Genomic DNA, 49,221 nt, shown 5'->3' with positions numbered 1-49,221 from the left:
ATGTGATGATTTAGTTTTCAAATCTATAATAATACTCTGGAGTATCATCATTAATAGTTTTAAAATTATAACCTAAATCATGATAATATTTTATAATTTGAGGTAAAGCTTTTACAGTATTTCTATTATTAAAGTTGCAATGCATTAATATTATGGCTACATTTTTATTACCTTTAATGGTATGAGAGTTTTTAACAAGTAAATCTGGAGTTAAATTAGGGTTAATACCATCATCCACATTAACATTCCAATCAAATACTTTAAAATTATTCTTATGAAGGGCTTCTAAAGAATGAGAATTTAATCGTTTTGAGCTACCACCAGGAAATCTTATGATTTTAGGAGCAAATCCAGTCACTTGTTCAATTTTATCAGAGGCTTTTTTCATTTCATTAATAAAATCTTCACTGCTCCTATATATTTTCTTAAAATTATGACTATATGTGTGAAGACCTATGCTATGACCTTCATTGTAAATTCTAGTAAGGATTTTTTCTTTACCTTCAATTTCCTTCCCTACTACGAAAAAAGTAGCTTTTACGTTTGCTTTTTTTAATTCATCAAGTATTGCGTCAGTAACAATAAAAGTAGGACCATCATCAAAAGTTAAATAGACAAATTTCATTGGGTTAATATCATTAGAATTGTTCGTGGAAGTATTTATAGGCATAAATGCTTGATCGATTTTTCCCTTACTATTAATATTTGGACCATTAGTCCAGAAGAAGCAAATAAATGCAGTTGTAAAAATAAAAAGAATGCTTCTTTTTATAAGTATCATATTATCACCTACCTTTATACTTATCATACTTAGTGTATCCAAATAGATAATCCAAATTCATTGACAATTGTAACTGACATTTTGTATAATTATATGGAAAAGTGGAGGATTAAAATGGAAAAAAGAATTGGAGTTATAGGTATAATAATAGAAGAATTTGATAAGGCTACCTTTGTTAATGATATACTACACGAATTTGGAAATTTAATTGTGGGAAGAATTGGGGTACCTTATAAAGATAGAGGAATATTTGTAATTTCTATAATTGTGGATGGAACAATGGATGAGATAAGTGCAATGACAGGGAGGATAGGAAAGATATCTGGGGTGAATGTCAAATCAGCAATAAATAGAACATTAGGAGGATGAATATGCAGCAGACACCAAATTCTAATAGGCTTCATATAGCTATATTTGGAAGAAGAAATGTTGGAAAATCTAGTTTAATAAATGCACTAACGGCGCAGGAGGCTGCTTTAGTATCGGAGGTTGCGGGAACTACTACAGATCCTGTATACAAGGCTATGGAGCTACTTCCTATAGGGCCAGTAGTTATAATAGATACTGCGGGACTTGATGACACAGGCGAAATAGGGGAGCTTAGAATAAAGAAGACTAAAGAGGTTATGGATAAAACTGATTTAGCACTTTTAGTTATTGATGGCAGTAATAGAGATTTATCATTTGAAAGTGAATGGTATGAGGAGCTAAAGGAAAGGAAGATTCCTGTAGTTGGTGTTATTAATAAAATTGACCAAGGTGACATTGACTTAGAGCTAATTAAGCAAGTTATAAATATATCTTTTGTGAAGGTTAGTGCTAAGGATAATGTAAATATTGATGAGCTAAAAAAAGCTATTATGGATATGGCGCCAGAGAATTTTGAAAGAAGTACAATTGTGGGTGATATAGTAAAACCAAAGGCAAGAGTGATAGTTGTGGCACCACAAGATATTCAAGCACCAAAAGGTAGGTTAATACTTCCACAAGTTCAAATAATAAGAGATCTTCTTGATAATGATGCAATGGCACTAGTAGTAAAGGACAGCGAACTCCAGGAGGTTTTAGACTCACTAGCGAATAAACCAGATTTAGTAATTACGGATTCTCAGGTTTTTAAGAAAGTTAATTCCATAATACCGAAGGATGTTCCCCTTACCTCTTTTTCTATACTTATGGCTAGGTATAAAGGAGATTTACACAGCTTAGTTAAAGGTGCAAGAGCTATAGATACATTGAGATCAGGAGATAAGGTGCTTATAGCCGAAGCATGTACTCATCATCCTCTTGAAGGAGATATAGGACGAGAAAAACTTCCAATTTGGCTTGAAAAAAAAGTTGGTGGGAAACTAGATATAACAATCTGTGCGGGAAGTAGTTTTCCAGAGGATTTAAGTGAATATAAGCTAATACTTCATTGCGGAGCTTGTATGTTCAATAGACAGCAACTAATATCAAGGATTAAAAAGGCTAACTTAGAGGGATTACCTATTACCAATTTTGGTATAGCTATAGCTTATATAAATGGTATATTAGATAGAGTGCTTAGTGCGTTTAAAGATTATGATATAAAATAAAGATAGAGTTAACTTACTAGAAGGGATGATAATAATGATATCTATTAGTATTTGCGTTGGTAGTGCTTGTCATTTAAAAGGATCTTATAAAGTAATAGAAGCTTTACAAAGGCTAATCAGCGAAAATAACGTTTCTAATGTGGTAGAAATTAAGGGCGCATTCTGTATTGAAAGATGCACAGAGGCAGTTTCAGTAACTGTGAATGATGATAAATTTTTTTCGCTAAATGAAAATAACGTGGATTCGTTTTTTTATGAAACTATAATGAGAGGTATTTCGAATGAGTAATATAAATTTTTCTAAAGCAGATTGCACAAGTTGTTATAAATGTCTTCGTTCATGCCCTGTGAAGGCAATAAAATTTGAAAATGACCAAGCTATGATAGATGAAGAAAGATGTATAGAATGTGGCCACTGCCTTACGATATGTCCACAGAATGCTAGAGAAATTAAAAGTGATGTGGATGTAGTTAAAAGTGCAATACATTCAGGTAAAAAAGTGGTAGTAAGCTTAGCGCCATCCTTTGCTGGCTTTTTTGATGTGAAGCCGGGAATAGTGGTCTCCGCATTAAAGAAGATGGGATTTAGTATAATAGAAGAAACTGCAGTAGGGGCTGAAATGGTGACTGAGTTATATAATGATTATATTATAAATAATAATCAAAATGTTTATATAACAACGGCTTGTCCATCAGCTAACTATTTGGTGACTAAATATTTTAAAGAACTCATTCCACACCTGATACCTAGAGTATCTCCAATGATAGCCCACTGTAAATTACTGAAAAGTAAATTTGGCGAAGATAGCTTTATTGTTTTTATAGGACCTTGTCTTGCAAAAAAATCTGAGTTTGATAGTTATTTACAAGAAAATATAATCAATGCTGTATTAACTTTTGATGAAGTGAATTCTTGGATTGTTGAATGTGGTATAAAAACGGAAGAATTGGAAGAAGAGGACTTTAATACCTCGCCTTATAGTAAGGGTCAAGGATTCCCTATAGGCGGAGGTATTATAGAGGCAATGGGAGATAGATTAAAAGAAAGTAGGCTTAGTGTTATGTCAGTAAGTGGAATGAAAGAGTGTATAGAAGTATTTAATAGCATTAAAAGTGGTGACTTAAACAATATTTTAATTGAAGTTAGCACCTGCAAGGGAAGTTGTATCGGTGGACCAGTAATGGTAAAGAGTGGTGAAAATTATTATGCTAAATTAAATAAAGTTAAGAATTATATAAATAGTCGTAAAAATTATAATAATCCGATATATACAGAGATTCCGGGGGATATGAGTTTTAGTAGAGAATTTAGTGAAAAACCTATAAAAAGAGTTATAGCTACTGAAGAAGAAATCATAACTATTATGAAAAAAATGGGAAAATTTGAACTTAAAGATGAACTTAACTGTGGTGTATGCGGATATGATACTTGTAGAATAAAGGCCCAAGCAGTATTTGAAGGTATGGCAGAAACAAATATGTGTCTTCATTATATGAGAAATAAAGCAGAAAGCATTTCTAATGAAATTGTCGAAAATACTGCCAGTATTCTAATTCTTCTAGATGGAGATATGAATGTACGAGAGATAAACCCAGCGGCCAAGGCCATATTTAAAATACAAGCTGAAAATATTATAGGTAAACCTATATCCATATTAGTTGAAGATGAGAATTTTAAAAACGTAAGGGAAACTGGAGAAAGTATAATAGGTAAAAAAGTTGCTTATCCGAAGTATGGAGTAGTGTTCATTGCGAATATTGTATATTTGTCTAAACAAGATATGGTGCTTGTAAGTATGATTAATATTATGTCAGAAGAAAAAAATAAAAAAGAACTGAAAAAAGTTAAAGAAAATACTCTAAATGCTGCTCAAGAGGTTATTGATAAGCAAATGAGAGTTGCTCAAGAAATAGCTAGTCTACTTGGTGAAACAACTGCAGAAACAAAGATTATTTTAACTAAGCTTAAAAAAATAGTAGCAGGAGAAGATGGTGAATAAAATGGGTTTATTTATTGATGTATCATATGATAACCTTATAAAAAAAGATGAGGAGCTCTGTGGTGATAGGGTAGATATAATAAGGCTCCAAGATAGCACAATAATAGTCCTTGCAGATGGCTTAGGTAGTGGTGTGAAGGCTAATATACTAGCTTCACTAACAGCGAAAATAGCTAGTACTATGCTTAAAGAAGGTGCTGATATCTATGAAACAGTAGATACTATAGTAAATACCCTACCTGTGTGCAAGGTTAGGAAAATCGCCTATTGTACCTTTACTCTCATAAAAATTTATAATGATGGAAGGGCATATATTGTAGAATATGATAACCCACCTTTCTTTTTAATTAGAGGCAATAAGGGAATTAAAATAGATAAGAAAGAAAGTATAATTAATGATAAAAAAGTATATGAAAGCCAATTTACAATGCAAGAGGGTGATGTGCTTACAGTGGTAAGCGATGGATGTATTCATGCGGGTATCGGAAACATATTGAATCTAGGATGGAGCTGGGATAATGTACAAAACTATCTGATTCGAAATATACAATGTAGGCGAAGTGCAAAAAATATTGCAAAGGATTTAATTCAGGTTTGTTGGGATTTATATGGAGGAAAACCTGGAGATGATACTACGGCTTTATGTATAAAAGCACGAAAACCTGAAATTATAGATATATTTACTGGACCACCAAAGGATGCACGAAATGATAGTCATGTTATTAGAGAATTCATGAGGGGTAATGGAAAGAAGATAATATGCGGGGGAACTACTTCTAATATTGCAAGCAGAGAACTTGGCCGGGAGCTTAAAGTAAATTTAGACTTTTTCGATAAAGATGTGCCTCCTACCGCAAGCTTGGAAGGAATAGATTTAGTAACCGAAGGAGTTTTAACTTTAAGTAAAGCAATAGAAAAATTGAAAAATTATGAGGCGAACTTCTCGCAGCAAGAGTATTCGTGCAATTTAGAAGGTCTTGACGGGGCTAGTAGACTGGTTAAAATGCTAATAGAAGATTGTACTCATATTAATTTATGGGTTGGCAAGGCTATAAATTCAGCACATCAGAATCCTAATTTTTCAATAGACTTCAACATTAAGCTCAAAATTGTGGATCAACTAGTAGAATGTATGAAGAAATTAGGAAAACATGTTAATGTTAATTATTTATGAATAAAAACAGCAGGTTACCTGCTGTTTTTATTAAATATTATTTACGTTTTACGTATTCTGTATGAAGAAGTTCATGTGCTTTTTCACCGTAAGGTTCACCTAGAAATTCTTTATATATTTTCTTGATGTAAGGATTTTCATGTGATTTTCTTATAGTTTTATTTTTATCTTCACTATACAAAACAGACATTCTCTTTGATAGTATATCCTCGAAAGCGTTTGAATACGGTTGTCCACCGCCGTTAATACATCCACCAGGGCAAGCCATAATTTCAATTAAGTGATATTTAGCTTCTCCCGAACGAATAGCTTCTAATAATTTACGAGCATTTCCAAGTCCACTAGCGATAGCGACTTTAACATCAAGGTCGTTAATTTTTATAGAAGCTTCTTTTATGCCCTCTAAACCTCGAACTCCTTCAAAATCTACACTTTCAAGTGTTTCATTTGTTAACCACTCATAAGCAGTACGAATGGCCGCTTCCATAACTCCACCAGATGTACCAAATAGAACTCCAGCTCCAGTAGATTCACCTAATGGGTTATCAAAATCTTCTTCTGGTAATGAATTGAAATCAATTCCAGCTTCTTTTATCATTTTGGCAAGTTCTCTTGTACTAATAACTATATCAACATCCGGTACTCCGTTTGTAGACATCTCAGGTCTAGCAGCTTCATATTTTTTTGCAAGACAAGGCATTACAGATACAACTATCATATCTTTTGACTCAATGTTCATCTTCTCTGCAAGGTACGTTTTAGCAACAGCACCCCACATTTGTTGTGGTGATTTACAGGTTGATGGAATATCTAAAAGATCATTAAACTGATGCTCAAAGAATTTAACCCAACCAGGACAACAGCTTGTAAGCATTGGAAGTTTTCCACCGTGTTGCAATCTATGAGCAAATTCACTAGCTTCTTCCATTATTGTTAAGTCAGCTGCAAAATCGGTATCAAATATTTTAGTGAATCCTAAAGCTCTTAGTGCAGCAACCATTTTTCCTGTAACGGCGGTACCATGTTCAAGTCCGAATTCTTCACCAAGTGCTGCCCTAACTGCAGGAGCAGTTTGGACAACAACAACTTTATCAGTTTGATCAAGAGCGTTCCAAACTTTAGAGGTGTTATTAACTTCTGTTAATGCCCCAGTTGGACACACAGCAACGCATTGGCCACAGAAAGTACATTTTGTTTCACCCATGGGTAGGCCAAAAGCAGGAGACACAACAGTGTCAAAGCCTCTGCTTACACCGGATAAAACTCCAACAGTTTGAACTTCATTACACATAGTTTCGCAACGTCTGCATAATATACATTTATCTAAATTTCTAACAATAGAACTAGTTGAATTATCTAAAGGATAAGTTGACATTTCGCCTTTATATCGAATTTCACGAATACCTAGTTCGCCAGCTAATCTTTGTAATTCACAAACAGTATTTTTTTCGCATAATAAGCAGTCTTGTGGATGGTCAGATAGAATTAGTTCAAGCACAGTTCTACGAGCTTTAATAGCTCTAATTGAAGTTGTCTTAATAACCATTCCATCTGTAGCGGGAGTTGAGCAAGCAGGGGCTAGGTTTCTTCGGCCCATAACTTCAACTACGCACACACGACAAGAACCTGGATGGTTTGTAGTTATTCCATCATGCATATTTAAATGACATAATGTGGGGATGCTTATATTTAATATTCTAGCAGCTTCTAGGATAGTTGTGCCTTGTTCTACGTGGATTTTTTTATCGTTTATAGTAAGAGTAATTAAACTCACGGCGTGCACCTCTTTCTTATATTTAATATTTTACAAACTCACTCATATATTATTTTTTGACAATTGCATTTACTGGACATGCTGTTTGACAGGCGCCACATTTAATACATTTATCTTGGTCAATAACATGTAATGTTTTAACTTTCCCACTAATACATTTAACAGGACATTGCCTTGCACATTTTGTACAGCCGATACATTTATCAGTTATAATGTATCTTAATAAATTCTTGCAAACTCCAGCAGGGCAGGTTTTATCATATACGTGAGCTTCATACTCGCTTTTGAAATACTTCATAGTGCTTAATACTGGATTTGGAGCAGTTTGTCCCAGGCCACATAGTGAAGTGTCCTTAATGGTATTTGCAAGTGATTTTAGTTTATGCAAATCCTCTTTTGTTCCATTTCCTTTTGAAATTTTTTCTAACATTTCAAGAAGACGTTTATTTCCAATTCTACAAGGAGTGCATTTACCACAAGATTCTTCTACAGTAAATTCTAAATAGAATTTAGCTATATCAATCATACAATTATCCTCATCCATGACAATCATACCACCAGAACCCATCATAGAGCCTATAGCACCTAGTGATTCATAATCTATTGGAGTATCTAAGAATTCTGCAGTAATACATCCACCTGATGGGCCACCCGTTTGAACAGCTTTAAATTCACGATTGTTCTTAATGCCACCACCGATATCAAAAATAATTTCTCGGAGTGTAGTACCCATTGGAACTTCTACTAGTCCAACGTTATTGATTTTACCAGCAAGAGCGAAAACTTTTGTTCCTTTAGAGGTAGCTGTTCCTATAGAACTGTACCAAGCTGCACCTTTATTAATGATAGCTGGAATATTTGCAAGAGTTTCAACATTGTTAACACAAGTTGGTTTATTCCATAATCCACTTTGTGCTGGGAATGGTGGTTTATTGGTCGGTTCACCACGTTCGCCTTCAATAGATTGAATTAATGCAGTTTCTTCTCCACATACGAAAGCGCCAGCACCATATTTTATCTCTATATCAAAACTAAAATCGGTTCCTAAAATATTATTTCCAAGAAGTCCTAACTCACGAGCTTGTCTTATAGCGGTTCGAAGTCTACTAATAGCAAGAGGATATTCTGCTCGAATATAAATGTTTCCAATTGAAGCACCAATACTAAAACCTGCTATTGCCATAGCTTCTAGCACACTGTGAGGGTCACCTTCAAGAATAGAACGATCCATGAAAGCACCTGGGTCTCCTTCATCGGCATTACAAATTATGTATTTTTGATCAGCGTCATACATTTTTGCAAAAGCCCATTTCTTACCCGTTGGAAAGCCACCGCCACCTCTGCCTCGAAGTCCTGAATCAATCATTAATTTTATAATATCATCTTGAGACATTTCTGTAATTACTTTACCTAATGCTAAGTAACCATTTTCAGCTATATATTCTTGTATATCTTCAGGATTAATAAGTCCGCAGTTTCTAAGAGCAATTCTCACTTGCTTTTTATAGAAATGCATATCTTCCTGTTTTTTTATTTTCGTTTTTGAACTTGGTTCTTCAAATAAAAGCCTATCAATCACTTTTCCTTTTAACAAATGCTCGCTAACTATTTCTGCGACGTCTGTTGGTTTAACAGTAACGTAAAATACATTATCAGGGGAAACCTTAACAATTGGTCCTTTTTCACAGAATCCAAAGCAACCGGTAATATGAGCAGTTACTTCATCAGCTAGTCCACAAGCTTCAATTTCCTTTTGTAAATTTAATAATATTTCATCACTTTGAGCTGACATGCATCCTGTACCACCACAAACCGATAAGTGTCTTATACATCTCGTGCCTTCGGAAGACTTTTCAAGTTCTTCGTTTATTTTTCTGATTTCTAGTAAGTCATTATGCTTATTTTGAATGTTTCTAAGTTCATCAAAAGAATTAATTTTATTCAATGTATTTCCCCCTTCTACTCTGCATACTCGAGTGTAGTGTACTCAGCTAATATTTTATCTACTTGGTCGGGTGTAACATGTCCATAGACTTTATCGTTTATAGTTACTACCGGTGCAAGTCCACAGGCACCTACGCATCTTAATGATCCTAAGGTGAATTTACTGTCATTAGTAGTTTCGCCATTTTTAAGGTTTAACTTCTTCTCAAACTCTTCTAGTACATCTCCAGAACCTCTAACAAAACAAGCAGTTCCCATGCAAACATTTACTACATATTCTCCTCTTGGTTCAATAGTAAAATAAGAATAGAAAGTAACAACACCATAAACTTTAGAAACTGGAATATTTAATTTTTCTGCTACAAAAGCTTGTACCTCTTGAGGCAAGTAGCCAAATAAACCTTGTGCTTTGTGAAGCACTTCAATAAGCGCGCCTTCTTTACTAGGAAGGTCGGTTACAAATTCCTCTAAAATTTTGAAAGTTTCATCTTTTAAACAATTAGAACACACTAAAATATACCTCCTTTAAAATTCATGATTACGTATAAAAAAAATAATCTTTAATAGGGACAGTGATAACATATGAATTTTGACTAAATTGAATAATAGCAATAGTGAATTAATTCTATTATAATATTATTTATGCGAAAAATCTACTGAATATTAAGGTAAATACTAGCGCTACTATATTATTTTTTAATAGTAGGGTTTTTAAATAAAAAATTAAATAATAGAAAAGTGAATTTATTTTTCTTTTTTGGATATAATGTACTAAGTAAAAAGAATTTAGGCCATAATAAAAAATTAAGTTGACTTATTGATTATATAATTTAAAATGAGACATATATAATAATATAAATTAACAATAGAAAGGGGATTTATAAATGAAGAAAAAAATCTATATTGATGGAATGAGTTGCAGTCATTGTGTAAGCCATGTAAAGGAAGCACTATTAGACCTTGGAGCTGTAAAAGTAAAAGTTGAATTAGAAGAAAAGATTGCAACGGCTGAATTTGATGATGAAATAACAGATAATGATATTACTGACGCTATTGAAGAAGTAGGATATGAAGTTACTGAAATAGAAGAGGATTAACATATTTTATAAAACATAAAAATATTGCCCCTGTTCATCAATTGAACAGGGGCAATATTAATTAAAAAACTTTAATAAAACATTTATTTTCTTATCTACTATTTCTAAAATAACATAAGAATACCATGGCTCACGTCTTTTATAAGAGGGTGAACCTGGATTTATCATGAGTACCTTGTTTTTAGTTAAAACCAGTGGCTGATGACTATGCCCAAAGATAATTATATCTACCCTATCATTAATAAATGCATTGTAGGCGCTGTCTAGAGTGCTTTTAGAGTTTCCATGACCATGATACAAACCTATTTTATATCCTTCTATTGGTATAATCACTTTTTCTTTTAATAAATCCCTAATGTATCCTTTATCATTATTTCCCCATACTCCAATGAAGTTTTTGTGTTCTCTTAATTTTGATACCACACTAGAGGAAATATAATCACCGGCATGAATTATCATATCAGCTTCTTTAGATAAATCATCTATGAATTTAAAAATTTTATCGCTATGTTTTTTAACATGAGTATCAGACAATATTGCAATTTTCATAATAGCATCACCTTATCCTATTATATTATCTTATATTATGCTTTGATACACAATTAATATTCAAATATAATAAATTCGAAGTTTATAATTATTCTTATATAATATTTTTGTTATAATTATGATATAATTATGTGTGATATTTTTATATATTCTTAAATTGTAATTAACATGCGAGGAGAAAAAATGAGTGAAACACAAGATATAGTCTATGTTTTAGAGCAAACAGGAATTAATATAAAGCATGAAAAGTCGTTGCATTCATCTATTAAGCAATGGTATGCTATGCCAGGGGACAGATTAGAAGTAAAAGTAGACAAGTATATAATAGATTTAGTAAGAGAGGATTCATTAGTAGAAATCCAGACAAAAAATTTTAGTGCAATTGGAAATAAACTCAGAGAGCTTATTAAGTATAATAAGGTTAGGTTAGTACATCCTATAGCTATTGAAAAATACATAGTAACTATAAAAGGTACAGATGAAGTAGTTAGTAGAAGAAAATCTCCTAAAAAGGGTAAACTAGTAGATTTATTTGATGAGTTAATCAGAATACCTGATTTAATAGCAGAGGAAAATTTTATTTTGGAAATATTAATGACTAAAGAAGAAGAAATAAGATGTAATGATGGAAAAGGTAGCTGGAGACGTAAAGGGATAAGTATTAAAGATAGAAAGTTAGTGCAAGTAGTAGAAAAGGTAATTTTTAATGATAAAGAAGATTTTTTATCATTTTTACCAATAGAATTGCCAGAATGTTTCACAAATAAAAATTTAGCGGCCAGCCTTAAAATCACTATTTTCAAGGCAAGAAAAGTTACGTATTGTTTAAGGAAAATGGAAGTAATAAAACAAGTAGACAAATGTAGAAATGAAATGATTTTTGGAAGGTGGTAAAGAATGGATAATAAACCCAAAGCAATTACTCTTATGTTAGTCGCTGCTTTAGCATTTTCGATAATGGCTGCTATGGTAAAGCTAGCAGGTGATATTCCACTTTTTGAAAAAGTGTTTTATAGAAATTTAGTAAGTTTAACAATGGCATATATTATGATAAAAAATAAAAAGGCGAGTTTCTTTGGAAAGAAGGAAAACCAGAAATACTTACTTTCTAGATCGCTATTCGGACTTTTAGGCGTGATATTAAGTTTTTATGCACTGAATAATTTAGTGTTATCAGATGCGATTATGTTAAATAAAATATCGCCTTTTTTTGTAACACTATTTGCTGCATTCTTTTTAAAGGAGAAGCTTTCTAAAATTCAAATACCAGTGTTAATTATTGTATTTGCTGGAGCTCTATTTATTATTAAACCTCAATTTAATTTAGCTGTTCTACCATCGCTTTCAGGATTTATATCTGCAATGTGTGCGGGAGCTGCATATACCTTAATTCGATTTTTAAGAGAGAGAGAAAAGGCGGCGACTATTGTATTTTATTTTTCTTTTGTTTCAATAGTAGTAATGTTTCCACTTATGATGATGAATTATCAAAAACCTACTATAATTCAATTTATATACTTAATCTGCGTGGGAGTGTTTGCGGGGATTGGACAATTGTGTTTAACCAACGCTTATAAATATGCGCCAGCAGCAGAGGTATCAATTTATGACTATACTAGCATAATTTTTTCTGTAATTATAGGATTTGTTATTTGGTCGGAACTTCCTGACTATTTAAGTGTAATAGGAACAGTAATTATCATATCGGCTGCCATTTTTACTTATAGTTACAACAGGAAAAGAGTTTTGCAAAGTGAAAATTAATTATACAGATTGAAGATTTGCTTTTATTGTAAGAAAATATTTTGTATTAATTTACAAATTATCTTTCTAGGTAATATATTATAGGGTATAATATAAACATAACTTAATATATATACTTACTACAGTAGTACATTTAATATTAGAACTTGAAAGAAAAACATATAACTAGGAGTCAAGTTTCAATATATAGAAACATAGGAGGTGGAGATATATGGATAAGAAAAAAGTCTACATTACAAGAAGAATACCGGATGAGGCTATCGAACTTTTAGAGGAGCATTTTGACGTGGAAATTAATCCGCAAGATAGAGTTTTATCGGGAGAAGAGCTATTAGAAAAGGTTAAAGGTGCAGATGCAGTATTATGTGTTATAACGGATAGTATTAATAAAGATGTGTTTGAAGCGGCAGGAGTTAAGTGTAAGATTTTTGCTAACTACGGTGTTGGGTACAACAACATTGATATAGCTACAGCTACCCAAATGGGAGTCATAATTACTAATACACCTGGAGTTCTAGATGATGCTACTGCAGATCTTGCATGGACACTTCTTATGGCAGTATCTAGAAGAATAGTATCAGCAGATAAATTTACTAGGAACGGTGCCTTTCAAGCTTGGGACCCTATGATGTTTCTTGGACGTGATATTACTGGAAAGACATTAGGACTTGTAGGAGCGGGTAGAATTGGCTTTAACTTTGCAAAGAAAGCTAAGGCTTTTGATATGAAATTGCTTTACACTGGGCTAAGGAGAAACCTTAAAATAGAAAATGAATTAGGTGCTATTTATGTGGATAAAGAAACACTTCTAAAGGAATCAGATTTTGTTTCATTACACGTGCCACTTTTGCCTTCTACTACCCATTATATAGGTGAAAAAGAATTTTCTATTATGAAAAAAACTTCAGTTATCGTTAATACATCCAGAGGACCTGTAGTCGATGAAAAAGCATTAGTTAATGCTCTTAAGTCTGGAGAAATATGGGGAGCTGGACTTGACGTATTTGAACATGAACCAGATATAGAACCTGAGCTTTTAGATATGTATAATGTTGTAATAGTACCACACATTGCTTCAGCTACGATGGAAACAAGAACGAATATGGGGCTCATTGCAGCTAGAAATATTATAAAGGTGCTTACAGGTGAATTACCAAATAGTTGTGTTAATAAAGAGGTATTAAAAAGAATATATTAAATAATCACTACCATTTATTTTGAATGGTAGTGATTATTTTTATTCTCTAATATTTAATCCTGTCCATCTTAAGTTGCCATTTTTGAAAAGGTTCAAGGCTCTCTTGTCTATTAACTTGTACCACTTCAACTTGTAGTTCTTTTGCAGTGCCGTTTATTACATCATAGATATATTGGTCATCAAAATCGATATTTGCAGCGTCTTGTCTATTTGAGCCATAATAAAGTTTCTTAATCTTTGCCCAATGAATTGCTGCGAAGCACATAGGACAAGGTTCACAGGAAGAGTATATTTCGCAGTCGGATAAATCGAATCTACCAAGTATGCTAGATGCTTTTCTTAGTGCTGTAACCTCAGCATGAGCAGTAGGATCATTGGTCTTAATGACTTCATTATGAGCACAACTAATAATTACACCGTCTTTTACAATAACCGCGCCAAAAGGACCGCCATCATTGTTTTCCATTCCACTTAAAGCTTCATCTATAGCAATTTGCATAAATTTATTCATATTTACACCGCCTATTTAAAGTTTATTTTTAATATCTATATAATTATATATGGAATACTTTGAAATACCGAAAAATTCTGCGGTCTTATCGCCAGCCTTTGTAATTAAGAAAGCACCGGCATCATTAAGAAATTGAATAGCCTCTATCTTTTGTTCTTTACTCATAAGAGCAACTGGTTTGCCTATTTTTTTTACGGATTCATCTAATAAATCGTCTAGGAGTTGATTTACATTCTGAGGAATTTTATTTGGTTCTTCAATATCCTCTCCGTGAGTAATTAATGAATCTATACAATCTTTAGCTATAGTGAGCTCGGTAATGTCGTAATTAATAGAGAATATTCCAATAGGTTTATTTTCATTATCTCGTATATATATGGTGCTTGATTTTAAAATCTTACCATCATGAGTCTTTGTAATATAACTTAATTTATCTTCTAGTGAATCAGAAACATGTTTTAGTGAATTTAAAACAACACGCGATGCATTAGTGCTTGTAGTTCTGTGTGTAACGTCACCATTTTCAATAAATAAAATTGGATAGTCTACATCGCCAGAAGTTAGATCATGAATAACCACTTCACAATTTCGACCGAATTGGGATGAAATACCTTTTGCTAATCTTTTTAAAAAATCTAAACCGTAATCATTATTCATTTGTAACCTCACAATTCATATAATAGAATTTACAGATATTATATAATTAAATTATATCAATATTTATTTTTAAAATCAATATGATTTACAAAAATATTTTTGAATTGCAAAAATATTCAGAAAATCTTATTGACTTTTATTTGAAGTAATGATAATCTAAAAAATAAAGAGAATACTATAGGGGGCTATATAATGAGTACATTAAATTCGTCTAAGGATAACGGAGATATTTTGTATAAAATCAACGATAAACCACCTTTTCACATATCAATCTTGCTTGCTTTTCAGCATATTATGGCAGCATTCGGGGGCATTGTAGCAGTACCATTAATAGTTGGTGGAGCTTTAGGATTACCAGGGGAAGACATTGCATTTCTAGTAAGCGCTGCAATATTTGCAGCTGGTATAGCAACTTTTATTCAAGCTAGGGGAATTGGTCCTGTAGGGGCTAGAGTTCCATGTGTTATGGGAACTGATTTTACATTTGTTGGACCATCTATAGCTGTTGGATCTGCTCTTGGGTTACCAGGGATATTTGGGGCAACAATAATGGGGTCCTTTATTGAAGTCTTTTTAAGTCGTTTTATTAAACCTTTAAGAAAATTTTTTCCACCAATAGTAACAGGGACAGTTGTTATGTTGATTGGACTTACTTTATTACCTGTAGCAATAGATTGGTCTGCAGGTGGATTTGGAGCTAAAGATTATGGTAGCTTAAGGAATGTAAGTATAGCCTTTTCAGTAATGATTGTCATTACATTATTAAATAGATACGGGAAAGGATTAATTTCTTCGGCATCAGTTATCATTGGTCTAATATTTGGATACATAATATGTTTTCCACTAGGAATGCTTGATTTTTCGACAATTACAAGTGCTAGCTGGATTGCTTTTCCATCGCCTTTTAAATATGGTATTACTTTTAAGTTCAGTGCATTTGTTGCATTTGCTATAGCTTATTTAGTAACAACTGTTGAGACGGTAGGATGTCTTATGGCTGTTGGTGAGGCATCAGGTAAAGATTTAACATCAGAAGATCTATCAAAAGGTATACTTGCTGATGGAGTTGGATCTCTTATAGCAGGATGTGTTAATGCAGGTCCTAATACTTCCTTTTCACAAAATGTTGGACTTATCCCAATTACAAGAGTTGCAAGTAGTCATGTAGTTGCTGTTGCAGGAATAATTTTGATGACACTGGGAATATTCCCTAAATTCGGAGCGCTTGTTTCAATTATGCCAAATCCCGTTTTAGGTGGTGCCGGTATCATAATGTTTGGTATGGTTGTATCAGCAGGAATCAAGACAATTCAGAAGGTTAAACTTAACAACAGAAACATGCTAATATTAGCCATTTCAATTGGTATTGGTCTAGGGGTTACTGTAAGGCCTGATTTTTTAAGCGGTATGCCTTCGATAATTAAGAGTTTCTTTTCCTCAGGAATCAGCGCAGGTACAGTGGTGGCGTTATTACTTAACGTAATATTAAAAGAAGAGACACCTTCCAATATTGACGCTAAGGTAGATTCTACAACAATTGGACAATAAAAAATATAAAGAGATATAAGTCTGGAGGCAAATTATATGAATTCCAGTAAAACTAAAAATTTAATTCAAACAGCTACTGGTAGAAAAATAGCAGATTTAGTTATTGAAAATTGCAATGTTGTTAATGTTTTCTCGCAAGAGATTATATATGGCAAATTAGCTATTAGTGATGGTGTATTTATTGGTATTGGCGATTATGAAGGCAAAGAGGTAATTGATGGTGAGGGGAGATATATAGTGCCTGGTTTAATTGATTCTCATGTCCATATTGAGTCATCCATGGGGTCACCTTATCAATTTGCAAGGGCAGTATTGCCAAGGGGAACCACAACAGTTATTTCTGATTGTCATGAAATAGCTAATGTTAAAGGACTTTCTGGAATTAAATATATGATTGAGTCCAGTGAAAATCTACCTCTTGATGTGTATATTATGTTGCCATCTTGCGTTCCAGCTACTACCTTTGAAACATCTGGGGCAATACTTGAGGCTGAGGATTTAAAAGAACTTATGCAACATGAAAGAGTCCTAGGTCTTGGAGAACTTATGAACTATCAAGGAGTGGTTTTTACAGATGAGGGCATTCTTAAAAAACTTGAACTTACTGATGATTACCAAAAAATAGTAGATGGTCACGGTCCTATTATCAAAGAGAAAGAATTAAACGCCTATTCTTTAGCAGGAGTTAAAACGGATCACGAATGTAGCAACCATAAAGAGGTATTAGATAGACTTAGAAATGGTATATATGTTGCAATAAGAGAAGGATCAGCGGCAAAGAATCTATTAGATTTAGTTGGAGCTGTGAATTCCTTTAATGAGCGTAGATTTACCTTTTGTACAGATGATAGGCATCCCAAGGATATCTTACAGGAGGGACACATAGACAACAACATTAGACTTGCTATAAGAGGGGGCGTGAGCCCTATTACAGCAATTAGAATGGCAACACTTAATTCAGCAGAATGTTATAATCTTAAAAAACTTGGAGCTATTGCTCCAGGATATATAGCAGATTTTATAATAGTTGATAATCTATCAGACTTTAATGTACTGAAGACGTTCAAAAAAGGAAAGCAAATAAAAGATGATTGGTATAAAGATATAAAGGAAGATAAAAAACTTTTAGAAACTGTATCTAACAGTGTCAATATAAAAGGTTTTACTAAGGATGATTTGAAAATAAAACTCACAGCTAACAATGCAAAAGTCATTAAAATTATGGAGCACAGTCTTTTTACAGAAAACGTAACTAGGACGGTAAAAGTAGATGAAAATGGATATTATATATATGATGAAGCAGTTGATATACTTCCTATTTATGTATTTGAAAGACACACTGGTACTGGAAATATTGGCAAGGGTTTAATTGAGGGATATGGTCTTAAGAATGGAGCCATTGCATCAACTATAGCACACGATTCTCATAATTTAATTGTAGTAGGTGATAATCCCACTAATGTTGAAATAGCTGTGCAAAAGATAATAGAAATAGGCGGAGGTCTGGTTATTGTTGTAGATGGTGAGGTCAAAGGATTCCTACCTTTAGATATCGCAGGTATTATGTCTTCGCAGGATTTGGAAACTGTATCAAAAGGGCATGAAAAACTTAACAAAATTGCTATGGAAGAACTTAATATTAATGAAAGCGTTAATGCTTTTATGACTTTAGCTTTCATGGCATTACCGGTTATTCCTGAACTGAAAATTACTGATAGAGGGCTTTTCGATGTAATAAAATTTCAGCATACTGATTTATAGAAAAAATATTGATGAACTTTTTTTAGGAAGATATACTAATTTTAAGGAGATGATTATGAAGAATTCAATCCTTTTAAAGAATATTAAATATCTTGTAACATGTGATGATGAGGACAATGTATTCCAAAATATAAACTTATTTATTGAAAATGGTGAAATTAAATATATTGGTAATGAAATTAAATCAGCTGATGAAATTATAGATGCAACAAATATGGCAGTGTATCCTGGGCTTATCAATACACACCATCACCTTTATCAGTATTTTAGCAGAAATATTCCACAAGTTCAAAATATGGAGTTGTTCCCATGGCTAAAATATTTGTATGAGATTTGGAAAAATGTAAATAGTGATGTTATCATGTACAGTTCTCTTTGTGGAATGGGTGAACTTTTAAAGACAGGGTGCACAACATGTTTTGATCACCACTATGTATTTCCTAAAAATCAAAGTGGTCTTATTGAAACACAGTTTGAAGCTGCACAAAGACTTGGAATAAGAATGTATGCATCAAGAGGAAGTATGTCTCTAAGCATTAAGGACGGTGGCCTTCCGCCGGATTCTGTGGTTCAAACTGTTGACGAGATTTTAAAAGACAGTGAGGCTTTGGTGAAAAAATTCCATGACAAAAGTCGTTTTGCAATGAGACAGGTTGCATTTGCTCCTTGTTCACCATTCAGTGTCACCGGAGATTTAATGCGTGAATCAGCAATACTTGCAAGAAAACTTGGGGTTAGACTCCACACACATCTTGCAGAAACGGTAGATGAAGAAAAATTTACTATGCAAAAGTTCAACATGAGACCTCTTGAGTATATGGAGAGTTTGGGGTGGCTCGGTACCGATGTGTGGTTTGCACATGGCATTCACTTTAATGATGATGAGCTGAGTTTACTTGCAAGGACTGGTACAGGCGTTACTCATTGCCCTATATCCAACATGAAATTGTCATCAGGAATTGCAAAGATTCCCCAAATGCTAAAGCACAAAGTCCCTGTTGGACTTGGAGTTGATGGAAGCGCAAGCAACGATGGCTCAAATATGCTTGAAGAGATGAGAGTTGCATTTTTGCTCCACAGATTAAACTCAGGTAAAAGTGCTCCCACAGCCTACGATATACTTAAAATGGCCACCAGAGGTAGTGCAAAAGTACTTGGACGCTCAGATATTGGTAAATTATCTGTTGGAATGGCAGGGGATTTATTTATGATAAACCTTAACCGGCTAGAACTTATAGGGGCAGATTTAGATCCTAAATCATTACTTAGCACGGTGGGTTTTAAAGGGAATGTTGATTATACCATTGTAAACGGTGTGATTGTTGTTAAAGATGGTAAACTGGTAAATGTTGATGAAGAAAAAATATATTATGAAAGTAGTATTGTTACAAAAAAATTTAATAAAAAATGATAGAATATTTCGATTATTATATAAGGGGGTACAAAATGAGTATTGGGAAAAGTATTAATAGGGTTGATGCTTTTGATAAAGTAACTGGACGAGCACAGTTTACAGATGATTTTAAATTGAGTAACTGTCTTGTTGCTAAAATTATGCATAGTACTGTTGCAAATGGGCTTGTTAAAAGTATTGATATTTCAGAGGCTATGAAGCTTGAAGGGGTTATAAAAATTGTAACTTGTTTTGATGTTCCCGATATTAAATTTGCAACAGCAGGACATCCTTTTTCACTGGACCCTGCTCATAAGGACATAGAAGACAGGAAACTGCTTAATCAAAGAGTTAGATATTATGGTGATGATATTGCGGCCGTTGTTGCTAAAGATAGTGTAACAGCAACAAGAGCGATTAAGCTAATAAAAGTTGAATATGAAGAATATGAACTACTTTTATCTATTGAAGCGTCTTTGAGTGAAGGAGCAAAAAGGATTCATGAGGAGTATCCTTCTAATATTCTTGCACATACAAGCTATGAGATAGGGAATTATGATAATGCTATAAAAGAAGAAGGACTTATTTCTTTTGAAGGAGAATATGAACTTTCTCCTGTTAAGCATTGTCAGATTGAAAATCCGATTTCTTATGCATATGCGCAGGGTAATAGAATGGTTGTGGTTACATCAACTCAGATTCCTCATATTGCAAGGCGTGTAATTGGTCAAGCTCTTGGAATTGAGTGGGGAAAAGTCAGAGTAATTAAACCATATATAGGTGGGGGCTTTGGTAATAAACAAGATGTGATTTACGAACCACTAAATGCATATTTATGTAAGGTCGTTGGTGGAAGATGTGTTAAACTTGATATTTCTCGAGAAGAGGATTTTGTTAATACCCGTCTTCGTACTGCCATGAAATTTAAAATTAAAAGTTATGTGCGAGCAGATGGACGTTTTGTTGCTAGAAAAATAGAATTGCATGGTAACAAAGGTGCTTATGCATCCCATGGACATAGTATGGTAAATAAAGCAGGTCATGCATTTAAGCAGATATATCAAGCTGAAGTTGCAACTAAAGGTGACATGTATTCAGTATATACAAATATGCCTCCGTCTGGTGCCATGCGTGGTTATGGCATACCACAAATTACTTTTGCAATGGAATCCCATGTGGATGATATTGCAACAAACCTAGGGCTTGACAAAATTGAAATAAGAAAACTGAATGCTATGAAATTAGGATTCGTTGATAATCAAGTTAAATGCTATAGTAATGGTCTTTTTGAGTGTATTGAAAAGGGTAGGGAATATATAGACTGGGATAATAAACTCAAAGAATACCAAAATCAAACGGGGCCCATCCGAAAAGGGGTTGGTATGGCAATATTTAGTTATGCAACAGGTGTTTTCCCTATTTCACTAGAAACGGCAGCTTGTAGAATTGTGCTTAATCAAGATGGTTCTGTTCAACTTCAAATGGGTGCCACAGAAATAGGTCAAGGGGCAGATACAGTATTTGGGCAAATGGTAGCAGAGGTGCTTAGTATTCCATCGGAAAACGTACACACTATATCAACGCAAGATACCGATATTACACCATTTGACACAGGCGCTTATGCATCTAGGCAATCTTATGTATCAGGGATGGCTGCTAAAAAGGCCGCTTTAGAGATAAAAGAAAAGATAATAGAACATGCGAATTTTATGTTGAAACTTCCTATAGGGAATATTGAAATTAAAGATAATAATATTATAAATAAGGAAACTGGTGAAATTATAGCTTCACTTAAAGAAGTTGCTACGCATGCACTTTACAATACTGAAAAATCAGTTCACATAACGGCAGATGTCACAAACCAATGTAAATCGAATTCTTTCTCCTTTGGAGTATGTTTTGTTGAGGTTGAAGTTGATATTCCTGTAGGTAAAATTAAAGTTATTAATGTTATTAATGTTCATGATAGTGGTAAAATTCTTAATCCGAAGCTTGCAGCAGGACAGGTACATGGTGGTATGAGCATGAGTTTAGGTTATGGTCTAAGTGAGCAACTTTTGTTTGATCAAAAGACAGGTAGAATGCTCAATGATAATTTACTTGATTATAAACTTCCGACTATTATGGATACTCCACATTTGGAAGCACAATTTGTAGAAACCTACGATGTATCAGGGCCTTTTGGTAACAAGGCATTGGGAGAACCACCTGCAATTCCTGTTGCACCTGCAATTAGAAATGCTGTGCTAAATGCTACAGGAGTTAAATTTAATGTTGCTCCGTTAACACCACAAAGACTTGTAGAGAAATTTAAAGAGCAAAATTTAATAAAAAAGTAGAGGTGGAATAAGGATGTATGATATTGAAAAAATATACCAGGCAACTTCAGTAAAGGATGCTATAAGTCATCTTGAACTGGAACCAAAATCTATCATTATTGCAGGCGGAAGTGACGTGCTTATAAGTATTCGTCATGGCAAGCTTGCTGGATGCTCTCTTGTAAGTATTTATGGGCTAGATGAACTAAGAGGAGTAACACTTGAAGATGATGGTAGTATAAAAATAGGTGCACTTACAAGTTTTTCACACATAACTAAAAATGATATTATCCAGAAATGTATTCCGGTACTCGGAGAAGCTGTTGATGAAATAGGGGGTCCACAATTAAGAAACATTGGAACAATTGGAGGGAATATTTCAAATGGGGTTACAAGTGCTGATAGTGCATCCACGTTATTTGCACTAAATGCTAAGCTCCAAATACAAGGGCCGGATGGAGAGAGAATAATTCCTATCTCAGAGTACTATGCAGGGCCAGGAAAAGTTACTTTGAAAAATGCTGAAATACTTACGGCTATCTATATCACTAAAGAAAATTATGAAAATTTTAAAGGTAATTACATTAAATATGCTATGCGGAATGCAATGGATATTGCAACCCTCGGCTGTAGCGTAGTTTGTAAACTTAATGCACAAAAAGATAAGGTAGAAGATGTACGTCTTGCCTACGGTGTTGCAGCTCCAATCCCTATGAGATGTTTTAAAGCTGAAGAAGCTATAAAGGGAATGAGTTTTTCTGATGATATGTTTAATGTTTTTGGTGAAACAGCAAAGACTGAAGTGAGTCCTCGGACATCTTGGCGTGCATCTAAGGATTTCCGCCTTCAGCTTGTGGGGGAGCTCAGTAAAAGGGCCTTAAAGGAATGTATAAAAAAATGTGGAGGTGTAATCAATGGCTAATAAAATATTAAACTTCATAGTAAATGGTGAGCCTACACAAATTATGATAGATGATAGAGATTCACTTACTGATGTTTTAAGAAATCAACTTAATCTCACAAGTGTTAAAAAAGGTTGTGAGGTTGGAGAATGTGGAGCTTGTACTGTTCTTATTAATGGTGAAGCCTATGATTCATGTATTTATCTTGCTATTTGGGCAGAAGGTAAAGAAATTCGTACAACTGAAGGACTCATGGATGCTGATGGAAAAATATCAGATATTCAGGAAGCATTTATTGAGGAAGGCGCAGTGCAATGTGGTTTCTGTACCTGCGGATTTGTTATGTCCTCTATTCCTATTCTTGAAGATGAAAAGGAATATACAACAGATGAAGTTAAAAAAGAAATTTCTGGTAACTTATGCCGTTGCACAGGGTATGAAAATATATTAAATGCTGTAGAGAAAACTAAAAAACATCGTTGTAATAATTGTGAACATTAAAGCTTAATTATAGGAGAGAGAGGTATTAGAATGTTTAAAGTTAATGTAAATGGTAAAGATTATCAATCCGAAATAGATATGGTATTGATGGATTTTCTACGCGAAAAGTTGAGAATAACATCAGTAAAAAACGGTTGCAAGGAAGGTGCATGTGGTACTTGCACTGTTATTATTGATGGATTTACAACTCGTGCCTGTATACAAAAGCTTTCTAAACTGGAAGATAAAAAGGTTCAAACCATAGAAGGATTTACGCAAAGAGAAAGAGAAGTATTAGTATATGCCTTTGCTACTTCAGGGGCGGTACAATGTGGGTTTTGCATTCCGGGTATGGTTATATCCGGTAAATGCTTAATTGATCAAAATGAAAATCCTACAAGAGAAGACGTAAAGCGAGCGATTCGTACTAATATTTGCCGTTGCACTGGATATGCAAAGATTGAAGATGGTATTCTTTTGGCTGCAAAAATGCTAAGAGAAAACTTAGCAGTACCTGAGATAAAACAAACTGGTAAGGTCGGGGAGCGCATCTGTCGTGTCGATGCTCTTGAAAAAACGTTAGGAACAGCAAAATATGCAGATGATTATAATTTTGATGGCATGCTTTATGGAAAAAATGTATTTAGCAAGTATGCCCGTGCAAAAATAGTATCCATTGACTTAAGCAAGGCTCTTGAAATGCCAGGAGTTGTTGCGATATTTACGGCAAAGGATATTCCTGGTAAGCGTTATATCGGCCACTTAGCGCAGGATTGGCCAGGGATGATTGATGTAGGTGAACAGACAAAGTGTTGTGGGGATACTCTCGCAATGGTTGTTGCCAAAACGAGTGAACAAGCAGTGGCAGCTGTAAATGCTATGGAAGTAGAATATGAAGAATTAGAACCAATTCGTAATCCTTTAGAGGCTGCAGCTCTGGGAGCTCATCAAGTGCATGGAGAAGGTTTTACGCAATTTGGGAAGTCCAGAATTCCAGAAAACAATGTATTTGATCACCAAAAGGTAAAAATAGGGGATGCGGAAACTGCACTTGCAAATTCTAAATTTATAGTAGAAGGTACTTTTCACGTTCCACCAACTGAACATGCCTTCATGGAGCCGGAAACGGCAGTTGGATTGCCGGATGGAGATGGTGTCAAGGTTATTACAGGGTCACAAGGTATTTATGATGAATGCCATGAACTTAGTAATTATCTAGGACTTTCAGTAGAAAAAGTAAGAATTCAAAGTGCTACTGTTGGAGGCGGGTTCGGTGGAAAGGAAGATATGAGTGTGCAGCATCAAGCTGCGCTGTGTGCTTATCTTACCAAACGGCCTGTAAAAGTATCTTTTAGCCGTAAGGAAAGCATAAACTACCATCCCAAACGTCATGCAATGGATATTTATTGCAAAATAGGCTGTGATGAGAACGGTATCTTGCAAGGAATGAGGGCGAGACTTACCTCTGATACAGGGGCTTATGCTTCTCTTGGTGGTCCGGTCCTACAAAGAGCCTGTACGCATGCTGGTGGTCCTTATAATTATCAAAATGTGGATATTGAAGGGAATGCTTACTATACCAATAATCCGCCGGCTGGTGCGTTCCGTGGTTTTGGAGTAACACAATCTTGTGCAGCTGTAGAATGTCTCATCAATCAGTTGGCAGAAAAAGCCGGCATTTCGGGGTGGGAATTTCGTTATCGCAATGCCATTAGACCTGGACAATCACTGCCCAATGGTCAGATAGCAGATGAAGGAACTGCTATGGCAGAAACTCTTGAAGCAGTTAAGTCAGATTTTGAAAAATATGAAGCAGATCCAAATTATTATGTAGGAATTGCTTCGGCAATGAAGAATGCAGGTATTGGAGTAGGTATTCCTGATACTGGGCGTTGTAACTTAAAAATAATTAATGGGAAAGTTCATGCCAGATCTTCTGCTGGTGCAATCGGACAAGGAGTACAAACCGTATTGATGCAAATGATCTGTGAAACAACAGGACTCATGCCTTTGCAAATTGTGGTGGAACGACCGGATACGAAATATACGCCTGATTCAGGTACGACAACCGCGTCTCGTCAAACCGTATTTGCTGGAGAAGCAGCGCGTCAATCGTCTCTCAAGTTAAAGGCTGATTTGGACGAGGGATTTACATTAATGACTTTAGAAGCTAAAGAATATATAGGAGAATTTGATTTCAAATCAGATCCCCTGGGTTCTCCAAAACCGAATCCAGTAAGCCACATTGCTTATGGATATGCAACACAACTTTTTATTATGGATAAGGTAGGAAAAGTTGTGAAAGTAGTTGCGGCTCATGATATTGGGAGAGCAATCAATCCTCTTTCTTCGGAAGGTCAAGTAGAAGGTGGAGTAGCTATGGGTCTTGGATATGCTTTGACGGAAGACTTCCCACTAAAAAATGGGGTTCCTCAGGCGAAGCTAGGTAGCTTAGGTCTTTTTAAGGCACCTCAAATGCCACCAGTTGAAACCCATTTAATTGAAAAAAATGATCCTAGTGGTATCGCATTTGGAGGCAAGGGTATTGGTGAAATTGTCTGCTGCATGGGCGCTCCGGCATGTCAAAATGCTTATTATAAAAAAGATGGTATATTCAGATATAATTATCCTTTGGATAATACATACTACCGTAAGCCAAAACCTATAAAATAAAGGATTTGAAATTTCGCCCTGTGAATAATTCATAGGGCTTAATTATAAAAAAAATAGAGGGGGATTAAAATGGAACGTTTTCAGTTGAAAGAAAATGGAAGTGACGTTAAGAAGGAGGTCATTGGAGGAATAACCACATTTTTAACAATGGCCTACATTATTGCAGTTAATGCTAATATTTTAGGAGCTACAGGAATGGATGTGGGTGCCATAGTAACAGTAACTTGTTTAACCGCAGGACTTACTACAATAGCTATGGGATTATATGCAAATCTTCCTTTTGCATTAGCATCAGGAATGGGTCTCAATGCATTCTTTGCTTTTAGTGTAGTAATAGGACAGAAAGTTCCTTGGCAAGTGGCACTGGCAGCTGTATTTATTGAAGGGCTTATTTTTATTGTATTATCATTAACGAATGTTAGAGAAGCAGTAGTTAACGCTATACCAACAACTTTAAAATTGGCAGTTACTGCAGGTATCGGACTTTTCATTGCATTTATTGGTTTGGTAGATGCTGGTATTGTAATTGCTAATCCAGACACAAAGGTAGCTATGGGTACTTTTAAAAGCCCAGCAGTACTAATAACAGTACTCGGAGTAATTGTAATAGTAGTATTGTCAAAGAAAAAAGTTAGAGGAGCTATATTATGGGGAATAGTTGCAAGTGCTGGAGCAGCTTGGATATATGCAATGATAGCACCAATAACAGCAGCAACTTATGGAATATACACACCAAAAGGGATATTTAAACTTGAGTCAATGTCACCAATTGCTGGTAAACTAGACTTTTCATACTTAACTGATCCAGCTAAAATCATGCAATTTATTACAATATTATTAACATTTTTGTTTGTTGATTTTTTCGATACGGTGGGAACTCTAGTAGGAGTTGCTTCAAAGGTTGGAATGGTTGATAATGATGGTAAGGTTAAAAATGCTGGAAAGGCGCTACTAGTAGATGCCGTTGGTACTACTGTAGGAGCTTTCCTTGGTACTTCAACTGTAACTACTTACGTAGAAAGCTCAGCTGGAGTTGCAGAAGGCGCTAGAACAGGACTTGCTTCTGTTGTAACAGGAATTTTATTCTTGATAGCAATGTTTTTTTCACCATTATTTGTTGCAATACCAATGTGTGCAACTGCACCAGCGCTCATTATAGTAGGATTTTTCATGATAGGTGGTATAACTAAGATAGATTTTAATGATTTCACTGAGGGAGTACCTGCTTTCTTAACAATTATAATGATGCCACTTACTTACAGTATAGGAGACGGTTTAACAATTGGACTTCTTTCTTATGCAGTGTTAAACTTTATAAACAATATGTTTACGAAGGATCATACTAAGAGAAAGAAAGTTTCAATTATAATATATATTTTGGCGCTAATATTTATTGCTAAATTATATTTTACAGGTTAAAAGTAGTAGAAATAAAAACAATCCACTTTATTTAAATAAAGTGGATTGTTTTTTTATTGGGGAAGAATATTGTTTTAATTCGAAACTATGATACAATAAAACGATGTTTTGAATTTCGCTCTGTGAATAATTTATAGAGTTTGATCATAAAAAATAGGGAGGAACACATGAAGTATTTTAAGTTGGAAGAAAATGGAAGTGACGTCAAACGGGAGGTTATTGGTGGAATAACAACATTCTTAACCATGGCTTATATTATTGCAGTTAATGCAAACATACTAGGAGATCCAGCTGTAGGAATGCCAGCAGCAGCTGTAGTAACAGTTACTTGTTTAATAGCAGCTTTTACTACAATCCTTATGGGTTTATATGCAAATCTTCCTTTTGCACTAGCACCAGGTATGGGACTCAATGCATTCTTTGCTTATACCGTAGTAATAGGAATGCAAATCCCCTGGCAAGTAGCACTGGCCGCGGTATTTGTAGAAGGAATTATTTTTATTATATTATCAGTAACTAATGTGAGAGAAGCGGTAGTTAATGCTATACCCACAACATTAAAATTTGCGGTTACCGCAGGTATCGGACTTTTCATTGCATTTATTGGTTTTGTAAATGCGGGCATTGTAATTATGAATAAAGACACACTGGTATCTATGGGAAGTTTTACAAGCCCTACAGTTTTAATAACAGTAGTAGGTGTAATTATAATTGTAGTGTTATCAAAGAAAAGAGTTAAAGGAGCTATATTATGGGGAATAGTTGCAAGTACCGCCATAGCTTGGATATATGCAACAATATCACCAGAAGCTGCAGCTACGTATAGAATAGGTACACCAGATGGAATAATAAGGTTTGAATCAATAGCACCTATAGCAAATAAAATGGATTTTTCATATCTAGCTGATCCAAAGATGATATGGAAATTTGTAGTAATTATACTGACCTTCTTATTTGTTGATTTCTTTGATACTGTAGGAACTTTAGTAGGAGTTGCATCTAAGGTTGGAATGGTTGATAAGGATGGTAAGGTTAAAAATGCTGGACGTGCCCTGCTAGTAGATGCCGTAGGTACTACTTTTGGAGCTTTCCTTGGAACATCAACTGTAACCACTTTCGTTGAAAGTTCAGCTGGAGTTGCAGAAGGGGCTAGAACTGGACTTGCTTCTGTAGTAACAGGAATATTATTTTTAATAGCAATGTTCTTTGCACCATTATTTACTGCAATACCATCATCAGCAACTGCACCCGCACTGATAATTGTAGGTTTTTTTATGATGGAGAATATAACTAAAATAGATTTTAGTGATTTTACTGAGGGAGTTCCTGCTTTCTTAACAATCGCACTAATGCCACTTACTTATAGCATAGGAGACGGTTTAACTATAGGAATTCTTTCTTATGCAGTGTTAAATTTAGTAAACAATATATTTACTAAAGATCCTAGTAAGAGGAAGAAAGTTTCAATTGTAATTTATATTTTGGCAGTAGTGTTTATAATTAAATTAATTGTTACCGGTTCGCATTAGTGAAAAAACTAGTAATAGCTATTAAATAAAACAAATAAAAAACAATTCGTTTATATTATATATAAACGAATTGTTTTTTTATTTTGAAATTTATTTATTACATATCTTTAGTTTCACTTTTAACATTATTGATAATGACATCTAGTGGTTTATCTTTCGGTAAAATAAGATTTAGTGCTATTGCAACTATTGTTGTAACAACAATAGATGATTTACCGAATATAGATATAAACCATGTTGGAAATAGTGCAAAAGCATCAGGAACCTGAACAATGCCTATACCTAGGGCAATGGCAATTCCTACAACTGCGGAGTTTCTCATTGTAAGCTTAGCCGAGGAAAGCATTTTAACTCCGGTCATTGTTATAGTGGCAAAAACAGAAATTGTTGCGCCACCAAGAACACATTGAGGAATGGTTGTAAGTAAAGAAGCGAACTTAGGAATAAGTCCTGCTAAAATAACAACAAAAGAGGCAAATGCAAATACCCACTTATTGATAACTTTATTTGTAATTACTATGCCAACATTCTGGCTATATGTTGCAGTTGGCATACAACCAAAGCAAGAACCGAGTATACTAGAGAAACCGTTTCCAATTATACCACCAGAAAGTTCTTTATGGGTAGGCTGTCTATCCATTCCACCACCTGTTGTAGCGGATAAATCACCTATAGTTTGAACAGAATTTACAATATACATTATGGCCATAGATATTATGGCTGTAGCATTAAAGCTTATACCAAAATGGAAGGGCTTTGGTGCTTGAAGAAGTCCAGCTGAAGCAACAGCATCAAAGGATACCATTCCAAGAGATAGTGCAAGAAGATAGCCAACAACTATACCTATTAAAATGGATGCTAGTTTGAGAGTTCCTTTAGTAAAGAAATTTAGAAAGACAACAACTCCAAGGGTTATCATGGCAACGGCCCAGTTTTTAGGAGATCCAAACGTGGGAGAACCAACGCCGCCAGCTATATATTTAATAGCAACTGAATACAGGGATAATCCTATGGCAAAAATAACTGTACCGGTAACAAGCGGTGGAAAGAATTTTATAAGCTTTTTAAGGAATATTCCGAAAATTATGGCTACTATTCCACCTACTATTTGTGCTCCGAAAACTGTGGCAAGATTAAACTCACCAGTAATAGCAGCGAGGGTAGGAACATATGCAAAACTTACCCCCATAATCACGGGTAGCCGTGAACCAATAACCTTACCAAGTGGAAAAATTTGAATTAGCGTTGCTATACCTGCAAAAAACAGTGAAGACTGAACCAGTAAAATTTTGTCGGGTCCGGTGAGATTTGCGATTCCAGCTATTATGAGTGCGGGTGTAACGCACCCAACAATCATAGCAACAACATGTTGAAGGCCTAAGGGTATAATTTCTTTCATTGAAGGCGTACCATCATAATTAAACAGTAAAGACTTTTGATTAGAACTCATAATAAAAACCCCCTAAATTTTTAAATTCAGTTATTTTATAGTAGTACCTGTAATCCCAGATATACCATCCTTAGCTTTTTCAAGTAGAGTTATAAGTGAATATCTTTCATCTTTTGATAATGCAAAATCGATAGCTGCTTGTACTTTAGGTAGCATTGACCCAGGGGCAAAGTGTCCCTCTTTTGCATATTGACTGATTTCAGAAGTTGAAATGTTGCCTAACCATTTTTCATTTGGTTTACCAAAATTGATAGCTACTTTTTCTACAGCTGTTAAAATAATAAGACAATCGGCGTTAAGTTCTTTTGCAAGAGTGCAACTGGCAAAATCTTTATCAATAACAGCGCTTACACCTTTTAGGTGATTGCCTTCTTTTATAACAGGTATACCACCACCACCACAGGCAATAACAACTTGGCCTATATCAACTAGTGATTTTATTGTTTCAATTTCAACAATACTTACTGGTTTTGGAGAAGCTACCACTTCTCTATATCCACGGCCTGCGTCTTCAACAACTTTTTTACCGGTTTTTACAAAAATATCAGCCTCTTCTTTTGTCATGAAACTTCCAATAGGTTTTGTTGGATTTTCAAAGGCTTTATCGCTAGGATTTACTTCAACTTGTGTTATTATTGTTGAAACGTTTTTGCTTATTTTACGATTAAGAAGTTCTTCTTTTAACGCATTTTGTAAATCATAACCAATATAAGCTTGGCTCATTGCAACGCATACAGACATAGGACACGCTGAATATTTAGGATTATTTTTATGGAGTTCACTCATTGCAATATTAATCATACCTACTTGAGGACCATTTCCATGAGAAATAACAACATCATTTCCATCTTCTATAAGGTCAACTATAGCTTTTGAAGTAGACTTTACAGCTTCCATTTGTTCTTTTAGATTAGTACCAAGAGCATTACCACCAAGGGCTATTACAATTTTCTTGTTCATAAGATTTCCCCTCCATTAATGAATTTAATTTTTGTAAAAAAGGCTATATGAAATTTAAGATTCCATGTAGCCTTTAATGAATTTATATATTACTTTATCTTTCTTTCTGTATTATTCTTCTCAAGCATAGTTAAAACTCCTTGAGGATTTTTAATTTTACTTAAGAAAATCATGGAAGCTATTGCATAAGGTTTATATGAAGCTTGTTTGTAAAGAGGTTTACGGTAACGATCAAACACAGATGCGTCAACTTCTCCAACGTCGCAACTAACTCCTGATATATCAGCTGGAAGGCAATGCATGTAAAGTGCTTTTCCACCTTTTGTTGTTTTCATAAGTTCTTCGGTACACTGCCAATCTTTATGCTCAGCATTTTGCGAAAGAAGTTCTTTTTCAAGTGATTTTATACCAGCATCATCACCCTTTGCATAAAGGTCCGTACGTTTTTCCATAGCAACAAAAGGAGCCCAACTCTTAGGATAAACTATATCAGCATCTTTAAAAGCTTCTTCCATAGAATTAGTTTTAGTAAATGAACCACCAGACTCTGCTGCATTTTTCATCGCGATTTCTTCTACTTCACCCATAACTTCATAACCTTCAGGATGTGCAAGAACAACGTCCATACCAAGACGAGTTAGAAGTCCTATTATTCCCTGAGGTACTGAAAGAGGCTTTCCATAAGATGGAGAATAGGCCCAGGACATAGCAACTTTTTTACCCTTTAAATTTTCAATGCCGCCAAATTCACTTATAAGATGAAGCGCATCAGCCATACACTGAGTTGGGTGATCTATATCGCACTGAAGACTAACAAGTGTAGGGCGTTGTTCAAGTACACCTTCTTCATTACCTACCTTTACAGCATTAGATACTTCGCGCATATAAGTATTACCTTTTCCAATATACATGTCATCGCGGATACCTATAACGTCTGCCATGAACGAAATCATGTTAGCAGTTTCTCTTACTGTTTCACCATGAGCAATTTGAGATTTTCCTTCATCAAGATCTTGAACTTCAAGGCCAAGAAGGTTACAAGCAGAAGCAAAACTAAATCTTGTGCGAGTTGAGTTATCGCGGAATAGTGAAATTCCAAGACCACTATCAAAAATCTTTGATGAAATATTATTTTGTCTAAGCTCTTTAAGAGATTCTGCCACAGTGAAAACTGCTTCTAATTCATCTCTTGTTTTTTCCCAAGTAAGTAGAAAATCATTATTATACATATTTTTAAAATCAAGTGAGTTAAGTTTGCTTACGTACTTATCCATTAAAGCCATTTTTAGACACTCCTTTTAATTTAGATTACTTGTTTTTACAATAAATTGTTGGAAGAGCAGCATACACAGCAGCACATTTAACGAGATCAGCTTTCCAAGTTCTTTCATTTGGAGCATGTGCCTGAGATTCTGCACCAGGTCCGAATCCTATGCATGGTATTCCATGACGACCCATTATAGCAACACCGTTTGTTGAGAATGTCCATCTATCAGTAAGTGGACGATCTTTTCTAATTGCATCAGTGCTCATAGAACCGCTTCTTGTTGTTCCAAACATTCCTTTGTAGGATTCTTCCATTGCCTTAACAACAGCATGATCTTCAGGAATAACCCATGTAGGGAAGTAGCAATCCTGAGGATATGAAAGTCCTGTCCAACTTTCTTTTTCATATTTATACATTGTGACTTCCGCATTGTATTTTTTAGCAGCTGGTAGCTTTCGAATTTCTTCTAAACAACTTTCCCATGTTTCTCCAGATGTCATACGACGGTCTACTGAAACCGAGCAAGAGTCAGCTACTGCGCAACGACTTGGTGAAGTAAAGAATATTTCAGAAGTAGCTACAGTACCACGTCCTAAAAACTTCGCTTCTTTGAATTTAGGGTTGTATTTTTCATCTAACATTTTTACGAGACCTTTGATTTCTGTAGAATCAGCTGCATCATTTGTGTTAAGATTTTTGATATCCATTAATATTTCAGCCATTTTGTAAATTGCGTTGTCTCCTCTTTCTGGAGCTGAACCGTGGCATGAAACACCCTTAACATCAACACGGATTTCCATACGTCCTCTATGTCCTCTGTAGATACCACTATCAGTTGGCTCTGTGCTTACAACGAATTCAGGTTTAATTTTGTCTTGTTCTATAATGTGAAGCCAGCAGTTTCCGTCACAGTCCTCTTCCTGTACTGAGCCAACTACGAGAGCTGTGTAGTCTTCGCTTAACATGCCAAGATCTTTCATTATCTTAGCGCCGTATACAGCAGATACTATACCGCCAAGTTGATCAGACGTACCACGTCCGCCAATTTCTTCTTCAGTTTCATAACCTATATAAGGATCAAAAGTCCAGTTAGAAAGTTCACCAAGTCCAACAGTGTCAATATGAGCATCATAAGCTATAAGAGTTTTACCCGTTCCAACATAACCTAAAATATTTCCTTGCGCATCAATTTCTACTTTGTCAAAACCAAGTGATATCATTTCTTGTTCTATTCTTTTAATAACTTTTTCTTCTCCACAACTTTCGCCGGGGATAGCAATTAAATCACGTAAAAATTTGGTCATTTGAGTTTCATAACCCTGTGCACTTAGTTTAATACCATTAAAATCCATAATATATTCCTCCTCTAATAATTTTTAGATAAATTGTATATGTGTTGAAATGGTTAGATTAATATTCTCCATTCCAAACAATTTTACGGTAAAAATCTGGGTCAGTATTTCCCTCAGTTGAAAATAGTAAAACTTTTGAGTTTTCATCTAGCTTTAGAGCTTCTTTTAAATCTTTTAAATCATTGTTTTTCATGATTTCAAACAGAATGCCCATTGTTACTGCGCCAGATTCACCAGAAATAACTTTATTATCTCCTTTTAAAGGTACAGCATATATTCTCATACCTTTTGCTGAAACATGATCTGAGCAAGATATAAAGAATGAACTGTTGTTTTTTAAGATATCCCATGCTATTGCGTTTGGTTCGCCGCAAGCAAGACCTGCCATGATGGTCGGCATATCATCACTAACAATTCTTACTTCTCCATCGTTAGCTTTGGCAGAGCGGAATATACAATCTGCAAGATTTGGTTCTACCACAACTACTGTTGGGGGATTCTCTGGATAAGCATTTGTAAAATATCCTTGAACTGCACCAGCAAGAGAGCCAACACCAGCTTGTATGATAATATGAGTTGGTGCAGAAGTGTCGTCAGATTTTAGTTGTTCATTGGCCTCCATTGCCATTGTTCCATAACCTTGCATAATCCAAGTTGGAATTTCGGTGTAGCCTTCCCAAGCCGTATCTTGAATAACTACAGAACCTGGAACCTTTGCTGATGCTGCCATTGCTATTCGTACACATTCATCGTAATTTACTTCTTCTATTGTAGCTGTAGCGCCTTCGTTTCTGATATTTTGTAGTCTAACTTCTGATGAGCCTTTTGGCATAAAAACAACACATTTTTGATTTAATTTCTTAGCTGCCCAGGCAAGACCTCTTCCATGATTACCATCTGTTGCAGTAAAAAAAGTAGTTTGTCCAAATTCTTCAAGAGTTTCTTTTGAAGTTAGAATATTGTACGGTAGTTCAGATATGTCTTTTCCGAGTTTTTTTGCAATATATGAACCTATTGCAAAAGATCCACCTAATACTTTAAAAGCATTTAATCCAAATCTTTTAGATTCATCTTTTACATATAGATTTTCAAGTCCTAAGAAACTAGCCATCTTATCTAGCTTAACTAGTGGCGTCTCAGTATACTGAGGAAAGCTCTTATGAAATGAAGCAGCTTTTAAAACCTTTTCAGTTGACATTATATTTAGTGTGTCATTGGGCGTTTTTGGTAGCTTATTAGGTACCCACTTTATTTTTGTCATTAAATAACCTCCTACGGTATCATGTTAATAAATTATGCGTTATTATAGTAGCTATTAAATTGTATAATAAAGCTGAAAATTTAAGAAATTTCATAAATTAAGTATAGCAAAAATATTTTTTAAAATCAATAACAATTACAAAAATATTTTTAATTTACAAAATTTTTTTTAAAACAATTGAAGAAATCTGAAAATGATGATAAAATGTAATTATGAAAGTAATGTGAATAATCAATTAAAAACTTAAATTGTTTTTCTATCTTAATTGAAGAAAAATATATATTGTAGGAGGTATATTATGATATTAATAGGTAATGGTAAACTACTTACTAGAGATGATAATAATACATTTATCCAAGATGGTTGTGTATGCGTTGATGGTAATATTATTGTGGACCTTGGAACCACAGAGCAAATGAAGAAAAAATATGAGGAAGCTGAGTTTGTGGATGCTAGAAAAGGTTTGATTATGCCAGGAATGATTAATACTCATCATCATATATATAGTGCCTTCGCTCGTGGTCTTTCTGTTAAGGGGTTTAGTCCTAAAGGCTTTACTGATATTTTAGAAGGAATGTGGTGGACAATAGATAGGTTACTAACACTAGAAGATACAAAATATAGTGCTTATACAACTTACTTAGATTGCATAAGAAATGGTGTTACAACTGTTTTTGATCATCATGCAAGTTATGGCAATATTTCTGGAAGTTTGTTTCAAATATCGGATGCTGCTAAAGAACTTGGAATTCGAACATCACTATCTTATGAAGTTTCGGATAGAGATGGACAGGAAAAGATGAAACAAGCAGTAAAAGAAAATGTTGAATTTATGAAAAAGGTTAAAAATGATTCTGAAGATATGCAAAAGGGTATGATGGGGCTTCATGCATCCTTTACAGTAAGTAATAAAACCCTTGAGTATTGTGCAGAGAATATGCCGTATGACGCTGGATATCATGTACATACAGCGGAAGGTATTACTGATGTATACGATTGCCTTAAAAAACACAATAAAAGGATAATAAATAGGTTTTTTGATTTTAATATTCTGGGTGAAAAAACAATTGCTGTTCATTGTATCCATACAAATAATGGTGAAATGGATTTATTAAAGCACACGGACACTATGGTAGTACATAATCCTGAATCTAATATGGGTAATGCTGTAGGATGTACACCAGTACTTGAACTTGTAAAAAAAGGAATAACATTAGGACTTGGAACAGACGGATATACAAATGATATGCTTGAATCAATGAAGGTTGCAAATGTTTTACAAAAACATCATAACTGTGATCCAGCTGTTGCATGGGGTGAAGTTCCACTAATGATTTTCGACAATAATGCAAAGATTGCTAATAGATATTTTGAAAAACCACTAGGAGTTATAAAAAAAGGAGCTTATGCTGATATTATAGTAGCGGAATATGATTCACTAACTCCAATAGATGGGAACAATGCAAACTCTCATATATTATTTGGTGTAAGTGGGAGATGTGTGTCAACTACAATGATAAATGGTAAAATTCTTATGAAAGACCGCGAAATAATCGGGGTTGATACTGAAAAAATTATGGAGAAATCAAGAGAATTATCTAATAAATTATGGACGAAAATTAATAAATAAGATAATTATAAAATAGGGGGAATTATATATGGGAGATAGAATGACACCTATTCCATTTAAAGAGTTAATGGAATGGATAACAGAAGAAAATAAAAAATATGGCAAGATATTTGGCGTTAATAAATTTTTCAAAAATGGTGATGACAAGGTTCTTAGCATTTTCGGAGAAAAAATAGAAACACCATTTGGACCAGCTGCAGGGCCACATACACAGCTTGCGCAAAATATAATTGCAGCCTATGTATCAGGATGTAGATTTTTTGAATTAAAAACGGTACAAACCCTTGATGGAGAAGATTTACCAGTATCAAAGCCATGTATAAGAGCAGAAGATGAGTGCTATAATGTAGAGTGGTCAACAGAGCTTACAGTGACGCAGGCTTATGATGAGTATGTTAAAGCCTGGTTTGCACTAAAACTAATATCAAAAGAACTAGATCTTGGAGCTCCTGATGGGTTTATTTTTAATATGAGCGTAGGATATGATTTTGAGGGGATTTCCTCACCTAAAATAGATGCTTTTATTATGGGGCTTAAAGATGCATCTAACAGTGTTATATGGGAAGAGTGTACTAAGTATACTTTAGATAATATAGAAAAATTTAAAAACATAGATAGTGAATATGTTGGTAGCATATCAACTAAAGTAAGCACATCAATAACGTTATCAACGCTACATGGATGTCCATCAAAAGAAATTGAACGTATTGCAACATATTTAATAATTGAAAAAGGATTAAACACTTTTGTAAAATGTAATCCTACAATATTAGGTTACGAATTTGCAAGAAAAACTTTAGATAGTATGGGATATGATTACCTTTCATTTAATGATCATCACTTTATTGAGGACTTGCAATACGCTGATGCTATAGTTATGTTTAAGCGTCTGCAAGAAGTAGCTAATGGTAATTCATTAACATTTGGTGTTAAATTAACAAATACATTGCCAGTTGAAATTAAAAATAGTGAATTACCTGGAGATGAGATGTTTATGTCAGGGAAATCATTATATCCACTTTCAATAGCCCTTGCTCGTAAACTTTCAAAAGAATTTAATGGCAAACTTAAGATGTCTTATTCTGGTGGAGCAGATGTTTTCAATATAAAAGATATATTTGAAACAGGGATATGGCCTATAACTATAGCAACAACGCTATTAAAAATTGGCGGATATGAAAGATGTGTTCAAATTGCGCAGACTCTAAAAGAAGCTGAATATAAAAACAAATATGTTATGGATAATGAAAAATTGGGTAAATTAAAAGATAACTCTGTAAGTGATATTCATCACATAAAGCCTATAAAAACAATTCCTAGTCGTAAAATAAATAAAAAAGTACCACTAGTTGATTGTTTTGTTGCCTCTTGTCAGGATGGATGTCCTATACATCAAGATATTCCAGAATATATACGTCTTGTTTCAGAGGGCAAACACCTTGAAGCATTAAAGGTTATAGTTTTAAAGAATCCGCTACCATTTATCACTGGGACTGTATGTAGTCACGCATGTATGAGTAAATGTAGTAGGATTTTCTGTGATGAGTCTGTTAATATTAGACATATAAAATTACAAGCTGCAGAAAACGCATATAATAGTTTAATAAAAGAGCTTAAACAAACAGAAAAAAGTAATGTTCGTGTAGCCATAGTTGGTGGAGGAACTACAGGACTTGCAGCATCGTATTTCCTTGCAAGAGAAGGAATTAGTGCAACAATTTTCGAGAAAAGAAATTCACTAGGTGGAATAGTAAAACATGTAGTTCCAGAATTTAGAATATCAGGAGATACTGTTGAAAAGGACATAGAGATTGTCAAAAGTATGGGAGTTGAAGTTCACCTAAACTCAGAGCAGAATTCTGTAGATGAGTTAAGAAAGCAAGGATATAAATATATTTTACTTGCAATTGGCGCATGGAAACCAGGTAGGTTAGATATTGAAGGTGAAAATGTTATTAATGTAATTGATTTCTTAGAAAGACTAAGAAGTGGAGATGGTAGCCTTGCCCTTGGCAAAAATGTCGTAGTTATAGGCGGTGGTAACACAGCTATGGATGCAGCTAGAGCAGCTAAAAGAGAGGCTGGAGTAGAAAATGTATATTTAGTATATCGTAGAACTAAAAAATATATGCCTGCCGACGAAGAGGAATTAAGACTAGCAATGGAGGCTGGAGTTGAATTTAAAGAATTACTATCACCAGTAAAAATCAGTAATGGTGTTCTTACATGTGAGGTTATGAAACTGGGAGAGCCAGACGTGAGTGGCAGAAGAAGACCAATCGGCAGCGGAGTGATGCTAGAAATACTTGCAGATATTTTAATATCAGCAGTTGGGGAGAAGATAGATACTAAGATATTTAAAGAAAATAATATTTTGGTAAATGAAAGAGAACAGGCTGTTGTAAATGAGGAAACATTAGAAACAAACATTGAAAAAGTGTATGTTGCTGGAGATGGTCTACATGGTCCTTCTACTGTGGTTCAAGGTATAGCAGAGGCAACGAAGTTTGCAAGGGCTGTAGTTATGCAAGAGAAAAATTATGATTTCACAATAAATTCAGAGCGGTTAAGTGTTGATATTAATGGAATAACAGCAAAAAAAGGTATACTTAAAATGTCTACTTTAGGCACTTCTGAAACTGAAAGATGCCTTCAATGTTCAACAATATGTGAAGTTTGCGTGGATGTTTGTCCTAATCGTGCAAATGTTACTATAAAAGTAAAGGGTAATACTATGCATCAGATAATCCACCTTGATAAACTGTGCAATGAGTGTGGTAACTGTGAAACATTCTGTCCATATAGTAGTGCCCCATACAAAGAGAAGTTTACAATGTTTGCTACTGAGGCTGACTTTGAAAACAGTGAGAATATGGGATTTGTACTCTTGGATAAGGATGAGAATATTGTAAAAGTTAGATTAGAGGACATGGCTTTAGAAGTTAATCTTAAAGCTGATAATTCAGGAATACCTAAAGATATTGAGAATATTATTTGGGCTGTAATCACTAATTATAGTTATATGATTTAATAGTAAGATAAAACAAATTAATGGGTGATGCTATGAAACTAAGCAATTGTCTTGAATTAAAGAAAAGTGATATTATATCAATTGTAGGTGCAGGTGGAAAAACTACAATGATGTTTAAGGTAGCAGAAGAGTTACGTCGCAGTAACAAAGTCCTCGTAACCACAACCACTAAGATATACGTTCCATTAGAGGATAAGTATGATTTTATCTGCACTGATAGTGAGATGATGTCGCGTTATGTTCATATGAAGGAAAATGGAATTTATATTTTAGGGTCAGGTTTAAATGGCGCAAACAAAATATTAGGCCTTAGTGAAAAAGAGTTAGATGAGTTAGTGCCATATTTTGACTATATAATAATAGAAGCAGATGGATCAAAGAAAAAACGTTTGAAAGGCTGGAGTGAATTTGAACCGGTTATTTACAAAAAAACCACGAAAACTATTGGTATTATAGATATACAGGCTTTTGGGATGGTAATAAGTGAGGATAATATTCATAGAAGTAAAATATTTTGTGAATTAACTGGAGCAAAACAGCGTGAATTAGTAAGCATTGAACACCTATTTAATATAATTATAAATCCTCTAGGACTGTTTAAGGCAGCACTAGGGGAAAAAATATTATATATCAATAAGGTTGAAGGACCGAGTGATATGACATTAGCTAAGTCATTAGCTAATAAAGTAAATTCAAATGACAAGAAAATAATAGACAAGGTGAGCATAGGAAGTTTATTATGAGAATAGGAGATAGAATATGATAAGTGCTATAATTTTAGCAGCAGGGTACTCAAGGAGAATGGGAGTGAATAAGCTTCTTTTGAAATATAGAGGAAAATCACTAATACAGAGTACTATAGACACTATTTTGCAGTGTGGATTTTCAGAAGTGATTCTCGTAGGAAGAGAAGAAGAAGTAATAGAAATTGGTAATATCAATGAGCTTATTGTTGTTGAAAATCAAAATGCAGAAGAAGGGATAAGTGAATCTATTAGATTAGGTGTACAACATGCAAAAGAAGTAGATGGATATATGTTTTTTACAGCAGATCAGCCTTTTTTAGATGTAGATACAATAAAAAGCTTAATACGCGAGTTTATAGAAAATCCGACTTATATAATAGTTCCAAGGTGTGATGTAAGGCGAGGGAATCCTGTAATATTTCCACCGGATCTTAAGGAAGACTTTTTAAAATTGGAAGGCGATATTGGTGGAAAAACAATAATAAATGAAAATTTAGACAGGGTTAAATTTGTAGAGACAAGTGATAGTTGGGAATTATTTGATGTTGATACTAGTGAAAATTATGAATTTATTATAAACCTAGAGGAGAATAATGATTATGTTTAGGGAGCTTGTTATTGTACGTGGTGGAGGAGATTTAGCAACAGGTACGATTCAAAAACTATATAGAAGTGGTTTTAGGGTATTGGTTTTGGAAGTAGAAAAACCTACGTCTATTAGACGAAGTGTTTCTTTTAGCGAAGCGGTGTATGAAGGAGAAGTAGAAATAGAAGGGATTATAGCTATACTTGTATCCTCTTTAAGTGAAATAGAACGAGCCTTCAGTAATAAAAAAGTTCCTGTAATTGTAGACCCAGAGGGGAAATATATTAAAGAAATAAAGCCTGAAATCGTGGTTGATGCAATTATTGCAAAAAAGAATATGGGAACGACAAAGGATATGGCGGATATTACCATTGCGCTTGGGCCAGGATTTACAGCAGGTAAAGATGTAGATATTGTGATAGAAACTTCAAGAGGGCATAATTTAGGTCGACTTATTTTTATTGGCCAGGCTAAAGAGAATACAGGTATACCAGGAAGCATAATGGGCTACTCTAAAGAAAGAGTTATACATTCGCCTTGCGCTGGAATTATGAAGAATGTTGTCCACATTGATGCTATAGTAGAAAAGGATGAAGTGATTGCATATATAGGACATACCCCAGTAAAAGCAACAATATCCGGGTTATTAAGAGGGCTATTGCGCTCGGGAAGTATTGTAACGAAGGGGTTTAAGATTGCAGATATTGATCCAAGAGTGACAGAAAGAATGAATTGTTATACTATTTCTGATAAAGCAAGAAATATAGCAGGTGGAGTGTTAGAAGCAGTGCTATATCTTATGGTTAAAAGTAATTAGGGCAAATATGAATTTGAGGTGAATAATATGAAAACAATACCTGTAAGGGATGCAGTTGGGTCAGTTTTATGTCACGACATTACTCAAATTATTCCGGGAATAGTTAAAGATGTAGCCTTTAAAAAAGGACATATAATTTTAGAGGAAGACATACCATTATTACTTTCCATAGGAAAAGAAAATTTATATGTATGGGAGAAAAAAGAAGGTTATCTTCATGAAAATGATGCTGCAGAGCGGTTAAGAGCTCTTACAGCAGGAACGGGACTTAGATTTAGTGAAGTAAAAGAAGGCAAAGTGAATTTTATAGCAGATTATCCAGGACTTCTAAAAATTAATACAAAACTGTTATATAAACTTAACTCCTTAGGTGAGATAATATTAGTTACGCTTCATAATAATTACCCAGTAAAAAAGGGACAAAAGGTAGCAGGAACAAGAGTTATTCCTCTTGTAATAGAAGAAGATAAGATGAAAAGGGCAGAGGATTTAATAGGTGATGAGAAAATTGTAAGTGTTTTGCCATTTACACCTATGAAGGTGGGTATTATTACCACGGGAAGCGAAGTATATCACGGTAGAATTAAAGACGCTTTTGGGCCAGTAATAAGAAGAAAAGTAGAGGAGTATGGTTGTGAGGTACTTGGCCAAACTTTAGTTAATGATGATGAGAATAATATTAAAGAAGAAATAGAAGCATGGATAGAGCAGGGGGCTCAAATGGTAATTTGTACAGGGGGTATGTCAGTAGACCCTGATGACGTTACTCCGGCGGCGATTCTAAAAACCGGAGCACAGCTTATAACTTATGGCGCGCCAGTGCTGCCAGGAGCAATGTTTTTATTTGCTTATAAAGGTGAAATTCCAATACTCGGGCTTCCAGGATGCGTAATGTATAGTAGAACAACTATCTTTGATTTGGTACTACCGAGGATTCTTACAAATGAGAAATTGAGCTTTGCTGATATTGCAGCCTATGGGCACGGTGGACTCTGCATCGAGTGTGAAGAGTGTAAATACCCTGATTGTGCATTTGGAAAGGGAGTTTAAAATAATAGAAGGGAAGATGAAAATGCGTAAAAGGAACATAATTATTGGAACAATGTGTACGATAGGGCTATTAGCAGGTTATGAATTATACAAAAACAATTTAAAGAGTAACGACTCAGATTTTTATAAATCAGAGCTAGTTCACAGGGAGACTATGTTAATTGACACTGAAGAGAGAATGTTTTATACAAAGCCTGAAAAAAAGCCACTAAATGTAAGTATAAAGGTGTACAAAGGAATAAGGATATTAGAATTATATGGAGATGATAATCTAATAGGTAGGTTTAGAATTGCGTTAGGGTCAGCACCTACTGGAGATAAAGAAAAAGAAGGCGATAATAAAACCCCTGAAGGTAAATATTATATTTGCACAAGAAATGATAAAAGTAAGTATACTCTATTCTTAGGACTCAGTTATCCTAATGTGGAAGATGCAAGTAGAGGACTTGAAAATGATTTGATTAGTGATTCAGAATTTAGAGAGGTACAATCTAATATTCATATTGGAAAAAGGCCGGCTTGGGACACTTCATTAGGTGGTGAATTGGGCATACATGGAGGAGATACCAACAATGATTGGACATCTGGATGCATAGCGGTATCAGATGATGACATTAGAATTATTTGGGAATATACTAAAATGGAAACTCCGGTGGAAATATATAAATAGTTATAAATAGGCTGTCTTAGAATAGAAATTATTTTCTGTTCTAAGGCAGCCTATTTTTATTTTTTGGATAGGTAATTTTTTTACATATTTATAAATATGCTATTGTTGATAGTAAAAAACAAAAGGAGGGTTTTCTATGAATCTAGATTTTCAAAAGGTCTTGCAGAAAGCAGAGGAATACAAAGGGGACATGTCAAGATTTCTTCGCGACATGATTGCTATTCCTAGTGAAAGCTGCCATGAAAGGAGAGTCGTTGCGAGAATAAAAGAGGAAATGAAGAAAGCCAACTTTGATAATATAGAAATAGATAAGATGGGTAACATAATAGGGACTATAGGTCATGGTAAACATGTTATAGCTATGGATGGACATATTGATACAGTAGGCATAGAAGATAAGAATCTGTGGCAGTATGACCCATATAAGGGATATGAGGATGCGGATGTGATTATAGGGAGAGGGGGAAGTGAACAAAAGGGTGGCATGGCTTCTATGGTTTATGCCGGGAAAATTATTAAGGATTTAGAATTAGAAGATGATTATACGCTGGTTATTACAGGTACTGTACAAAAGGAGGAATGCGCAGGACTTTGTTGGCAGTATATTATAAATGAAGATAAGATTCAGCCGAAATTTGTCGTGATTACAGAACCTACCTCCTGCAATATATATAGGGGTCATAAAGGGAAAATGGATATAAAAGTAATTTCTAAAAAAATGGACCCTATTTTAAATGATTTAAGGATTCTTAATGAAAATCTGAAATATGATGAGTTTTTAGGAAAAGGGACCTTAACTGTTTCTGAGATGTCATTTAGTACTGCTTCAGATTGTGGTGAAAAGGACAGTTGGATAATCTCAATTAATAGAATATTAACTATTGGTGAAACTCATAAAGATGCCTTAGAGCAAATTAGAAATCTTCCATCGGTAAAAGAACTTAAAGCACAGGTTTACATTTGTGATTATGAAAAGCCTTCTTATAAAGGAGTTGTTTATCCAACAGCTACTTATTCTGAAGCATGGGTAATAGAAGAGGATAATAGAGTTTGCAAAACTTTAATAGAAGGATATAAATCTTTGTTTAATAAAGAACCTCTATTTGATAAATGGGCATTTTCTACAAATGGAGCTTCTATAATGGGGAGATATGATATACCTTGTATTGGATTTGGACCAGGGCATGAGGCGGAGTCATATTCTCCAAATGAAAGGACTTGGAAAAGTGAATTAGTAAAAGCGGCAGCTATGTATGCAGTTATTCCTAGTTTATATGTAGATAGAACTATAAAAAATATATAATGGCAATAATCATGTAATATATCACTTATAGATACTTGCAAGCATAGAATGGGGTGTATTATGAGTATTTGGGTAATGGGGGTTCTATATGAGTAATAAATATAAAGTTTGTGTATACGCGATTTGTAAAAATGAAGAAAAATTTGTTGATCGCTTTATGTATCATGTTAGTGAAGCTGATATTGTCATAGTTATAGATACAGGATCTACAGATAATACTATTAAAAAGCTAAAAGAAAGAGGGGCCATTGTGCACTCTATATTTGCAAGTCCATTTAGGTTTGATTATTCGAGAAATGAGTGTTTGAAATTAATTCCTGGCGATATTGATATATGTGTAGCTGCAGATCTTGATGATGTTATTGAGGCTGGCTGGAGAGAGCATTTAGAAAAAGCATGGAAAAAAGATACTACTAGAGGGTTGTATCTATATAATTGGAGTGTTAATGATGATGGCTCACCTGCTGTACAATATACATGGGAAAGAATTCATGCAAGACATGGGTTTAGATGGATATATCCAACACATGAGGTTTTAGAGTATATAGGAGTGGGAGTGGAGAAACAAGTTTACATCGAGGGTATGATTTATAATCACTATCCTGACAAAACAAAAAATAGGAGTTTAAATCTTCCATTACTGAAGTTAGCTGTTAAAGAGAATCCCGGTAGTAGTAGGAATATATATTATCTTGGTAGAGAATATATGTTTGATAGCAACTGGGATCAGTGCATAGAAGTTTTAAAAAATTATTTAACACTGCCGACATCTAATTATGAAGAGGAAAGAGCCTCCTCTATGAGGTTTATTGCTAGAGCATATCGAGAAAAAGGAGAAATATTAAACGCTAAAAAATGGTATCATAAAGCTATAAGCGAGTCTATCTCATTAAGAGAACCTTATGTAGAATTATCATTATTAGCTTATGCACAGAAAGATTGGCTTAGTGTTTATTATTATGCAAATGAAGCATTAAATATAAAGGAAAAAACATTTAACTTTGCTAATGATGCAAATGCATGGGATTTTACTCCTTATGATTTAGCAGCTTTAGGATGTTACAATTTAAATATGAAAGCTAAAGCAATAGAGTTCTCAAAAGAGGCAATTAAGCTCTGTCCTAATGATGAAAGGCTGTTAAGTAATCATAAGATTTATTTAGATAGTTTATAAAAATGGATTTATAAGAGAAAACTCGGTATATCAAACATTATTTTGGTAGATCGAGTTTTTTTTATTATATTATCCTCAGATTCTTAATATAACTGGTTACGTAAATTAAAATATCTGCATATTATAAACAGTGTATAAAGGTATAAAAAAGTATCAGTATATTGCATAAATTTAATATTACTAATGTGTATAAAGAAGTTTTTTTTTATTAGGGAGGAACTTATTATGAGTAAAAGGGAAGATAATTCTGAATGGTATATAGATTCTATTTCTGACGATAAAAAACATGATTGTTGTGACAAACACGATTGTTGTGATCCTTGTCCTCCAAAATGTTTTGTTGGGCCAACAGGGCCAACAGGGCCAACAGGACCAACTGGGCAAACAGGAAGAACTGGCCCAACTGGAGAAACTGGACCAACAGGGGCAACAGGACCAACTGGACGAACAGGTCAAACAGGACCGACAGGCCCAACTGGTCAAGCAGGCCCGACAGGCCCGATAGGACCAACGGGGCCAACAGGAGCACAAGGTATCCAAGGTATTCAAGGACCAACAGGACCAACAGGAGCACAAGGTATTCAAGGGATTCAAGGACCAACAGGACCTACAGGACCAACAGGTCCAACTGGTCTAACGGGACCAACAGGACCTCAAGGTACTCAGGGTATACAAGGACCAACAGGATCAACAGGACCAACTGGTGCAACAGGACCAACTGGAGCTCAAGGTGTTCAGGGTATACAAGGACCAACAGGATTAATAGGGCCAACTGGGGCAGCAGGGCCAACTGGAGCTCAAGGTGTTCAGGGTATACAAGGACCGACAGGGCCAACAGGTCCAATAGGGCCAACTGGACCAACAGGCCAAACAGGAGCCCAAGGGGTTCAGGGCATACAAGGGCCTACAGGATCAACAGGTCCAATAGGGCCAACAGGTCCAACAGGAGTACAAGGTATTCAGGGTATACAAGGTTCGACAGGACCAACTGGCCCAACGGGACCGACTGGAGCACAAGGTATTCGAGGCTTACAAGGACCGACAGGACCAATAGGACCAACAGGATCTACGGGGCCGATTGGCCCAACAGGACCAACCGGAGCTCAAGGCATCCAAGGTATCCAAGGGCCAACAGGCTCTACAGGACCGACTGGACCTACAGGCCCAACAGGCCCAAGTTTCAATTCTTATGCAAATGGTGTGATAACAACAAATAATATATCAATTCCAGTTGCAGGAACTATTATTTATGATGCTGTAAATATTATAGGATCGGATCTAAGTTATAATTCAACAACGGGTATATTCACATTTAATACTAACGGTGTTTATGTAATAGACTGGAAGATAGCGGTTACTCCGAACCCTGGAACAGTTTCTATAGAGGTAGACTTGGTATCATCACTTAATGGTATTATTGCGGGTATATCCATTACAGCAACAAATCCAATAATAAGTGGCTCTAATAGAATCTATGCCGCTACTGCAGGAGAGACTTTTAGATTTGTTAACAATTCAAGCGGTCCGATTAGTATAGTATTGGTAGGTTTAACTGGACCTATTGGAACCGTATCTGTTTTCAGAATTGTTTAATAGATTAAGTAAAATCTTTAAAGATTACAAAGTATAAAGTAAAATATTAAGAGACTGCATCACTTTAGTAATTATGTTCTAAAGTGATGCAGTCTCTTTTTATAATTTCTCATAAAACCATATAGACAAAAAAGTAAAAAAACCACTAAATAGTTATACTATTTAGTGGTTAAAATATTTACTTATATAACAGTAATATTTTCAGCTTGAGGGCCTTTAGGTCCTTTTACTATATCAAAAGAAACTTTTTGTCCTTCATCAAGAGATTTGTAACCATCTGAATTTATTTGAGAGAAATGTGCGAAAACATCTACTCCATCTTCTCCTGTAATAAAACCAAACCCTTTTTCTCCATTAAACCATTTAACTGTACCGTTCATAATGTATACCTCCGAAATTTTATTTCTTAAATGCTTTGTAATAGCCACTAAATAAAATTTCGATATAAAATACTATGTTTAAAAAGTACTAATTGAAATATATCTGTGCTGCATTACTTACTATTCATTTAAGTCAATTCCTATATTACCATACTTGATTTTAAAAAGCAAGATATATTAAACATGAAATTTTTATATGTGCCATACTATTGACTTTATTTAGGAGGGATATTATTATATAATTTCTACAAATGGTGATTCTATCATGCGAAGATATAGAACGTTACCACCTACGTGCCATGTAGGTGGTAACGTTCTATATGATTCACAAAAAATAATCGAGTAGGTAAAAGCCGAAAATAATTTTCCGGCTTCTTTCCTCTCACAGAACCGTACGTGCGGACCTCGCATACGGCTCCTGGCAAACCTTAAAATTATTATTATTCATAATAATTTGACAAGACACCGGCCTGTATATCGGATAAGTGAACAAGCTTTATTTCTTTGAACCATATATTTGGAAGTGCCATATGTATCAATGTAAAATTCGAATTTCTCCATCTCACCATTGATATTTTTTTAAATTCACCTTTATAACCTCTTCGCCTAAGGGTTTTATGCAGAGATTTATAGCTTTTCCATTCTTTCATTTTCTTCATCCTTAGCCTTCTTCTAATCCAACTAAACAGTTTCTCAAAAAGTCCTTTACAGTTTGCAATTCTAAAATAATTTGCCCAACCTCTAATTACTGGATTTAACTTCTCAACCATTTGTTCTATATTCATGCCATGGTTTCTAGGCGTTAGCCTTCTGATTTTATTCTTAAATCCTTCAATTCTTTTAGGGTGTATTGAAACCCACTTTTCTCTTATTATAAATCCAAGAAAAGCCACTCCTTTATT

At 34.5% G+C, this 49,221-nt stretch carries 42 protein-coding genes; 28 read left to right on the top strand and 14 right to left on the bottom strand.

The genetic code is table 11. The features are described 5' to 3' along the window. Positions 1-10: 10 nt before the first annotated feature. Positions 11-808, bottom strand: a complete 798-nt coding sequence (locus ACJAX4_RS02180; protein WP_435787815.1) for a polysaccharide deacetylase family protein — start codon at positions 806-808, stop codon at positions 11-13. Positions 809-895: 87 nt separating this feature from the next. Here ACJAX4_RS02180 and ACJAX4_RS02175 point away from each other — a divergent pair, with 87 nt between their 5' ends. From ACJAX4_RS02175 to ACJAX4_RS02155, 5 genes are read left to right on the top strand one after another with little or no spacing between them, the layout of a single operon-like run. Further along, on the top strand, positions 896-1,150 hold the full coding sequence (locus ACJAX4_RS02175) for a TM1266 family iron-only hydrogenase system putative regulator (protein WP_435787814.1): 255 nt from the start codon (positions 896-898) through the stop codon (positions 1,148-1,150). A 2-nt stretch (positions 1,151-1,152) separates the two neighbouring features. Further along, positions 1,153-2,358 carry a [FeFe] hydrogenase H-cluster maturation GTPase HydF gene (hydF, locus tag ACJAX4_RS02170; protein ID WP_435787813.1) on the top strand — a complete coding sequence of 402 codons (1,206 nt, stop codon included), beginning with the start codon at positions 1,153-1,155 and terminating at the stop codon, positions 2,356-2,358. 34 nt (positions 2,359-2,392) lie between these two features. Beyond that, complete coding sequence (locus ACJAX4_RS02165; protein WP_435787812.1) at positions 2,393-2,647, top strand: (2Fe-2S) ferredoxin domain-containing protein; 255 nt, start codon at positions 2,393-2,395, stop codon at positions 2,645-2,647. Next, positions 2,640-4,358 (top strand): [Fe-Fe] hydrogenase large subunit C-terminal domain-containing protein, encoded by a 1,719-nt coding sequence (locus tag ACJAX4_RS02160; RefSeq protein ID WP_435787811.1) that lies wholly within the window; start codon positions 2,640-2,642, stop codon positions 4,356-4,358. Before ACJAX4_RS02165 ends, ACJAX4_RS02160 begins: the two co-directional genes overlap by 8 nt. 1 nt (position 4,359) lies before the next feature. Further along, the gene (locus ACJAX4_RS02155) at positions 4,360-5,532 is read left to right on the top strand and encodes a SpoIIE family protein phosphatase (RefSeq protein WP_435787816.1); all 1,173 of its coding nucleotides are present in this window, start codon (positions 4,360-4,362) and stop codon (positions 5,530-5,532) included. Positions 5,533-5,569: 37 nt separating this feature from the next. Here ACJAX4_RS02155 and ACJAX4_RS02150 read toward each other — a convergent pair whose 3' ends face one another. The 3 genes from ACJAX4_RS02150 to nuoE are packed head-to-tail and all read right to left on the bottom strand — an operon-like array spanning position 5,570 to position 9,760. Continuing rightward, complete coding sequence (locus tag ACJAX4_RS02150; RefSeq protein WP_435787810.1) at positions 5,570-7,306, bottom strand: NADH-dependent [FeFe] hydrogenase, group A6; 1,737 nt, start codon at positions 7,304-7,306, stop codon at positions 5,570-5,572. Between the two features lie 49 nt (positions 7,307-7,355). Next, positions 7,356-9,251 carry an NADH-ubiquinone oxidoreductase-F iron-sulfur binding region domain-containing protein gene (locus ACJAX4_RS02145; RefSeq protein WP_435787809.1) on the bottom strand — a complete coding sequence of 632 codons (1,896 nt, stop codon included), beginning with the start codon at positions 9,249-9,251 and terminating at the stop codon, positions 7,356-7,358. A 14-nt stretch (positions 9,252-9,265) separates the two neighbouring features. Continuing rightward, positions 9,266-9,760, bottom strand: a complete 495-nt coding sequence (gene nuoE, locus ACJAX4_RS02140; protein ID WP_435787808.1) for an NADH-quinone oxidoreductase subunit NuoE — start codon at positions 9,758-9,760, stop codon at positions 9,266-9,268. A gap of 374 nt (positions 9,761-10,134) precedes the next feature. Here nuoE and ACJAX4_RS02135 point away from each other — a divergent pair, with 374 nt between their 5' ends. Then, positions 10,135-10,347 (top strand): heavy-metal-associated domain-containing protein, encoded by a 213-nt coding sequence (locus ACJAX4_RS02135; protein ID WP_435787807.1) that lies wholly within the window; start codon positions 10,135-10,137, stop codon positions 10,345-10,347. A 57-nt stretch (positions 10,348-10,404) separates the two neighbouring features. Here ACJAX4_RS02135 and ACJAX4_RS02130 read toward each other — a convergent pair whose 3' ends face one another. Then, positions 10,405-10,896, bottom strand: a complete 492-nt coding sequence (locus tag ACJAX4_RS02130; protein WP_435787806.1) for a metallophosphoesterase family protein — start codon at positions 10,894-10,896, stop codon at positions 10,405-10,407. Positions 10,897-11,079: 183 nt separating this feature from the next. Between ACJAX4_RS02130 and ACJAX4_RS02125 the strand changes: the two genes are divergently transcribed. The 3 genes from ACJAX4_RS02125 (at position 11,080) to ACJAX4_RS02115 (ending at position 13,858) form a co-directional block, all read left to right on the top strand. Further along, a complete protein-coding gene (locus tag ACJAX4_RS02125; protein WP_435787805.1) occupies positions 11,080-11,790 on the top strand; it encodes a hypothetical protein in 711 nt (236 codons plus the stop codon). Positions 11,791-11,793: 3 nt separating this feature from the next. Next, positions 11,794-12,660 carry a DMT family transporter gene (locus ACJAX4_RS02120; protein WP_435787804.1) on the top strand — a complete coding sequence of 289 codons (867 nt, stop codon included), beginning with the start codon at positions 11,794-11,796 and terminating at the stop codon, positions 12,658-12,660. 211 nt (positions 12,661-12,871) lie between these two features. After that, positions 12,872-13,858: a 2-hydroxyacid dehydrogenase gene (locus ACJAX4_RS02115; RefSeq protein WP_435787803.1), complete on the top strand. Its 987-nt coding sequence runs from the start codon at positions 12,872-12,874 to the stop codon at positions 13,856-13,858. Positions 13,859-13,904: 46 nt separating this feature from the next. Here ACJAX4_RS02115 and ACJAX4_RS02110 read toward each other — a convergent pair whose 3' ends face one another. Together ACJAX4_RS02110 and ACJAX4_RS02105 are read right to left on the bottom strand one after the other, a co-directional pair. Then, positions 13,905-14,369, bottom strand: coding sequence for a nucleoside deaminase (locus tag ACJAX4_RS02110; RefSeq protein WP_435787802.1), 465 nt, complete (start codon positions 14,367-14,369; stop codon positions 13,905-13,907). Between the two features lie 15 nt (positions 14,370-14,384). After that, positions 14,385-15,026 (bottom strand): helix-turn-helix transcriptional regulator, encoded by a 642-nt coding sequence (locus ACJAX4_RS02105; RefSeq protein ID WP_435787801.1) that lies wholly within the window; start codon positions 15,024-15,026, stop codon positions 14,385-14,387. A 192-nt stretch (positions 15,027-15,218) separates the two neighbouring features. Here ACJAX4_RS02105 and ACJAX4_RS02100 point away from each other — a divergent pair, with 192 nt between their 5' ends. The 9 genes from ACJAX4_RS02100 (at position 15,219) to ACJAX4_RS02060 (ending at position 29,049) form a co-directional block, all read left to right on the top strand. Beyond that, positions 15,219-16,574 (top strand): nucleobase:cation symporter-2 family protein, encoded by a 1,356-nt coding sequence (locus tag ACJAX4_RS02100; RefSeq protein ID WP_435787800.1) that lies wholly within the window; start codon positions 15,219-15,221, stop codon positions 16,572-16,574. A 36-nt stretch (positions 16,575-16,610) separates the two neighbouring features. Further along, positions 16,611-18,335 carry an adenine deaminase gene (gene ade, locus ACJAX4_RS02095; RefSeq protein WP_435787799.1) on the top strand — a complete coding sequence of 575 codons (1,725 nt, stop codon included), beginning with the start codon at positions 16,611-16,613 and terminating at the stop codon, positions 18,333-18,335. Positions 18,336-18,390: 55 nt separating this feature from the next. Then, positions 18,391-19,746 (top strand): 8-oxoguanine deaminase, encoded by a 1,356-nt coding sequence (locus ACJAX4_RS02090; protein ID WP_435787798.1) that lies wholly within the window; start codon positions 18,391-18,393, stop codon positions 19,744-19,746. Between the two features lie 35 nt (positions 19,747-19,781). Next, positions 19,782-22,067, top strand: coding sequence for a xanthine dehydrogenase subunit XdhA (xdhA, locus tag ACJAX4_RS02085; protein WP_435787797.1), 2,286 nt, complete (start codon positions 19,782-19,784; stop codon positions 22,065-22,067). Positions 22,068-22,080: 13 nt separating this feature from the next. Beyond that, the gene (xdhB, locus tag ACJAX4_RS02080) at positions 22,081-22,968 is read left to right on the top strand and encodes a xanthine dehydrogenase subunit XdhB (RefSeq protein WP_435787796.1); all 888 of its coding nucleotides are present in this window, start codon (positions 22,081-22,083) and stop codon (positions 22,966-22,968) included. After that, complete coding sequence (xdhC, locus tag ACJAX4_RS02075; protein WP_435787795.1) at positions 22,961-23,449, top strand: xanthine dehydrogenase subunit XdhC; 489 nt, start codon at positions 22,961-22,963, stop codon at positions 23,447-23,449. Before xdhB ends, xdhC begins: the two co-directional genes overlap by 8 nt. A gap of 30 nt (positions 23,450-23,479) precedes the next feature. Continuing rightward, the gene (xdh, locus tag ACJAX4_RS02070; RefSeq protein ID WP_435787794.1) at positions 23,480-26,101 is read left to right on the top strand and encodes a selenium-dependent xanthine dehydrogenase; all 2,622 of its coding nucleotides are present in this window, start codon (positions 23,480-23,482) and stop codon (positions 26,099-26,101) included. Between the two features lie 69 nt (positions 26,102-26,170). Beyond that, the gene (locus tag ACJAX4_RS02065; protein WP_435787793.1) at positions 26,171-27,520 is read left to right on the top strand and encodes an NCS2 family permease; all 1,350 of its coding nucleotides are present in this window, start codon (positions 26,171-26,173) and stop codon (positions 27,518-27,520) included. Positions 27,521-27,687: 167 nt separating this feature from the next. Then, the gene (locus ACJAX4_RS02060) at positions 27,688-29,049 is read left to right on the top strand and encodes an NCS2 family permease (protein WP_435787792.1); all 1,362 of its coding nucleotides are present in this window, start codon (positions 27,688-27,690) and stop codon (positions 29,047-29,049) included. 97 nt (positions 29,050-29,146) lie between these two features. On the opposite strand, the gene ACJAX4_RS02055 is transcribed toward ACJAX4_RS02060, so the two are convergent. From ACJAX4_RS02055 to dpaL, 5 genes are all read right to left on the bottom strand, one after another. After that, positions 29,147-30,499 carry a uracil-xanthine permease family protein gene (locus ACJAX4_RS02055; RefSeq protein WP_435787791.1) on the bottom strand — a complete coding sequence of 451 codons (1,353 nt, stop codon included), beginning with the start codon at positions 30,497-30,499 and terminating at the stop codon, positions 29,147-29,149. A gap of 30 nt (positions 30,500-30,529) precedes the next feature. Next, positions 30,530-31,459: a carbamate kinase gene (gene arcC / locus ACJAX4_RS02050; protein WP_435787790.1), complete on the bottom strand. Its 930-nt coding sequence runs from the start codon at positions 31,457-31,459 to the stop codon at positions 30,530-30,532. A gap of 89 nt (positions 31,460-31,548) precedes the next feature. Then, entirely contained in the window at positions 31,549-32,742 is a 1,194-nt protein-coding gene (gene ygeW / locus ACJAX4_RS02045; protein ID WP_435787789.1) for a knotted carbamoyltransferase YgeW, read from the bottom strand. A 25-nt stretch (positions 32,743-32,767) separates the two neighbouring features. Further along, positions 32,768-34,078, bottom strand: a complete 1,311-nt coding sequence (locus ACJAX4_RS02040; RefSeq protein WP_435787788.1) for a YgeY family selenium metabolism-linked hydrolase — start codon at positions 34,076-34,078, stop codon at positions 32,768-32,770. A gap of 58 nt (positions 34,079-34,136) precedes the next feature. Beyond that, entirely contained in the window at positions 34,137-35,339 is a 1,203-nt protein-coding gene (gene dpaL, locus ACJAX4_RS02035; protein WP_435787787.1) for a diaminopropionate ammonia-lyase, read from the bottom strand. A 298-nt stretch (positions 35,340-35,637) separates the two neighbouring features. Here dpaL and ssnA point away from each other — a divergent pair, with 298 nt between their 5' ends. The 10 genes from ssnA (at position 35,638) to ACJAX4_RS01985 (ending at position 47,939) form a co-directional block, all read left to right on the top strand. Next, positions 35,638-36,969, top strand: a complete 1,332-nt coding sequence (ssnA, locus tag ACJAX4_RS02030; RefSeq protein ID WP_435787786.1) for a putative aminohydrolase SsnA — start codon at positions 35,638-35,640, stop codon at positions 36,967-36,969. A gap of 28 nt (positions 36,970-36,997) precedes the next feature. Further along, positions 36,998-40,000: a putative selenate reductase subunit YgfK gene (gene ygfK / locus ACJAX4_RS02025; protein WP_435787785.1), complete on the top strand. Its 3,003-nt coding sequence runs from the start codon at positions 36,998-37,000 to the stop codon at positions 39,998-40,000. Positions 40,001-40,032: 32 nt separating this feature from the next. After that, positions 40,033-40,743 (top strand): selenium cofactor biosynthesis protein YqeC, encoded by a 711-nt coding sequence (yqeC, locus tag ACJAX4_RS02020; RefSeq protein WP_435787784.1) that lies wholly within the window; start codon positions 40,033-40,035, stop codon positions 40,741-40,743. Positions 40,744-40,759: 16 nt separating this feature from the next. Next, positions 40,760-41,353 carry a molybdenum cofactor cytidylyltransferase gene (mocA, locus tag ACJAX4_RS02015; RefSeq protein WP_435787783.1) on the top strand — a complete coding sequence of 198 codons (594 nt, stop codon included), beginning with the start codon at positions 40,760-40,762 and terminating at the stop codon, positions 41,351-41,353. Then, positions 41,346-42,149, top strand: coding sequence for a selenium-dependent molybdenum cofactor biosynthesis protein YqeB (gene yqeB, locus ACJAX4_RS02010; protein ID WP_435787782.1), 804 nt, complete (start codon positions 41,346-41,348; stop codon positions 42,147-42,149). The genes mocA and yqeB overlap by 8 nt, the downstream gene beginning before the upstream one ends. Positions 42,150-42,176: 27 nt before the next feature. After that, on the top strand, positions 42,177-43,199 hold the full coding sequence (locus ACJAX4_RS02005; RefSeq protein ID WP_435787781.1) for a molybdopterin-binding protein: 1,023 nt from the start codon (positions 42,177-42,179) through the stop codon (positions 43,197-43,199). A gap of 22 nt (positions 43,200-43,221) precedes the next feature. Continuing rightward, entirely contained in the window at positions 43,222-43,869 is a 648-nt protein-coding gene (locus ACJAX4_RS02000) for a L,D-transpeptidase family protein (RefSeq protein ID WP_435787780.1), read from the top strand. A 136-nt stretch (positions 43,870-44,005) separates the two neighbouring features. After that, on the top strand, positions 44,006-45,172 hold the full coding sequence (locus tag ACJAX4_RS01995) for a YgeY family selenium metabolism-linked hydrolase (RefSeq protein ID WP_435787779.1): 1,167 nt from the start codon (positions 44,006-44,008) through the stop codon (positions 45,170-45,172). 88 nt (positions 45,173-45,260) lie between these two features. Then, positions 45,261-46,346: a tetratricopeptide repeat-containing glycosyltransferase gene (locus tag ACJAX4_RS01990; protein ID WP_435787778.1), complete on the top strand. Its 1,086-nt coding sequence runs from the start codon at positions 45,261-45,263 to the stop codon at positions 46,344-46,346. 225 nt (positions 46,347-46,571) lie between these two features. After that, positions 46,572-47,939 carry a hypothetical protein gene (locus ACJAX4_RS01985; protein ID WP_435787777.1) on the top strand — a complete coding sequence of 456 codons (1,368 nt, stop codon included), beginning with the start codon at positions 46,572-46,574 and terminating at the stop codon, positions 47,937-47,939. Between the two features lie 182 nt (positions 47,940-48,121). On the opposite strand, the gene ACJAX4_RS01980 is transcribed toward ACJAX4_RS01985, so the two are convergent. Both ACJAX4_RS01980 and ACJAX4_RS01975 read right to left on the bottom strand, forming a co-directional pair. Continuing rightward, on the bottom strand, positions 48,122-48,319 hold the full coding sequence (locus tag ACJAX4_RS01980; protein ID WP_435787776.1) for a cold shock domain-containing protein: 198 nt from the start codon (positions 48,317-48,319) through the stop codon (positions 48,122-48,124). 440 nt (positions 48,320-48,759) lie between these two features. Further along, positions 48,760-49,221 (bottom strand): group II intron maturase-specific domain-containing protein (locus ACJAX4_RS01975; RefSeq protein WP_435787775.1); only part of this gene is annotated, 462 nt, incomplete at its 5' end.

It is taken from the genome of Clostridium sp., from assembly GCF_051278035.1.
Lineage (GTDB): Bacteria > Bacillota > Clostridia > Clostridiales > Clostridiaceae > Clostridium_AD.
This window is presented reverse-complemented; position numbering and strand designations above follow the sequence as displayed.

Bases quoted from the DNA above. Each gene is read 5' to 3' on its own strand.
- yqeB (WP_435787782.1), top strand. From the start codon at position 41,346: ATGTTTAGGGAGCTTGTTATTGTACGTGGTGGAGGAGATTTAGCAACA.
- xdhC (WP_435787795.1), top strand. From the start codon at position 22,961: ATGGCTAATAAAATATTAAACTTCATAGTAAATGGTGAGCCTACACAA.
- ade (WP_435787799.1), top strand. From the start codon at position 16,611: ATGAATTCCAGTAAAACTAAAAATTTAATTCAAACAGCTACTGGTAGA.
- ACJAX4_RS02040 (WP_435787788.1), bottom strand. From the start codon at position 34,078: ATGGATTTTAATGGTATTAAACTAAGTGCACAGGGTTATGAAACTCAA.
- xdhB (WP_435787796.1), top strand. From the start codon at position 22,081: ATGTATGATATTGAAAAAATATACCAGGCAACTTCAGTAAAGGATGCT.
- yqeC (WP_435787784.1), top strand. From the start codon at position 40,033: ATGAAACTAAGCAATTGTCTTGAATTAAAGAAAAGTGATATTATATCA.
- ACJAX4_RS01985 (WP_435787777.1), top strand. From the start codon at position 46,572: ATGAGTAAAAGGGAAGATAATTCTGAATGGTATATAGATTCTATTTCT.
- hydF (WP_435787813.1), top strand. From the start codon at position 1,153: ATGCAGCAGACACCAAATTCTAATAGGCTTCATATAGCTATATTTGGA.
- ACJAX4_RS02135 (WP_435787807.1), top strand. From the start codon at position 10,135: ATGAAGAAAAAAATCTATATTGATGGAATGAGTTGCAGTCATTGTGTA.
- ACJAX4_RS02060 (WP_435787792.1), top strand. From the start codon at position 27,688: ATGAAGTATTTTAAGTTGGAAGAAAATGGAAGTGACGTCAAACGGGAG.
- ACJAX4_RS02120 (WP_435787804.1), top strand. From the start codon at position 11,794: ATGGATAATAAACCCAAAGCAATTACTCTTATGTTAGTCGCTGCTTTA.
- ACJAX4_RS02000 (WP_435787780.1), top strand. From the start codon at position 43,222: ATGCGTAAAAGGAACATAATTATTGGAACAATGTGTACGATAGGGCTA.
- ACJAX4_RS02065 (WP_435787793.1), top strand. From the start codon at position 26,171: ATGGAACGTTTTCAGTTGAAAGAAAATGGAAGTGACGTTAAGAAGGAG.
- ACJAX4_RS02165 (WP_435787812.1), top strand. From the start codon at position 2,393: ATGATATCTATTAGTATTTGCGTTGGTAGTGCTTGTCATTTAAAAGGA.
- ACJAX4_RS02180 (WP_435787815.1), bottom strand. From the start codon at position 808: ATGATAAGTATAAAGGTAGGTGATAATATGATACTTATAAAAAGAAGC.
- ACJAX4_RS02105 (WP_435787801.1), bottom strand. From the start codon at position 15,026: ATGAATAATGATTACGGTTTAGATTTTTTAAAAAGATTAGCAAAAGGT.
- ACJAX4_RS02160 (WP_435787811.1), top strand. From the start codon at position 2,640: ATGAGTAATATAAATTTTTCTAAAGCAGATTGCACAAGTTGTTATAAA.
- ACJAX4_RS02175 (WP_435787814.1), top strand. From the start codon at position 896: ATGGAAAAAAGAATTGGAGTTATAGGTATAATAATAGAAGAATTTGAT.
- ACJAX4_RS02125 (WP_435787805.1), top strand. From the start codon at position 11,080: ATGAGTGAAACACAAGATATAGTCTATGTTTTAGAGCAAACAGGAATT.
- ssnA (WP_435787786.1), top strand. From the start codon at position 35,638: ATGATATTAATAGGTAATGGTAAACTACTTACTAGAGATGATAATAAT.
- mocA (WP_435787783.1), top strand. From the start codon at position 40,760: ATGATAAGTGCTATAATTTTAGCAGCAGGGTACTCAAGGAGAATGGGA.
- xdhA (WP_435787797.1), top strand. From the start codon at position 19,782: ATGAGTATTGGGAAAAGTATTAATAGGGTTGATGCTTTTGATAAAGTA.
- ACJAX4_RS02110 (WP_435787802.1), bottom strand. From the start codon at position 14,369: ATGAATAAATTTATGCAAATTGCTATAGATGAAGCTTTAAGTGGAATG.
- xdh (WP_435787794.1), top strand. From the start codon at position 23,480: ATGTTTAAAGTTAATGTAAATGGTAAAGATTATCAATCCGAAATAGAT.
- arcC (WP_435787790.1), bottom strand. From the start codon at position 31,459: ATGAACAAGAAAATTGTAATAGCCCTTGGTGGTAATGCTCTTGGTACT.
- dpaL (WP_435787787.1), bottom strand. From the start codon at position 35,339: ATGACAAAAATAAAGTGGGTACCTAATAAGCTACCAAAAACGCCCAAT.
- ACJAX4_RS02100 (WP_435787800.1), top strand. From the start codon at position 15,219: ATGAGTACATTAAATTCGTCTAAGGATAACGGAGATATTTTGTATAAA.
- ACJAX4_RS01990 (WP_435787778.1), top strand. From the start codon at position 45,261: ATGAGTAATAAATATAAAGTTTGTGTATACGCGATTTGTAAAAATGAA.
- ACJAX4_RS02155 (WP_435787816.1), top strand. From the start codon at position 4,360: ATGGGTTTATTTATTGATGTATCATATGATAACCTTATAAAAAAAGAT.
- ygeW (WP_435787789.1), bottom strand. From the start codon at position 32,742: ATGGCTTTAATGGATAAGTACGTAAGCAAACTTAACTCACTTGATTTT.
- ACJAX4_RS02090 (WP_435787798.1), top strand. From the start codon at position 18,391: ATGAAGAATTCAATCCTTTTAAAGAATATTAAATATCTTGTAACATGT.
- ACJAX4_RS01995 (WP_435787779.1), top strand. From the start codon at position 44,006: ATGAATCTAGATTTTCAAAAGGTCTTGCAGAAAGCAGAGGAATACAAA.
- ACJAX4_RS02005 (WP_435787781.1), top strand. From the start codon at position 42,177: ATGAAAACAATACCTGTAAGGGATGCAGTTGGGTCAGTTTTATGTCAC.
- ACJAX4_RS01980 (WP_435787776.1), bottom strand. From the start codon at position 48,319: ATGAACGGTACAGTTAAATGGTTTAATGGAGAAAAAGGGTTTGGTTTT.
- ACJAX4_RS02055 (WP_435787791.1), bottom strand. From the start codon at position 30,499: ATGAGTTCTAATCAAAAGTCTTTACTGTTTAATTATGATGGTACGCCT.
- ACJAX4_RS02130 (WP_435787806.1), bottom strand. From the start codon at position 10,896: ATGAAAATTGCAATATTGTCTGATACTCATGTTAAAAAACATAGCGAT.
- ygfK (WP_435787785.1), top strand. From the start codon at position 36,998: ATGGGAGATAGAATGACACCTATTCCATTTAAAGAGTTAATGGAATGG.
- ACJAX4_RS02115 (WP_435787803.1), top strand. From the start codon at position 12,872: ATGGATAAGAAAAAAGTCTACATTACAAGAAGAATACCGGATGAGGCT.